51 protein-coding genes and 2 riboswitches (1 of these 53 running past the window's edge) are annotated in these 57,128 nt (G+C 61.4%); of the genes, 15 read left to right on the top strand and 36 right to left on the bottom strand.

Going from position 1 to position 57,128, the window contains the following annotated elements; genetic code table 11:
- The 4 genes from guaA to AC07X6_RS22210 all read right to left on the bottom strand — a co-directional run.
- Positions 1–1,250, bottom strand: partial view of a glutamine-hydrolyzing GMP synthase gene (guaA, locus tag AC07X6_RS22225; RefSeq protein ID WP_070288027.1) — the 5' portion only. 361 nt of this gene lie to the left of the window's left edge; only the first 1,250 of its 1,611 coding nucleotides appear in the window; its start codon is at positions 1,248–1,250; its stop codon lies off the left edge, out of view.
- Between the two features lie 175 nt (positions 1,251–1,425).
- Positions 1,426–2,886 (bottom strand): IMP dehydrogenase, encoded by a 1,461-nt coding sequence (gene guaB / locus AC07X6_RS22220; protein WP_326458636.1) that lies wholly within the window; start codon positions 2,884–2,886, stop codon positions 1,426–1,428.
- 135 nt (positions 2,887–3,021) lie between these two features.
- Entirely contained in the window at positions 3,022–3,315 is a 294-nt protein-coding gene (locus tag AC07X6_RS22215) for an RnfH family protein (RefSeq protein ID WP_230541982.1), read from the bottom strand.
- Positions 3,308–3,739, bottom strand: coding sequence for a type II toxin-antitoxin system RatA family toxin (locus AC07X6_RS22210; RefSeq protein WP_035818194.1), 432 nt, complete (start codon positions 3,737–3,739; stop codon positions 3,308–3,310). The genes AC07X6_RS22215 and AC07X6_RS22210 overlap by 8 nt, the downstream gene beginning before the upstream one ends.
- 93 nt (positions 3,740–3,832) lie before the next feature.
- Between AC07X6_RS22210 and smpB the strand changes: the two genes are divergently transcribed.
- A complete protein-coding gene (smpB, locus tag AC07X6_RS22205; RefSeq protein WP_034784131.1) occupies positions 3,833–4,282 on the top strand; it encodes an SsrA-binding protein SmpB in 450 nt (149 codons plus the stop codon).
- 302 nt (positions 4,283–4,584) lie between these two features.
- Here the strand turns inward: smpB and AC07X6_RS22200 are convergent, their stop codons facing one another.
- The 5 genes from AC07X6_RS22200 to ppsA all read right to left on the bottom strand — a co-directional run bounded on the left by AC07X6_RS22200 (position 4,585) and on the right by ppsA (position 10,169).
- Positions 4,585–4,893, bottom strand: a complete 309-nt coding sequence (locus AC07X6_RS22200) for an H-NS histone family protein (protein ID WP_010397665.1) — start codon at positions 4,891–4,893, stop codon at positions 4,585–4,587.
- Positions 4,894–5,536: 643 nt separating this feature from the next.
- Entirely contained in the window at positions 5,537–6,481 is a 945-nt protein-coding gene (locus tag AC07X6_RS22195; RefSeq protein ID WP_230541981.1) for an SPFH domain-containing protein, read from the bottom strand.
- Positions 6,482–6,496: 15 nt separating this feature from the next.
- Complete coding sequence (locus tag AC07X6_RS22190) at positions 6,497–6,913, bottom strand: NfeD family protein (protein ID WP_494792413.1); 417 nt, start codon at positions 6,911–6,913, stop codon at positions 6,497–6,499.
- Between the two features lie 179 nt (positions 6,914–7,092).
- Positions 7,093–7,590: a Dps family protein gene (locus tag AC07X6_RS22185; protein ID WP_152255343.1), complete on the bottom strand. Its 498-nt coding sequence runs from the start codon at positions 7,588–7,590 to the stop codon at positions 7,093–7,095.
- Between the two features lie 146 nt (positions 7,591–7,736).
- Positions 7,737–10,169 (bottom strand): phosphoenolpyruvate synthase, encoded by a 2,433-nt coding sequence (gene ppsA, locus AC07X6_RS22180; protein ID WP_070221573.1) that lies wholly within the window; start codon positions 10,167–10,169, stop codon positions 7,737–7,739.
- A gap of 152 nt (positions 10,170–10,321) precedes the next feature.
- Between ppsA and ppsR the strand changes: the two genes are divergently transcribed.
- On the top strand, positions 10,322–11,170 hold the full coding sequence (gene ppsR, locus AC07X6_RS22175; protein ID WP_230541979.1) for a posphoenolpyruvate synthetase regulatory kinase/phosphorylase PpsR: 849 nt from the start codon (positions 10,322–10,324) through the stop codon (positions 11,168–11,170).
- A 34-nt stretch (positions 11,171–11,204) separates the two neighbouring features.
- On the opposite strand, the gene AC07X6_RS22170 is transcribed toward ppsR, so the two are convergent.
- The 17 genes from AC07X6_RS22170 to rpsB all read right to left on the bottom strand — a co-directional run bounded on the left by AC07X6_RS22170 (position 11,205) and on the right by rpsB (position 28,070).
- Positions 11,205–12,407 carry an aminotransferase class V-fold PLP-dependent enzyme gene (locus AC07X6_RS22170; protein ID WP_494792412.1) on the bottom strand — a complete coding sequence of 401 codons (1,203 nt, stop codon included), beginning with the start codon at positions 12,405–12,407 and terminating at the stop codon, positions 11,205–11,207.
- Positions 12,408–12,418: 11 nt separating this feature from the next.
- The gene (locus AC07X6_RS22165; RefSeq protein WP_494792411.1) at positions 12,419–13,204 is read right to left on the bottom strand and encodes a TrmH family RNA methyltransferase; all 786 of its coding nucleotides are present in this window, start codon (positions 13,202–13,204) and stop codon (positions 12,419–12,421) included.
- Positions 13,201–13,839 (bottom strand): ribonuclease HII, encoded by a 639-nt coding sequence (rnhB, locus tag AC07X6_RS22160; protein WP_099664324.1) that lies wholly within the window; start codon positions 13,837–13,839, stop codon positions 13,201–13,203. Before rnhB ends, AC07X6_RS22165 begins: the two co-directional genes overlap by 4 nt.
- A gap of 44 nt (positions 13,840–13,883) precedes the next feature.
- The gene (lpxB, locus tag AC07X6_RS22155; protein WP_494792410.1) at positions 13,884–15,059 is read right to left on the bottom strand and encodes a lipid-A-disaccharide synthase; all 1,176 of its coding nucleotides are present in this window, start codon (positions 15,057–15,059) and stop codon (positions 13,884–13,886) included.
- The gene (gene lpxA / locus AC07X6_RS22150; RefSeq protein WP_494792409.1) at positions 15,043–15,834 is read right to left on the bottom strand and encodes an acyl-ACP--UDP-N-acetylglucosamine O-acyltransferase; all 792 of its coding nucleotides are present in this window, start codon (positions 15,832–15,834) and stop codon (positions 15,043–15,045) included. The genes lpxB and lpxA overlap by 17 nt, the downstream gene beginning before the upstream one ends.
- A gap of 1 nt (position 15,835) precedes the next feature.
- Positions 15,836–16,330, bottom strand: a complete 495-nt coding sequence (gene fabZ / locus AC07X6_RS22145) for a 3-hydroxyacyl-ACP dehydratase FabZ (RefSeq protein ID WP_035818168.1) — start codon at positions 16,328–16,330, stop codon at positions 15,836–15,838.
- On the bottom strand, positions 16,327–17,382 hold the full coding sequence (lpxD, locus tag AC07X6_RS22140) for a UDP-3-O-(3-hydroxymyristoyl)glucosamine N-acyltransferase (RefSeq protein ID WP_494792408.1): 1,056 nt from the start codon (positions 17,380–17,382) through the stop codon (positions 16,327–16,329). Before lpxD ends, fabZ begins: the two co-directional genes overlap by 4 nt.
- 21 nt (positions 17,383–17,403) lie before the next feature.
- Positions 17,404–17,922 carry an OmpH/Skp family outer membrane protein gene (locus AC07X6_RS22135; RefSeq protein ID WP_230541972.1) on the bottom strand — a complete coding sequence of 173 codons (519 nt, stop codon included), beginning with the start codon at positions 17,920–17,922 and terminating at the stop codon, positions 17,404–17,406.
- A gap of 51 nt (positions 17,923–17,973) precedes the next feature.
- Positions 17,974–20,310 carry an outer membrane protein assembly factor BamA gene (bamA, locus tag AC07X6_RS22130; RefSeq protein ID WP_230541971.1) on the bottom strand — a complete coding sequence of 779 codons (2,337 nt, stop codon included), beginning with the start codon at positions 20,308–20,310 and terminating at the stop codon, positions 17,974–17,976.
- 83 nt (positions 20,311–20,393) lie between these two features.
- A complete protein-coding gene (gene rseP / locus AC07X6_RS22125; RefSeq protein ID WP_230541970.1) occupies positions 20,394–21,755 on the bottom strand; it encodes an RIP metalloprotease RseP in 1,362 nt (453 codons plus the stop codon).
- Positions 21,752–22,936: a 1-deoxy-D-xylulose-5-phosphate reductoisomerase gene (ispC, locus tag AC07X6_RS22120; RefSeq protein ID WP_494792407.1), complete on the bottom strand. Its 1,185-nt coding sequence runs from the start codon at positions 22,934–22,936 to the stop codon at positions 21,752–21,754. Before ispC ends, rseP begins: the two co-directional genes overlap by 4 nt.
- An 8-nt stretch (positions 22,937–22,944) precedes the next feature.
- Positions 22,945–23,778: a phosphatidate cytidylyltransferase gene (locus tag AC07X6_RS22115; RefSeq protein WP_152252664.1), complete on the bottom strand. Its 834-nt coding sequence runs from the start codon at positions 23,776–23,778 to the stop codon at positions 22,945–22,947.
- Positions 23,778–24,545 (bottom strand): polyprenyl diphosphate synthase, encoded by a 768-nt coding sequence (uppS, locus tag AC07X6_RS22110; RefSeq protein WP_494792406.1) that lies wholly within the window; start codon positions 24,543–24,545, stop codon positions 23,778–23,780. The genes AC07X6_RS22115 and uppS overlap by 1 nt, the downstream gene beginning before the upstream one ends.
- Before the next feature lie 99 nt (positions 24,546–24,644).
- Positions 24,645–25,205, bottom strand: coding sequence for a ribosome recycling factor (gene frr, locus AC07X6_RS22105; protein WP_034784152.1), 561 nt, complete (start codon positions 25,203–25,205; stop codon positions 24,645–24,647).
- A gap of 177 nt (positions 25,206–25,382) precedes the next feature.
- The gene (pyrH, locus tag AC07X6_RS22100) at positions 25,383–26,099 is read right to left on the bottom strand and encodes a UMP kinase (RefSeq protein WP_034752258.1); all 717 of its coding nucleotides are present in this window, start codon (positions 26,097–26,099) and stop codon (positions 25,383–25,385) included.
- A 148-nt stretch (positions 26,100–26,247) separates the two neighbouring features.
- Entirely contained in the window at positions 26,248–27,159 is a 912-nt protein-coding gene (gene tsf / locus AC07X6_RS22095; protein ID WP_086137734.1) for a translation elongation factor Ts, read from the bottom strand.
- 158 nt (positions 27,160–27,317) lie between these two features.
- Positions 27,318–28,070 (bottom strand): 30S ribosomal protein S2, encoded by a 753-nt coding sequence (gene rpsB / locus AC07X6_RS22090; protein ID WP_152283262.1) that lies wholly within the window; start codon positions 28,068–28,070, stop codon positions 27,318–27,320.
- Between the two features lie 401 nt (positions 28,071–28,471).
- Here rpsB and map point away from each other — a divergent pair, with 401 nt between their 5' ends.
- From map to AC07X6_RS22070, 4 genes are all read left to right on the top strand, one after another.
- Positions 28,472–29,284: a type I methionyl aminopeptidase gene (map, locus tag AC07X6_RS22085; protein ID WP_230541967.1), complete on the top strand. Its 813-nt coding sequence runs from the start codon at positions 28,472–28,474 to the stop codon at positions 29,282–29,284.
- Positions 29,285–29,319: 35 nt separating this feature from the next.
- Positions 29,320–31,887: a [protein-PII] uridylyltransferase gene (locus AC07X6_RS22080; RefSeq protein ID WP_230541966.1), complete on the top strand. Its 2,568-nt coding sequence runs from the start codon at positions 29,320–29,322 to the stop codon at positions 31,885–31,887.
- Between the two features lie 41 nt (positions 31,888–31,928).
- The gene (locus tag AC07X6_RS22075) at positions 31,929–32,678 is read left to right on the top strand and encodes a pseudouridine synthase (protein ID WP_034752263.1); all 750 of its coding nucleotides are present in this window, start codon (positions 31,929–31,931) and stop codon (positions 32,676–32,678) included.
- A 130-nt stretch (positions 32,679–32,808) separates the two neighbouring features.
- The gene (locus AC07X6_RS22070) at positions 32,809–33,573 is read left to right on the top strand and encodes a flagellar brake protein (protein ID WP_230541964.1); all 765 of its coding nucleotides are present in this window, start codon (positions 32,809–32,811) and stop codon (positions 33,571–33,573) included.
- Between the two features lie 136 nt (positions 33,574–33,709).
- Here the strand turns inward: AC07X6_RS22070 and def are convergent, their stop codons facing one another.
- From def to AC07X6_RS22035, 7 genes are all read right to left on the bottom strand, one after another.
- Positions 33,710–34,246: a peptide deformylase gene (gene def, locus AC07X6_RS22065; protein ID WP_230541963.1), complete on the bottom strand. Its 537-nt coding sequence runs from the start codon at positions 34,244–34,246 to the stop codon at positions 33,710–33,712.
- Entirely contained in the window at positions 34,243–35,136 is an 894-nt protein-coding gene (gene galU / locus AC07X6_RS22060; protein WP_230541962.1) for a UTP--glucose-1-phosphate uridylyltransferase GalU, read from the bottom strand. Before galU ends, def begins: the two co-directional genes overlap by 4 nt.
- A 25-nt stretch (positions 35,137–35,161) precedes the next feature.
- Positions 35,162–37,513 (bottom strand): NAD-dependent DNA ligase LigA, encoded by a 2,352-nt coding sequence (gene ligA, locus AC07X6_RS22055; RefSeq protein WP_494792405.1) that lies wholly within the window; start codon positions 37,511–37,513, stop codon positions 35,162–35,164.
- 14 nt (positions 37,514–37,527) lie between these two features.
- Entirely contained in the window at positions 37,528–38,700 is a 1,173-nt protein-coding gene (locus tag AC07X6_RS22050; protein WP_230541960.1) for a cell division protein ZipA C-terminal FtsZ-binding domain-containing protein, read from the bottom strand.
- Entirely contained in the window at positions 38,697–42,224 is a 3,528-nt protein-coding gene (smc, locus tag AC07X6_RS22045; protein WP_494792404.1) for a chromosome segregation protein SMC, read from the bottom strand. Before smc ends, AC07X6_RS22050 begins: the two co-directional genes overlap by 4 nt.
- 184 nt (positions 42,225–42,408) lie before the next feature.
- The gene (locus AC07X6_RS22040; RefSeq protein ID WP_230541958.1) at positions 42,409–43,044 is read right to left on the bottom strand and encodes a phosphatase PAP2 family protein; all 636 of its coding nucleotides are present in this window, start codon (positions 43,042–43,044) and stop codon (positions 42,409–42,411) included.
- A 162-nt stretch (positions 43,045–43,206) separates the two neighbouring features.
- Complete coding sequence (locus tag AC07X6_RS22035; RefSeq protein ID WP_230541957.1) at positions 43,207–43,791, bottom strand: ATP-dependent Clp protease proteolytic subunit; 585 nt, start codon at positions 43,789–43,791, stop codon at positions 43,207–43,209.
- Positions 43,792–43,960: 169 nt separating this feature from the next.
- A riboswitch (glycine riboswitch) is annotated at positions 43,961–44,047 on the top strand.
- Positions 44,048–44,075: 28 nt separating this feature from the next.
- Positions 44,076–44,181: riboswitch (glycine riboswitch) on the top strand.
- Positions 44,182–44,255: 74 nt separating this feature from the next.
- On the opposite strand from AC07X6_RS22035, the gene gcvT reads away from it, so the two are divergent.
- The 3 genes from gcvT to gcvP all read left to right on the top strand — a co-directional run bounded on the left by gcvT (position 44,256) and on the right by gcvP (position 48,833).
- The gene (gene gcvT, locus AC07X6_RS22030; RefSeq protein WP_494792403.1) at positions 44,256–45,377 is read left to right on the top strand and encodes a glycine cleavage system aminomethyltransferase GcvT; all 1,122 of its coding nucleotides are present in this window, start codon (positions 44,256–44,258) and stop codon (positions 45,375–45,377) included.
- 71 nt (positions 45,378–45,448) lie between these two features.
- Complete coding sequence (gcvH, locus tag AC07X6_RS22025) at positions 45,449–45,829, top strand: glycine cleavage system protein GcvH (protein WP_494792402.1); 381 nt, start codon at positions 45,449–45,451, stop codon at positions 45,827–45,829.
- Between the two features lie 103 nt (positions 45,830–45,932).
- On the top strand, positions 45,933–48,833 hold the full coding sequence (gcvP, locus tag AC07X6_RS22020; RefSeq protein WP_494792401.1) for an aminomethyl-transferring glycine dehydrogenase: 2,901 nt from the start codon (positions 45,933–45,935) through the stop codon (positions 48,831–48,833).
- A 219-nt stretch (positions 48,834–49,052) separates the two neighbouring features.
- Here the strand turns inward: gcvP and AC07X6_RS22015 are convergent, their stop codons facing one another.
- Complete coding sequence (locus AC07X6_RS22015; RefSeq protein ID WP_157751005.1) at positions 49,053–49,211, bottom strand: hypothetical protein; 159 nt, start codon at positions 49,209–49,211, stop codon at positions 49,053–49,055.
- A gap of 144 nt (positions 49,212–49,355) precedes the next feature.
- Between AC07X6_RS22015 and AC07X6_RS22010 the strand changes: the two genes are divergently transcribed.
- The 3 genes from AC07X6_RS22010 to AC07X6_RS22000 all read left to right on the top strand — a co-directional run bounded on the left by AC07X6_RS22010 (position 49,356) and on the right by AC07X6_RS22000 (position 51,860).
- On the top strand, positions 49,356–50,573 hold the full coding sequence (locus AC07X6_RS22010) for a Bcr/CflA family efflux MFS transporter (protein ID WP_494792400.1): 1,218 nt from the start codon (positions 49,356–49,358) through the stop codon (positions 50,571–50,573).
- A gap of 25 nt (positions 50,574–50,598) precedes the next feature.
- On the top strand, positions 50,599–51,210 hold the full coding sequence (locus AC07X6_RS22005; RefSeq protein ID WP_494792399.1) for a TetR/AcrR family transcriptional regulator: 612 nt from the start codon (positions 50,599–50,601) through the stop codon (positions 51,208–51,210).
- A gap of 62 nt (positions 51,211–51,272) precedes the next feature.
- Positions 51,273–51,860 (top strand): DUF8309 domain-containing protein, encoded by a 588-nt coding sequence (locus AC07X6_RS22000; RefSeq protein ID WP_494792398.1) that lies wholly within the window; start codon positions 51,273–51,275, stop codon positions 51,858–51,860.
- Positions 51,861–51,958: 98 nt separating this feature from the next.
- Here AC07X6_RS22000 and AC07X6_RS21995 read toward each other — a convergent pair whose 3' ends face one another.
- On the bottom strand, positions 51,959–52,648 hold the full coding sequence (locus tag AC07X6_RS21995) for a hypothetical protein (RefSeq protein WP_494792397.1): 690 nt from the start codon (positions 52,646–52,648) through the stop codon (positions 51,959–51,961).
- Between the two features lie 474 nt (positions 52,649–53,122).
- Between AC07X6_RS21995 and mgtA the strand changes: the two genes are divergently transcribed.
- The 3 genes from mgtA to AC07X6_RS21980 are packed head-to-tail and all read left to right on the top strand — an operon-like array spanning position 53,123 to position 56,694.
- Positions 53,123–55,807 (top strand): magnesium-translocating P-type ATPase, encoded by a 2,685-nt coding sequence (gene mgtA, locus AC07X6_RS21990; RefSeq protein WP_494792396.1) that lies wholly within the window; start codon positions 53,123–53,125, stop codon positions 55,805–55,807.
- Positions 55,808–55,843: 36 nt separating this feature from the next.
- On the top strand, positions 55,844–56,185 hold the full coding sequence (locus AC07X6_RS21985; RefSeq protein WP_494792395.1) for a hypothetical protein: 342 nt from the start codon (positions 55,844–55,846) through the stop codon (positions 56,183–56,185).
- Positions 56,182–56,694, top strand: a complete 513-nt coding sequence (locus AC07X6_RS21980; protein ID WP_494792394.1) for a ribonuclease HI family protein — start codon at positions 56,182–56,184, stop codon at positions 56,692–56,694. Before AC07X6_RS21985 ends, AC07X6_RS21980 begins: the two co-directional genes overlap by 4 nt.
- Here AC07X6_RS21980 and AC07X6_RS21975 read toward each other — a convergent pair.
- The coding region (locus tag AC07X6_RS21975) for a methyl-accepting chemotaxis protein (protein ID WP_494792393.1) at positions 56,691–57,128 on the bottom strand (438 nt) is incomplete at its 5' end. The genes AC07X6_RS21980 and AC07X6_RS21975 overlap by 4 nt on opposite strands.

The following is a 57,128-nucleotide window of genomic DNA, read 5'->3' as shown; positions in this document are numbered from 1 at the left end:
AGGTCGGCGTAGTCTTTCTTGACTTCGCCGAGGATGCGCACGCCCAGGCCCGGACCAGGGAATGGGTGGCGATACACCATGTCATGCGGCAAACCCAGGGCCACGCCCAGTTTGCGCACTTCATCCTTGAACAGCTCACGCAGCGGTTCCAGCAATTTCAGCTTCATGGTGTCCGGCAAGCCGCCCACGTTGTGGTGGCTCTTGATGGTCTGGCCCTTTTTGCCTTTGCCGGCCGATTCGATGACGTCCGGGTAAATCGTGCCTTGCGCCAGCCATTTGGCGTTGACCAGCTTGCCCGATTCAACCTGGAAGACTTCGACGAATTCGCGGCCGATGATCTTGCGCTTCTGCTCAGGATCGGTGACGCCGGCCAGGTGGCCCATGAACTGGTCTTCCGCATCGACGCGGATGACTTTCACGCCCAGGTTCTTGGCGAACATGTCCATCACCATCTTGCCTTCGTCCAGACGCAGCAGGCCGTGGTCGACGAAGACGCAGGTCAGCTGGTCGCCGATGGCGCGGTGGATCAGGGCAGCAGCCACGGACGAATCGACGCCGCCGGACAAGCCCAGGATGACGTCATCAGTGCCCACTTGCGCGCGGATTTTTTCCACGGCTTCGCTGATGTAGTCGGGCATGTTCCAGTCCGATTTGCAGCCGCAGATTTCATGCACGAAACGGCCGATCATGGCCTTGCCCTGCACCGTGTGCGTCACTTCCGGGTGGAATTGCACACCGTAGAACTGGCGCTCTTCATCGGCCATGGCAGCGATCGGGCAGCTTGGGGTGTTGCCCATCAGTTTGAAGCCCGGCGGCATTTCCAGCACTTTGTCGCCGTGGCTCATCCATACTTTCAGCATGCCGTGGCCTTCGTCGGTGACGAAATCGGCGATGCCGTTGAGCAACTTGGTATGGCTGCGGGCGCGCACTTCGGCGTAGCCGAATTCGCGCACCAGGCCGTTTTCCACCTTGCCGCCCAGCTGGGCCGCCATGGTTTGCATGCCGTAGCAGATGCCCAGCACGGGCACGCCCAGCTCGAACACGGCTTGCGGTGCGCGCGGCGAGTCGCCGTCCAGCGTGGAATTGTGGCTGCCCGACAGGATCACGCCGGCGGCGCCATAGTTGCGCACGAATTCGTCGCTGACGTCATACGGGAAGACTTCGGAAAACACGCCGGAGTCGCGCACGCGGCGGGCGATCAACTGGGTGACTTGGGAACCGAAATCGAGAATGAGGATTTTAGAATGCATGATGGGGACTTTATCTGAGGTCATTACAAAACCGGCGCACTAGGCGCCGGTCTGGTCTGTCGCTACCACAATAGCGTAGCTGGAAAACTGTTCAGGGCAAGGCGCAGTGCCGAAGACAGTACGAATAGTACGGCGAGGCACTGGAACGCAGTCATGGACAGTTTCTCCAGTACGCTTACTCTGAACGGTAGTTAGGGGCTTCTTTCGTGATCTGCACATCATGGACATGCGACTCGCGCATGCCGGCCGAGGTGATTTCCACGAATTCCGCTTTTTCGCGCAGTTCGTCGATGGTGGCGCAACCGCAGTAACCCATCGATTGACGCACGCCGCCCACCAGCTGGAAGATGATCGCCAGCACGCTGCCCTTGTAGGCGACACGGCCTTCAATACCTTCAGGCACGAACTTGTCGGCCTTCATGGTGGCGTCCTGGAAATAACGGTCAGCCGAACCGTCGGACATCGCGCCCAGCGAACCCATGCCGCGGTACGACTTGTAGCTGCGGCCCTGGTACAGGATCACTTCGCCTGGCGCTTCTTCCGTACCGGCAAACATCGAACCCATCATGACGGTCGAGGCGCCAGCGGCCAGCGCTTTCGAGATATCGCCCGAGAAGCGGATACCGCCGTCGGCGATACATGGCACGCCCGTGCCTTCCAGTGCTTCAGCCACATTCGAAATGGCCGTGATTTGCGGCACGCCCACACCGGCGACGATACGCGTGGTGCAGATCGAGCCAGGACCGATACCGACCTTGACCGCATCGGCGCCGTATTCCACCAGCGCCTTGGCGGCAGCAGCGGTAGCGATGTTGCCGCCGATCACTTCCACTTGCGGGTACTTGGTCTTGATCCAGCGTACGCGGTCGAGGATGCCTTGCGAGTGGCCGTGGGCCGTGTCGACCACCAGCACGTCGACGCCGGCGGCGACCAGCAGGTCGATGCGCTCTTCATCCTTGGCACCCACGCCGACGGCAGCGCCGACCAGCAGTTTGCCCTGGCTGTCTTTCGACGCGAACGGGTGGGAAGTCGACTTCTGGATATCCTTGACGGTGATCAGGCCGCGCAATTCGAATGCGTCGTTGACGACCAGCACGCGCTCGAGGCGGTGCTTGTTCATCAGGCGCTTGGCTTCGGCCGTATCGGCGTCTTCCTTGACGACCACCAGCTTTTCGCGCGGGGTCATCTTGGCGGACGCTTCCGCGTCGAGTTCCTGTTCAAAGCGCAAGTCGCGGTTGGTGATGATGCCAACGACTTCCTTACCCTTGACAACCGGGAAACCGCTGATGCCGTATTGTTCCGTCAGCGCGATCACGTCGCGGATCTTCATGTCCGGCGGAATCGTGATCGGATCGCGCAGTACGCCTGCTTCGAAACGCTTTACGCGGGCCACTTCACGTGCCTGGTCTTTCGGATTCAAATTCTTGTGGATAATGCCGATGCCGCCTTCCTGGGCCATCGCGATCGCGAGGCGGGCTTCCGTCACCGTATCCATGGCTGCGGACAGCAAGGGAATATTCAGGGTGATATTGCGGGTCAGGCGAGTTTTAAGGGACGTATCGGCGGGCAGAACGTTGGAGTAGGCTGGGACGAGCAGCACGTCATCGAATGTGAGTGCTTTTTGAAGTAGACGCATAGCATTTCCTATTGGCGCAAAAGCAGATTATACAGAAAAAAGTGCCCTCCGTCCTTGCAGCATAGAAAAGATATTTGAAAATAGCAAAAAATGGCGGCTGCCACGCAGCGGACGGGCTAGCACCGCCCTGCCCGCTCAGCCTTTGGCAGGCTTGCTGCCGGCGCGGCGCCGGCGCGCTTCTTTCGGGTCCGCCTGCAGGGGACGATACACCTCCACCCTGTCATGCTCGCGCAATACGGTATCCAAAGGCTTCTTCTTGCCATAGATGCCGACCATGTTGACGGCCAGGTCGATGCCGGGGATTTTCTGCAGCAAGCCGCTCAACGCCACCGCCTGCCCGATGGTGGTGCCTGCAGGCACCTTCAATGCATGCAGAAAGCTGCTATCGGGCAAGGCGTGGCAAACCTGCACCTGAATATCGTCAGCCATACACCGTCTCCGCGCGCTTGCAGAAGGAATCGACCATGCTGTTGGCGATCATGCCGAAGACAGGGCCAATGATCTGCTCCAGTACGCGGCTGGAGAACTCGTAATGCAGGTCCAGTTCGATCTTGCATGCATCTTCGCGCAGGGCCTTGAAGGTCCACACGCCGTCGAGGGTCTTGAAAGGACCGTCTACCAGCTTCATCTTGATGGAAGTCGGGGGCACGTTCTCGTTGGATGTGGTGAAGCTTTGGCGCACGCCGTGGTAATGTATGCCCACGCTGGCGACGACCGTGTTCTCTCCCCGCTCGCGAATCTCGACCGCACCGCACCAGGGCAGGAATTTGGGATAATCCTCCACCGCCGCCACCAGCGCGAACATTTGTTCGGCGCTATAGCCGAGAAAAACTGATTTATGTACTACTGCCATTGAAGAACCATTTGCTATGATGTTGGATACATTTGATTTTATCGCGCTTGCGCGAGACAGTAGTTTAACCGACCCGCGCACATTTACCATCTCATGACCATAGCAGACAACAGAAAAGCCTTCCACGACTACTTTATCGAGGATCGCTACGAAGCGGGCATCGTGCTGGAAGGCTGGGAAGTCAAAGCCATCCGCGACGCCCGCGTACAAATCAAGGAAGCCTACGTCGTCGTCCGCGGCGATGAACTCTTCCTGTTCGGTGCGCATATCAGCGCCCTCCCGACCGCCTCTACCCACATTCATCCGGAAGCCGTACGCACGCGCAAGCTGCTGCTGCACCGTGCGGAAATGGATAAACTGATCGGCAAGGTGGAACGCTCCGGCTATACGCTGGTACCGCTCAACCTGCATTACAAGGGCGGCCGCGTGAAATGCGAAATCGGCCTGGCCAAGGGCAAGAAACAGCACGACAAGCGGGCTGCCGAACGTGACCGCGATGGTGCACGGGAAGTGCAGGCAGCAATGAAGTCGCACCGCCGCTGATCCGCCACGGCGCGCAGCATGCTACGTTCACACAAATAGGCCCGGCTATATGCCGGGTTTTATTTTGCCACCATCTACGGCAAACGGAAAAAAGCGCGGCGCAGCAGAACTAAAACAGGGAGGAAATGAGATAAGGCGGGAAAAAAGACTGGCATTTAGAAAAATACCATGGAGATAAGCAGCAGAGAGACAAACAGGCCTGCCTGGCCAACGACGATAAATCAAGAAAGTTCCGGATGCTTGCATGCTGCCTTGTACTCCACCTGCCACTCCACAGGACAAGCATCCGAATGAACGGTTTGTTAAACCTTCAGCAGATCACGCGACTTGCCCGAATCGGTCCACTCTTTGACCCATTTCGGTTGACGGCCACGGCCAGTCCATTGCTGCGTCGCGTCATCCGGATTGCGATAGCGTACCGCGACCGTGCCGGTTTTAGCGCGGATACCCGTACCAACCAGATCTTTTACGGAAACGCCGACGCTCTGGGCGATTGCCAGGATTTGCTCGCGCGCTTTGGACAGATCGTCCTGTTCGCGCTTCTTCATTTGCTTCTTGATGTCGTCCTGCAAGGTACGCAGTTCGGACAGGGATAAGCTGGACAGATCCATGATATTTCCTTGTGTGAGTTGAAAAATATAACTGAACAGTTAAATTCTATCCAATTGTAACGCGACTGAGGTGATTTTTCTTGAGATTTGATTGTTTTTTACAATTCTTTCACCAAAAAACCTCGACTTCCTTGGCTTTCAAGCGCTGCAGGTCTTCAATCCCGGGAACAGCCATCGCGCATGGACAGTCTGCGCAGTCGCCTCCGCTTTGTACGCCTGCGATTCGATACAGCGCCATCGGCAGTATTTATTTTGCAGTACTTTCTGTTTCATTGCAATTTATAGTAATTACAAATAGCAATTCAAAATATACATGGGAGCAATACTATCGGCAATTGCGCATCATCTACCCAGACACCACCCATGTATCCGTTACGGATTTCGGCGCAATCATCGCCACGCATGCGCGGCAGATTTTACTTCAATTAAAAAGATAAGCGGCGCACGCCAGCATATAATCCCGAAAGTGCGCACAGCATAGCATAAAGAAAAGATTTTCAACGCTAATGATTCAAACACAGATACTCCAGCCCTGCTCTCACCATATATTCCAGTAGCACAAATGAAAACTGCCCGCGAAACGGCGGGCAGTATTGACGACAAACTTGCTATGAGTTTGCTATTCACCGGGCAAGCCAGGCAATCAGGGAATAGCCACGCCGCCTTTCGGCTTCTGCGTTTTCACCACCTGCATTGCCGTGGCGATCAAACTGCTCATATCGCCCAGATTGGCTGGCACGATAATCGAGTTATTTGTTTTCGCCAATTGCGCGAACGCGCCCACATACTGCTCGGCCACCTTCAGATTGACGGCATCTTCACCGCCTGGCTCGCGTATGGCCGCACCCACCTGGCGCAGCGCTTCCGCACTGGCCTGCGCCAACGCGACGATGGCCGTCGCCTGGCCTTCGGCGCGGTTGATCGACGCCTGCTTTTCGCCTTCGGAACGGGCAATGGCCGCTTCGCGCTCGCCGCTGGCGATATTGATCTGCTCTTGCTTGCGCCCTTCCGAAGCGGCAATCAGGGCGCGCTTCTCGCGCTCAGCCGTAATCTGCGCCTGCATCGCATGCAGGATTTCCTTCGGCGGCGTCAAATCCTTGATTTCATAACGTAATACCTTGACACCCCAATTCGCCGCCGATTCATCAATGGCATTCACGATGGCCGTATTGATATGGTCGCGCTCTTCAAATGTCTTGTCGAGTTCCATTTTCCCGATCACCGAACGCAGGGTCGTTTGCGCCAGTTGCGTAATGGCGGCGATATAATTCGACGAGCCATACGAAGCACGCATGGCGTCGGTAATCTGGAAATACAGAATACCGTCGACCTGCAATTGGGTGTTATCACGCGTAATGCACACCTGCGGCGGCACGTCGAGCGGAATTTCCTTGAGTACGTGCTTGTAGGCGATGCGGTCGACAAACGGCACGACGATATTCAAGCCGGGACCCAATACGGCATGGAATTTACCCAGGCGTTCAACCACCCAGGCATGCTGCTGCGGCACCACATTGACCGTCTTGAAGACAAATACCAATGCCAGCAATAACAAGATAAGCGACACGCTTCCGATGTTTACTTCCATAATCTACTCTCCAGGTTATCCAACAATCAAACGGCTGCCGCGCACGGCACGTATGGTGTAATGACCGGCCTGCGTATCGCTGCCGGGTATCAATTCCACATCCCACAAGGCGCCGCGATACATGACGCGCGCCACGCCATCGACCCAATGCGCCACGGCCACGCTTTGGCCGATATCGAGATTCACATTCGGATCCTGGGCCGCATCGCGCCGCGACGCCTTGCCAAAACGGCTGCGCCGCAATAACAAGGTGGCCGCCACGCCGACAATTGCCGCCGTCACGGCCTGCCAGCTGCCATTACCGCCCGCCAGCGCCACCAATCCGCCAGCGCCGACCCCGATGGCGATCATCAGCAGATAAAAGGTGCCCGTGAACAATTCCAGGATCAATACCACACCTGCCGCCACAAACCAGCCCACCCATTCAGCCATGATGCCTCCATCCATTTGAATCCAAAAAATAAAAAACCCCGCGGCCTATATAAGCGACGGGGTTTGATGCGCAATACTGCCTGATATTATTCTTGCCATACACCTATATACAAGCAGTCTAACGCAATTCCGGATGACGTCAATAGCCGGGGGCGAATTAGCGCCACCGGACCAGCCAATTATTCCTCCAGCAGGCTGCGCAGCATCCATGCCGTCTTTTCATGCAAATCCAGGCGCTGCGTGATCAGGTCGGCCGTCGGCTGGTCATTGGCTTTTTCCAGCAATGGGAACAGGCGGCGCGCCGTGCGCGCGGTCGCTTCCTGCGCCGCCACCAGATGGCTGACCATGTCCAGCGCCGGCGGCACGCCGTCGATTTCCTTGATCGAGGCCAGCTTGACGAATTCCTTGTAGGTGCCGGGTGCCGGATAGCCGAGGGCGCGGATACGCTCGGCGATCAGGTCCAGCGCGCCCCATTGTTCCGTGTACTGCGTCATGAACATCAGGTGCAGGGTGTTGAACATCGGCCCCTTCACGTTCCAGTGGAAATTGTGGGTCATCAAGTACAAGGTGTAGCTGTCGGCCAGCAGGCCGGACAGGCCTTCCGCGATCTTCGCGCGGTCCGCCTCGGAAATGCCGATATCGATCTTTGCAGCCTTGCTCGGTTTCTTGCTTGCCATGAGAACTCCCGTTTCAATGTATTGGTGGAATCATTTTAGCTGATCTGGCGCAAGCCCATCAAATACTGCCGTGCGCAGCATGGCAGGCATAAAAAAACCCGCTGCCAGGTCAGTGGCAGCGGGTTTTCAAGGGGCAATAAAGAGGCTTACGCTTTCAGCGCAGCCAGCTTTTGCCAGGTGTCGATCACCGAGTCAGGATTCAGGGACATCGATTCAATGCCCTGCTCCATCAGCCAGACGGCGAAGTCCGGATGGTCGGAAGGACCCTGGCCGCAAATGCCGATGTACTTGCCGCGTGCCAGGCAAGCCTTGATGGCCAGGGCCAGCAGGGCTTTCACGGCAGGATCGCGCTCGTCGAAGTCGGCGGCCAGCAATTCCATGCCGGAATCGCGGTCCAGGCCCAGGGTCAGCTGGGTCAGGTCGTTCGAACCGATCGAGAAACCGTCGAAATGGTCGAGGAACTGGTCGGCCAGGATGGCGTTCGACGGCACTTCGCACATCATGATGACGCGCAAGTCGTTCTCGCCGCGCTTCAGGCCGTTTTTCGCCAGCAAGTCGATGACTTTCTCGGCCTGGCCCAGGGTGCGCACGAATGGCACCATGATTTCCACGTTCGTCAGGCCCATGTCATTGCGCACGCGCTTCATCGCTTCGCATTCCATGTTGAACGCCTCGGAGAAGTCAGCCGACAGGTAGCGCGCCGCGCCGCGGAAGCCCAGCATCGGGTTTTCCTCATCCGGCTCGTAGCGCGAACCGCCGATCAGCTTCTTGTACTCGTTCGACTTGAAGTCGGACAGGCGCACGATGACTTTTTTCGGCCAGAACGCGGCGGCGATGGTAGCGATGCCTTCGGCCAGCTTGTCGATATAGAACGCTTTTGGCGAAGCGTGGCCGCGCGCCACGGATTCCACGGCCTTTTTCAGGTCGGCATCGATGTTCGGATATTCCAGGATCGCGCGCGGATGCACACCAATATTGTTATTGATGATGAATTCCAGGCGCGCCAGGCCCACGCCGGCATTCGGCACGGACTGGAAGTCGAACGCCAGCTGCGGATTGCCCACGTTGAGCATGATCTTGGTATCGAGCTTCGGCAATTCGCCGCGCGACACTTCCGACACTTCCGTTTCCAGCAAGCCATCGTAGATCTTGCCTTCGTCGCCTTCCGAGCAGACCACGGTGACGAAGGTGCCGTCTTTCAGCACGTCGGTCGCGTCGCCGCAGCCGACGACGGCCGGCACGCCGAGTTCACGGGCGATAATTGCTGCGTGGCAAGTACGACCGCCACGGTTGGTGACGATGGCCGAAGCGCGCTTCATGACCGGTTCCCAGTTCGGGTCCGTCATGTCGGCAACGAGCACGTCGCCTGGCTGCACGCGCTCCATGTCGGCCGGGTCGTGAATCACGCGCACGGGGCCGGCGCCGATCTTCTGGCCGATGGCGCGGCCGGACGTCAGCACGGTGCCGGTGCTCTTCAGCTTGAAGCGTTCCTGCACGTCGGTCGCCTTTTGCTGCGACTTGACGGTTTCAGGACGCGCCTGCAGGATGTACAGCTTGCCGTCGCGGCCATCCTTGCCCCACTCGATGTCCATCGGACGGCCGTAGTGGTTTTCGATGATGACGGCGTATTTCGCCAGTTCCACCACTTCGCTGTCGTTCAGCGAGTAGCGGTTGCGCATTTCGACGGGCACGTCGACGGTTTTCACGGAACGGCCAGCTTTCGCTTCGTTCGTAAATTCCATCTTCAGCAGCTTCGAACCGATATTGCGGCGGATCACGGGCGACTTGCCTTTTTCCAGCATCGGCTTGTGCACATAGAATTCGTCGGGGTTGACGGCACCCTGCACCACGGTTTCGCCCAAGCCATAGCTGGAGGTGACGAACACCACGTCCTTGAAACCCGATTCCGTGTCGATGGTGAACATCACGCCGGCCGCGCCCAGGTCGGAACGCACCATGCGCTGCACGCCGGCCGACAAGGCCACTTCAGCGTGCGTAAAGCCCTTGTGCACGCGGTAGGAGATGGCGCGGTCGTTGTACAGCGAAGCGAATACCTGCTTCATGGCTTCAAGCACGTTGTCGATGCCGACCACGTTCAGGAAGGTTTCTTGCTGGCCAGCAAAAGAAGCATCCGGCAAGTCTTCCGCCGTCGCCGAGGAACGCACGGCAAACGACATTTCCGTGTCGGAATCGGCTACCAGCTTGGCGTAGAACTGGTCGATTTCAGCGGCCAGGCGTGGCTGGAACGGCGTTTCCACGATCCATTGACGGATCTCGGCGCCGGCTTGCGCCAGCGCGCGCACGTCATCGATGTTCAGCCCTTCGAGGCGCTGGGCGATGCGTTCGGCCAGCGGCAAGCCGCCGTTGGCGCTATACGAGAGGAAATCGCGGAATGCCTGCGCCGTGGTGGCAAAGCCACCGGGCACGCGCACGCCGGCTTCCGCCAGCTGGCTGATCATTTCGCCCAGGGAGGCGTTCTTTCCGCCGACGGATTCGACATCCGTCATGCGCAAATGCTCGAACGAGGCAACATACACCGCGTCCTTGTCTTCCTGCTGTTGCGATACTGCGTTGGTCATAATGACACCCTTACTGATGATAGAAATCTTTACGCGCGGCGCACGGACAGTCTTCTTGTTATTCTTGGCGTCGTGCAGCACAATCATACCGTTACAGCCATTTTACCTTGTGCGGCGCAAATTGACGACGCACAATCTTGATCCGAAAACCCATGACACAAGAACTACGCCCCCCTCTGCCCTCCGCGGCCCGCACCGTTTTCTTTGTTTCCGACGGCACCGGCATCACCGCCGAGACCTTCGGCCATTCGGTGCTGACGCAGTTCGACCTGCGCTTCCGCCAGATCCGCCTGCCCTTCATCGACACCATGGACAAGGCCTACGAGGCGGCGCGCAAGATCAACGAAGCCTTCACCGCCGACGGCCAGCGCCCGATCATTTTCTCCACCCTGGTGAAAAACGACCTGTCGGCCGTGATCCGCAAGTCGAGCGGCATGCACATGGACCTGATCCAGACCTTCGTCGCCCCGCTGGAGCAGGAATTGGGCGTGATGTCGACCCATACCATCGGGCGTTCGCACAATATCGTCGACAGCGAGGAATACAAGAACCGCATCGAGGCGATCAACTATTCGCTGGCGCACGACGATGGCCAGTCGCACAAGAACCTGTCCTCGGCCGATGTCATTCTGGTGGGTGTTTCGCGCTCTGGCAAGACCCCGACCAGCCTGTATCTGGCCATGCAATACGGTATCAAGGCGGCCAATTATCCGCTGATTCCCGACGATTTCGAGCGCGACAAGCTGCCATCGGCCCTGCTGGAATTTAAGAATAAAATTTTCGGATTGAGCATTACGCCCGAACGTTTGTCGGAAATACGCAACGAAAGACGCGCTGGAAGCAAGTATGCGGCCATCGAAAATTGCCGTTACGAGGTCAACGAAGCGGAAAAGATGATGAAACGCGAAGGCATACGCTGGCTGTCCTCGACCACCAAGTCGATCGAAGAGATCTCCACGACGATCCTGCAAGAGATCAAGCCGAACCGCCGCGAGTACTAGAACGCCTGACCAAACCTGCTGCGCGTCGGTTTTGTCAGGTGTTCGTTTCTCTCGAAAGCACCGTCAGCGCAGCCACCAGTTGATCGAGTTCAGCAGTGGTGGTGGTGACGGCCATCGTGGCGCGCACGACGTCCATGTCGCCGATATTGCGCTGCACGGTAAAAACCCCGAAACGGTGCAGCAAGGCCTGCTGCAGCACGCGCGCCGCCATGCCATCGACGGCAAAGGCGACCAGCGCCGTGCCACGCAGCGCATCGAGCGGCGACAGAATGCGCACACCGGGCAGCCGCGCCACCCGTTCGATCCAGTAATTGCGCAGCCAGGCCAGGCGTTCCCTCTTGGCTGGCGTGCCGCCCAGGTGTTCATGGAAGTCGAGCGCGGCGGGTGCGGCCAGGATGGCGCCGATGGGCGGCATGCCCATGTGCAGGCGGCTGCGGATATCGTCAAGCGGATAATCGTCGTCGCCAAAATGCGGCTCGATCTTGTGCAATTGAGATGCGCGGATATACACGACACCGAGTCCCGCCGGCGCCCCCAGCCATTTGTGCAGATTGAAACCGGCGAAATCGACGCCCATGGCCTGCACGTCCACGTCGACCTGCCCCAGCGCATGGGCGCTGTCGAGCAGCACGTCGATGCCGCGTTCGCGCGCCAGCGCCATGATAGCCTTCACTGGCAGTTGCTGGCCGTTGGCCGGCGTCACCTGCGACAGCAGCAGCAATCTGGGCTTGACGGCCTGGCGCATGGCTTGCGCGTAACGGGCGATGATTTCGTCATCGCCGATGGGCAGGCCCAATGTGACTTGCGTGCTGGTGACGCCACGGCGCTGCGCCAGCCAGCGCATGGCCGTGCGCATGGCCGGATAGTCGAGATTACTCCACAGTACCGTATCGCCTGGCGCCAGGCCGTGGTATTGCGTGATCAGCACCTGCATGGACTCGGTGCCGCTGCGGGTCAGCAGTATCTCGTGCGGCTGCGCCTGGATCAGCGCGGCGACGCGCCGGCGCAGGATATCCACATGCGTGCGCGTAAACTCGCCGCGCACGAAAGGACTCAGCTGCTCATTGGTGTAGCGCACGGCCTGCTCGAAGGCCGCTTGCACGGGCGCGGCCATGGCGCCGAAATAGCCGTGTTCGAGATTGACGATGGCGTCCGGCGGCGCGGGATAAAACGCGGCCACCTGGCGCCACCAGGCCTCGTCACGAGCCGCACCGTCGGCAAGCACAGGCAAAGACATGGCGACCCTGTTCAGGACTGGCCCTGGCGCAGCTGCTCGAAGAAGCAGACGGCGGCGCAGGCAGCCACGTTCAGCGATTCGATCTGGCCCAGGTGGGGAATGACCACCTGGTGCGTCGCCATCGACAATAAATCATCGGCGACGCCCTGCCCTTCATGGCCGAACAGCCAGGCGACGGGCTGGCGCAGGTCGACGTCGTACAGGCGCTGCGTGGCGTAGCCGCTGGTGGCGAGGGTCGCCACCTGGGCGCTCGATACGAGCGCAGCCAGGTCGACGTTTTCAAAGATGTCGAGCACGAAGTGCGCGCCCATCGCCGCGCGCAGCACCTTGGGCGACCAGCAGAAGGCCGTGCCGGCGCTGCAGTACACCTGCGTGATGCCGGCTGCGGCCGCGCTGCGCAAGATGGAACCCACGTTGCCCGGGTCTTGCAGGTTATCGAGCAGCACGGCCGATACGCTCAGCGGCTGCGTGACGGCCCGTTCCGGCGTCTCGACGAGGAACATCACGCCTACGCCGTGCTCGACCTGACTCACCGCGTGGTACAGCGCGTCGGGCAAGCCCAATACGTGTGCGCGCTGGCTTTCCAGCTGGCCGACGATCTCCATCACTTCCGGATTGCGCAAGGCGCTTTCGCTGACGATGCACTGCTCCGGCATGCCGCGCAGCTGCAGGTAGGATTGGCACAGGTGCACGCCGTCGAGCAGGGTGCGGCCCGACTTGCGGCGCGCCTGCGAACTGCCCGCCAGCTTCAGCAGCTCCTTGTATTGCGCATTGTCGCGCGAGGTAATCGTCTTCATGCCACCACCTCTTGTCCACCGAACAGGGCGATCACGTTGCGCACGGGCGCGAACGAGCGGCGGTGCACGGGCGAGGCGCCGTGCAGATGCAGACGCTCCAGGTGCAATTTCGTGCCATAGCCCTTGTGCTGGTCAAAGCAGTACTCGGGATAGGCCGCATGCAGGTGCACGAGGGCCGCGTCGCGCGCCGTCTTGGCCAGGATCGAGGCGGCGGAAATCGAATCGACCTTGTCGTCGCCACCGATGATGGCCATGCCGCGTATCGGCATCACGGGACAGCGGTTGCCATCGATCAGGGCCAGGGTCGGCACGGTGGCCAAAGCCTCGACGGCGCGGCGCATGGCAAGCATCGACGCCTGCAGGATGTTCAGTCGGTCGATTTCCTCTTCCGACGCTTCGGCGATGGCCCAGGCCAGGGCCTTGGCCTTGATCTGCGGCGCCAGCAGGTCGCGTTTGGCTTCGGTGAGCTTTTTCGAGTCGCGCAAGCCGTCGATGGGCTGGTTCGGGTCGAGGATCACGGCGGCGGCAAACACGGGACCGGCCAGCGGACCGCGCCCTGCCTCGTCGACGCCGCAGATGATTTCATCGAGCGAGAATGGCAAGTCGTCAAACAGGCCGGGATAGATATTTTTCACGTTGAATCTTTGGTTGGTACTGCGGTTGAAGCGGTGATCGGGCGTTACTTGCGGTTGGCGGCGATGACCTGCATGACGGCGTTGGCGCTTTCGCGCGCGCTGTCGCGCAGCAGGCTGTGGTGCATGTCCGTGAAGCGCTGCACCAGGCGCAAGCGGCCAGGCACATCGCTCAACTGCTGCCACATTGCCTCGGCCAGGGCTTGCGGGCTGGCCGCGTTCTGTAGCAGCTCGGGCACCAGGTAATCGCGCGCCAGGATGTTCGGCAAACCAATCCACGGCTGGTAGCCCATGTGGCGCATGATTTCCCACGACGCGCGCATCATCTTGTAGGCGATGACCATGGGCTTCTTGTACAGCGCCACTTCCAGCGAGGCCGTGCCGGAGGCCACCAATACCGCATCGGCGGCGCAGATGGCCGTGTGCGAGCCGCCATCGGTGAGCAGTATCTCGACGTCCTGCAAGCCCGCCTCACGGATCAGCTGCAGGAAGTACTGGCGCTGCTTTTCGCCGGCCATGGGCGCGACAAAACGCAAGGAGCGGTCGCGCGCCAGCAGCAGCTTGCAGGCGCTGACAAACGCCACCGCATTGTATTTGAGTTCGCCCATGCGGCTGCCCGGCATCAGGGTCACGACATTCGCGTCCTGCGGCAAGCCCAGGGTGCGGCGCGCGGCCGCTTCGTCGGGCTGCAGCGGGATCATCTCGGCCAGCGGATGGCCGACATAGGTAACGGGCACCCCCGCCTTGCGGTAGATTTCTTCCTCGAAGGGGAAGATCACCAGCATGTGCGAGACGGCCTTGATGATTTTCTTGATGCGTCCGCCGCGCCAGGCCCAGATCTGCGGCCCGATGTAGTGCACGGTGGGAATGCCGCCTTCCTTCAGCTGCTGCTCGAGGCCCAGGTTAAAGCCCGGATAATCGGCGCCGATGAAGACGGCGGGCCGCTCCGCCAGCAGCTGGTCGCGCAGCGCGTTCTGGATGCCCTTGATTTCGCGGTAGCGGGGAATGATCTCGAACAGGCCGCGCACCGTCAGCTTGTCGAGCGGCCAGTCGGACACAAAACCCTGCTGGGCCATGTGCTCGCCGCCGATGCCGTGGAAGCGGGCACCAGGCAGCTGCGGCACCAGGCCGGACAGCAGGCGGCTGGCCAGCAGGTCGCCCGACACCTCGCCGGCGACGATGGCGACCGACAGGCCGCTGGCCTGGTCAGCGGACGATGCCACGCGACGCGACGCCAAGGAATTCGCGCATGGCGCGAATGTGTTGCGCCACCTCGGGCGACGACGCCGCTTCTTCTTCGAACAGGGCCGCCTTGGATTCTTCCAGGGTCAGTCCCGCGCGGTAGATGAGCTTATACGCGGCGCGGATGCCGTTGATCTGCTCGCGCGTAAAGCCGCGGCGTTTCAAGCCTTCGATATTGACGCCATGCGCCTGCGCCGGATTGCCGTTCAGGAGCACGAAAGGCGGCACGTCCTGCGTCAGGCTGGTGCTCATGCCGACAAAGGCGTGCGCGCCGATCTTGCAGAACTGGTGCACATTGGCGAAACCGCTCATGATGACCCAGTCGCCGATTTCCACGTGGCCCGCCAGCTGCGCGTTGTTCGAAAAAATCGTGTTGTTGCCCACCAGGCAGTCGTGCGCCAGGTGCACATATGCCGAAATCCAGTTGTCGTTGCCCAGGCGCGTCACGCCGCCACCCTGCACGGTGCCCGTGTTGAAGGTGCAGAATTCGCGGATGGTGTTGCGGTCGCCGATTTCCAGGCGCGTCGCCTCGCCTGCCCATTTTTTATCCTGCGGCTGCGCGCCGATGGAAGAAAACTGGAACAGGTGGTTGTCGCTGCCGATCGTCGTGTGGCCGTCGATCACCACGTGCGGGCCGACCCTGGTGCCAGCGCCGATGCGCACGTGCGGACCGATGATGGTGTACGGACCCACCTCGACCGAGCTGTCGAGCTCGGCCTTCGGGTCGATCACTGCGGTAGAGTGGATGGCCGCCATGTTACTGCCCCGCTGGCTGGCTCGCAGACTGGCTCGCATCCTGCGCGCTGCGGATGGTGCACATCAGTTCCGCTTCCAGCGCGACCTTGCCGTCGACCGTACCGACAGCCTTGTATTTCCAGATGCCGCGCGAGACGCGCAGGATTTCGACGTCCATCTTCAGCTGGTCGCCCGGTTCGACAGGACGCTTGAAGCGCGCATTGTCGATGCCGACAAAGTACACCACCGAATTCTCGTCCGGTTTCACGCCCATCGACAGGAACGACAGCAGGGCCGCCGTTTGCGCCAGCGCTTCGATCATCAGCACGCCTGGCATGACCGGTTTGTGCGGGAAATGGCCCTGGAAGAACTCTTCGTTGACCGTCACGTTCTTGATGGCGGTGATGGTTTTGTTCGCTTCCCAGTCCAGCACGCGGTCAACCAGCAGCAGCGGGTAGCGGTGCGGCAGCAGCGATTTGATGGCCAGGATGTCGAGGGTCTTTTTTTCAGTAGTCATTTTTCGTCTTGCGTGGTCAGTGTTTTAATTGTTTTTTCAAGCGCGCGGATCTTCTCGCGCATGCTTGACAGGTTGCGCACGATGGCGGCGCTCTTTTCCCAGTCGGAGTTCTTGGCCAGCGGATAAAAACCCGTGTACTGGCCCGGCTCGGCGATCGAACGCGACACCATGCTGCCCGAGCCCACGTGGACGCGGTCGGCAATGGTCAAGTGGCCCAGCACCATGGCGGCGCCGCCAAAGGTGCAGTATTTGCCGATGATGGCGCTGCCGGCCACGCCGACGCAGCCGGCCATGGCCGTGTGCGCGCCAATGTGGCAGTTGTGGCCGATCTGGATCTGGTTATCGAGCTTGACGCCGTCTTCGATGATGGTGTCGGCCAGCGCGCCACGGTCGATGGTGGTGTTGGCGCCGATATCGACATCGTCGCCGATCACCACCCTGCCCGTCTGCGGAATCTTGATGTACACGCCGCCTTCGTTGGCGAAGCCGAATCCGTCGGTGCCGATCACGGCGCCCGAATGGATGATGCCGCGCTGGCCGATCACGCAGCGCGCGTGGAAGGTCACGTTGGCGAACAGCTGGGTGCCGGCGCCGATGGCAGCGTCGCGGCCAATCACGCAGCCAGCGCCGATCACGCATGCAGGGCCAATCACGGCGCCCGCCTCGATCACGGCGCGCGGCCCGACCGATGCGGTCGGATCAACCTGCGCACTGGCGTCGACAAAGGCGCCCGGATGAATGCCGGCCGGCGCCTTGATCTCGTGCAGGGCGGCGAAATACTGCGCCGCGCGCGCGAAATACACATAGGGATTCGGTGTGACGATGCGCGCGCCGGCGTATTCAACGCCGATCAGCGCGTCGTCGGCCGGCGTGAGGATCAGCGCCGCTGCGCCGCTCTGGGCCGCCTGTGCGCGGAATTTGCTATTGCTGAGAAAGCTGATGTGCGAAGCGCCGGCGTCGGCCAGCGGTGCGATCCCTGTGACTTCCAGGTTGGGATCGCCCGCTAATTGACCACCGAAGCGTTCGACCAATTCTCCTAGTCGAGTGCCCATCTATTTACCTCTATTCTAATGTTACTTGTCCAGCGCCTTCAGGACCTTGTCGGTGATGTCGATGCGCGGGCTGGCCCACAGGGCTTCCTGCAGCACGATGTCATATCCTTCGATATGCGCCATCTGCTGGATGATGGTGTTGGCTTTCTCCGCGATGGCGCTGCGCTCTTCGTTCGTGCGCTGGCTCAGGTCTTCGCGGAACTCGCGCTGGCGACGCTGCAGTTCCTTGTCCAGCTCGAAAAACTCGCGCTGGCGCTTGGCCCGCTCCGGCTCGCTCAGGGTCGGCATGTCCTTTTCCAGGGCTTCATTGGCGACCTTGAAGCGGGCCGCCAGTTCCTGCACGGCTTTTTCGCGCGAGCGGAACTCTTCGGCCAGCTTGGCGCTGGCCAGCTTGGCCAGCCTCGATTCGTTATAAATACGTTCGCTGCTGATCCAGGCGATCTTCGACTCCTGAGCCTGCGCCTGCACCGGCAACAGCGAACTCCAGCACAATGCAATCATGGCAAGGGACTTGGGCAGGGTGGCGGATGCGGTGTTCATGATACTCCATGGTCAAAAAGTAAAAGCTGTCGCCCCGATTCAGATGGCCGGTCAGAAACCGGTGCCCATCTGGAACTGGAAGCGCTCCAGGCGGTCCGTCGGCTTGGCGTTCAGCGGTTTGGCATAGCTCAGCTTGAGCGGGCCCACCGGTGAAATCCAGCTGATGCCCAAGCCTGCAGAATAGCGCAATTGCGAGAGCCGCATTTTTTCGCCTTCCTGGTAGACCTGGCCGCCGTCGAGGAAACCGAACCAGCGCAAGCTGCGGTCATTGCCCGAACCGGGGAATGGCATCTGCAGTTCCGCGTTACCGATCAGGCGCGAGGCGCCGCCCAAGGCATCGTTGGTGCTCGGTTCGACCGCGCCCAGCGAGGAACTCAGGTAGCCACGCACCGAACCGATGCCACCGCCGTAGAAGTTCTTGAAGACCGGATACACGTGCTTGCCGATGCCGTGGCCGTAATCGAGCTCGCCCTTCAGCGCCAGGGTGACCTTGCTGAACAGCGGACGGAAATACTGGTGCTCGTAGATGGCACGGAAGTATTTCTGGTCGCCGATCAGGTCAGCCTCCAGGTTGACGCGCTGGTAGCGGCCGATCGATGGCGTCAGGGCGCTGTCGCGGCTGTCGCGCTGCCATGCCGCCGTCAGCGGGATGGAATTTGTGGTGGCCGAACCGATACCGTCGGACGGGCCGCCGTTGTCGACCACATACTGCTTGAAGCGAATCGGGCTGGTGATGTCGGTTTCGATACGCGAGCGCTCGGCGCCGATGCCGAAGAAGACAGTGTCGACTTCCGAGAACGGCACGCCGAAACTGACGCGGCCACCAGTCTGCTTGATCTTGTAGCTGCCGATATTGAGCGCCGGCGGTTCCGTCGTGCGCAGGTAGACTTCGAAGCTGCGCGAAATGCCATCGTCCGTAAAATACGGATTGGTTTGCGAAAACGCAATCGTGCGGCTGTAATGGCTGGTATTGAGTTCGATGCCGACCGTGTTGCCGCTGCCGGCAAAGTTGGCTTGCGAAATCGACGCCGACAGGGTGAATTTTTCCGATTGCGAGAAGGCGCCGCCGATCAGGAAGTTACCCGTTGGCTTTTCCACCACCGTCACGTTGACGTCGACCTGGTCGGTCGTGCCCTGCGCTTCCGGCGTGTCGATGGTCACGTCCTTGAAGTAGCCCAGGCGGTCGACACGGTCGCGCGACAGCTTGATCTTGTTGCTGTCGTACCAGGACGATTCGAACTGGCGGAATTCGCGGCGGATGACTTCATCGCGCGTGGTGGTGTTGCCGGCGATATTCATGTGGCGCACGTAGACGCGCTTGCCCGGATCGATGAAGAAGGTGAAACCGACTTCATGCTTTTCGCGGTTGATTTCCGGATTCGCATTGACGTTGGCAAAGGCATAACCAAAGGTAGCCAGGCGGTCCTGGATGCGCTTGTTCGTCGCCGTCAGGCGCGCGCCCGAGTAGATCTCGCCTTCGCGCATCAGGTTCAGCGCTTTGAGCTCCTCTTCGCGGCCGAACATTTCGCCTTCGAACTTGGTGCCGGCGATCTTGTACTTCTCGCCTTCGGTGATGTTGATCGTCAGGTAGATGTCTTTTTTATCGGGCGTGATCGACACTTGCGTGGAGTCGACCTGCATCTCGATATAGCCGCGGTCCAGATAGTAGGACTTGAGCGACTCGATGTCGCCCGTCAGCTTGGTTTTCGAATACTGGTCGGCCTTGGTGTACCAGCTGAACCAGCCGCCCGTGTTCAGGGCCAGCTGTTCGCGCAGTTCCTTGTCCGTGAAAGCCTTGTTGCCGACGATGTTGATCTGCTTGATGCGGGCCACGTCGCCCTCGTCGACGGCGAACACCACGTTGACGCGGTTGCGCTCGATCGGCGTGACGGTGGTGGTGATCTTCACGCCGTACAGGCCATGCGACAGGTACTGGCGCTTGAGTTCCTGTTCCGCGCGGTCGACGGACGCCTTGTCGAAAATCTTGGCTTCACCGACGCCGATTTCCTTCAGGGCCTTGACCAGCACGTCCTTTTCAAATTCCTTGGTGCCCGTAAATTCCACGGCCGCGATGGCCGGGCGTTCCTCGACCAGCACCACCAGCACGTCGCCATCGACTTCCAGGCGCACGTCCTTGAAGAAACCCGTCGCATACAGGGCCTTGATGGCGGCGATACTCTTTTCGTCGGAGAATGTCTCGCCGACGCGCACCGGCAGATAGCTGAAAACAGTGCCCGCTTCAGTACGCTGGATCCCTTCGACCCGGATGTCCTTGACAGTGAATGGCTGGACGGCCAGCGCATGGCCGGCACAGAAGGCCATGACGGCGGCGCCGATCAGGCTGCGACGAAAGGAAGGCAAGGCAAAACGAGCAGAATGTAATTTCATTGGGGTTATTCAATGGGTAAATCAATGGACAACATACACAAAAGATTGCTTGTGCGACTCACGCAATGGCATCAACCACCGCCCTAATTCAGCAATCGCAACACGTCATTAAAGACGGCAAGCACCATCAAGGTCAGCAACAAACCGATCCCCAGGCGCTGGGCAATCTCGCCTACGCGCTCCGGCAAGGGGCGTCCGGTCAAAACTTCCAGCGAATAATACAGCAAATGCCCGCCATCCAGAACAGGAATGGGTAGCAAATTCATCACGCCCAGACTGATACTGATGAAGGCAATGAAGCTCAGATAGCTTACCAGACCGATGCGCGCCGTCTGGCCCGCGTAATCGGCGATGGTAATGGGCCCCGTCACATTCTTCAGCGAGACCTGGCCGGTGATCATTTTACCCAGCATTTTCAGGCTCATGACACTGGTATCCCAGACCTTGGCGGACGCCTTGCCCACGGCGGCGAACGGTCCCGATGCCACGGTGATCATATCCGGCACCTGCCCCAGCTTTGCCTGGATCTTACCAACTGTTACAGCTCCCTCTGCCGTGCCAGCCTTGACAGCTTCCGGCGTAATGGACAGGGTCAGATCCTGCCCCTGGCGCAAAAGCTGCAACTGCAGGGTCCGGCCCGGCGCCTGGCTCAGGGTGGCGATGACGGCCGCCACGTCGTGCACGGGCTGCTCGTCGATGGCGAGGATCTGGTCGTTTTTCTGCAGGCCGGCGCGCGCGGCGGCGCCATCGGGCATGATTTCCATCAAGGTGGGCGCGGAACGGGCCATAGTCAGGCCCAGCTTGCCCAGCACGTCGCCTTCCAGGTCCGTTTCCGTCAGGCTGGCCGTCGGCAAGGTCGCTTCCTGCTGGCCACGGTCGGGGCGGCGCACCTCGATGCGCGCCGGCAGCTTGTCGAGGGTAGCCTGGATCAGCTCCCAGCGCAGCTCGGACCAGCTGGCCACGGCCTTGCCATTCACCGACTCGACCGTATCGCCGCTGCGCAAGCCGGCCGCATAGGCGGCCGTCTGTTCGGCCACGGGACCGAGCTTGCTGGACGGCTCTTCGATGCCATGCATGAACAGCCCCGCATACAGCACGATGGCTACGAGGAAATTGGCCAGCGGGCCGGCGGCCACGATGGCGATGCGGCGCCACACGCTCTGGCGCGTGAATTCGCGGCGCAATTCGCTTTCCGGCAAGTCGCTGAGGTCTTGCGCGCGGCTGTCGAGCATGCTCACATAGCCGCCCAGCGGCAGCGCGGAAATCGCCCACTCCGTCTGATCCTTGCCAAACTTGCGCGAATACACCACTTTCCCCATGCCAATCGAGAAACGCAGCACTTTCACGCCGCACCAGCGCGCCACCAGATAGTGGCCCAGCTCGTGCAAGGTGATCAGCGACCCCAGCGCGACGATAAACGCCAGCAAGGTGGTAATCAAGGTCATGCGGCCAGCCTGTGGGCGATGTACGCGTGCGCGGCCGCTCTGGCCAGCCGATCCTGCTCCATCACGGCCTCGATGCTGGAAGCGGCGCCATGCGGCACCGTCTCAATGACCTGGGCGATGACCCGGTCGATCTGGCGGAAGCCGATCTGTTCGTCGAGGAAGGCTTGCACGGCCACTTCATTGGCCGCGTTCAGCAGGGCCGGCGCCGTGCCGCCCGCGCGCAGGGCGTCGAAGGCCAGCGCCAGGCAAGGAAAACGGCGGAAGTCGGGACGTTCGAACTGCAAGGTGGCAACTTGTGCCAGGTCAAGCTGCGCTACGCCAGAATTGATACGCTGCGGATACGCCAGCGCATGCGCGATGGGTGTGCGCATGTCCGGATTGCCCAGCTGGGCCAGCACGGAACCGTCGATATACGACACCATCGAATGGATCACGCTTTGCGGGTGGATCAGCACCTCGATCTGGTCGGCAGGGGCGCCGAACAGCCAGTGCGCCTCGATCACTTCCAGGCCCTTGTTCATCATGGTGGCCGAATCGACGGAAATCTTGCGGCCCATGGCCCAGGTCGGATGCTTGCACGCCTGGTCCGGCGTCACGCTATCGAGCGTCTCGACGTCGCGCGTGAGGAAGGGGCCGCCGGACGCGGTGAGCACGATTTTTGCTACGCCCGCCGCGCCAGGTGCGCGGCCATGGGCGTGCGGCATGCATTGGAAGATGGCGTTGTGTTCGCTGTCGATCGGCAGCAGCACGGCACCATTGTCATGCACGGCATCGATGAACAGCTGGCCCGACATGACCAGCGCTTCTTTATTGGCCAGCAATACTTTCTTGCCGGCACGTGCGGCCGCCAGGGTGGGCGCCAGACCGGCGGCACCGACGATGGCCGCCATCACGCCCGTCACTTGCGGCGCGCTGGCGATGGCGCACAAGGCTTCCTCGCCGTACTCGACTTGCGTATCGGCGCCCTGCCCGCGCAGCAAACGCGTCAGTTCAAGGGCGGCATCCGCCGTGCCGACGACGGCGCGTTGGGGACGGAACTGCAGGCACTGGGCGGCCAGTTCGGCCACACGGCTGTGGGCACTCAGCGCATACACGCTGTATTGCTCCGGATGGCGCGCCAGCACGTCCAGGGTGGACACGCCGATCGAACCGGTCGCGCCAAGGATGGTGATGTATTGCATGAGTTTCCTTAAAGCCAGCTAGCCACGAGAGCGGCAAATGGCAGGACCGGGATCAACGCGTCGATACGGTCGAGTACGCCGCCATGGCCAGGCAGCAGGTTGCTGCTGTCCTTGATGCCGGCGCGGCGCTTCAATTGGGATTCGAACAGGTCGCCGACGATGCTGGCGGCGACGATCAGCAGCAGTACCAGCAAGGCCACCAGCCAGCCGCGGCGCAGTTGCAGCTGCACGGCGAAGGTGTCTTGCAAGACCGGCAGCGATGGCGCGGCAACGATGGTGATGGCGGCGATGACCAGCACGGCGATGCCGCCGCCGATGGCGCCCTCCCAGGATTTTCCTGGGGAAATGCTTGGCGCCAGCTTGCGCTTGCCGAAAGCCTTGCCCGAGAAATAGGCGCCGATGTCGGCGATCCACACGAGAGCCATGACGGACAGCAGGTACAAAGGGCTATGCAGGAACAAGGCGATGATGGCGACGAAGCAGCCGACGATGGTCACCGGGTACACCAGGCTGAGCAAGGTATTGCCCAGGCCTTCGGTGGGCGGCAAGCCCGTCGCCAGCGAAGGCACGAAGCGGATCAGCCAGATGGCCACGCACAGGGCGAACCAGAAATTGAGCTGCGCCATGCCGTTACCGACAAAAAACGTATAAGCGAAGGCGGCAGTCCAGACGGCGGCGATCAGCAGAGCCTGGCGATTTTTGAAGATGCGGAAGCTTTCCCAGACGGCGGCGCCAAAGAACGCCGTGGCGATCACGGCGAAGGCGGGGAAATAATTCAGATACAGAACCGGCAGCAAGACCGCCAACAAGACCAGGGCGGTGATTATCCGTGTTTTCAGCATCAGTTTGTCTTTTCAGTTAATTGCGCGCTGGTACGGCCAAAGCGCCGTTCGCGCTGCTGGTAAGACGCGATTGCCGCGTCGAGGCACTCGTCATCGAAGTCGGGCCAGAAAGTCTCGGTGAAAAACAACTCAGTGTACGCCAGTTGCCACAGGAGGAAATTGGAAATGCGCTGCTCGCCGCCCGTGCGGATGAACAGGTCAGGCTCGGGTGCGTAGGCCATGGCCAGGTGCGGCGCCAGTTGCTCTTCCGTGTAGGCGTGGCCGGCGGGCTGGCCATTGGCTGCCGCATCGGCCGTCATTTTATTGACTGCCTGCATGATATCCCAGCGGCCGCCGTAATTGGCGCAGATGGACACCGTCAGGCGCGTGTTGTTGGCCGTCTTGCGTTCCGCATTGGCGATCAGGGTTTGCAGCTCCCCATTGAAGCGCGACAGGTCGCCCACCACCTTCAGGCGGATGTCGCTGGCATGCATCTTGACCACTTCGCGTTCCAGCATGGTAACGAACAGGCGCATCAGCATCGACACCTCTTCTTCCGGGCGGCGCCAGTTTTCCGAACTGAAGGCAAACAGGGTCAGATATTCGACACCGCGGTTGAGGCAACTCTCGACGATGCCGCGCACGGCGTCGGCGCCCTTGACGTGGCCAGCCACGCGGGGCAGGAAGCGCTTGGTTGCCCAGCGGCCATTGCCATCCATAATGATTGCTACATGGCGCGGCACCGTGCCAACCTCAGGTACTGCCGTTGTCGAACTCGAATAGATCATGAAAACACGAATACCAAAAATAAAAGATAGCTATTATGCGCCAAATAGCACTGCCCGGAAAAGCCATGCTTTCCCGGGCAGCGTCAAAAGGACTGAAAACTAGACCGTCAGCACTTCTTTTTCTTTGTCGACAACCATCTTGTCGATGTCGGCAATAAACTTGTCGGTCAGTTTCTGCACTTCTTCCGACGAGCGGCGCTCATCGTCCTCGGAGCAGGCTTTTTCCTTGACCAGCTTCTTCAGCGACTCGTTCGCATCGCGACGAATGTTACGCACGGCAATCTTCGCGTCTTCCGCTTCGCTCTTGACCAGCTTGACCATTTCCTTGCGGCGCTCTTCCGTCAGCGGCGGCGTCGGGACGCGGATCAGGTCGCCCTGTGCCGATGGATTCAAGCCCAGGTCGGCGTCGCGGATGGCTTTTTCGATGGTGTTGGCCATCTTCTTCTCGTACGGCTGCACGCCGATGGTGCGCGCGTCGATCAGGGTCACGTTGGCGACCTGGGTCAGCGCCGTCGGCGAACCATAGTAGTCGACCATCACGTGGTCCAGGATACCCGTATGGGCACGGCCGGTACGCACTTTGGCCAGGTCGGCCCGCAGTGTTTCCAGCGACTTCGTCATGCGTTCCTGGGTGTTCTTTTTAACGTCAGCTAAGGACATTGCTGTACTCCTTGTCTTGATAATAATGAATATTGCTACTTCGCTTGCGATGAAAACACCAGCGCAGTCGGGAGTGCCGAAAACCGTTCAGGGCAAGGCGCAGCGCCGAAGACAGTACGAATGTACGGCAAGGCACTGCAACGCAGCCATGGACGGTTTCTCGGCGCTCCGCTTCCCTTATACGTGAACCAAGGTGCCTTCATCTTCGCCCATGATGACGCGCATCAGCGCGCCTGGCTTGGTGATCGAAAACACTTTGATTGGCAGTTTCTGGTCGCGGCACAGGGCGAATGCGGTGGCATCCATCACTTGCAGGTGCTTGGCGATGGCGTCGTCGAACGTAATCGTGTGGAACAGGGTGGCGTTCGGATCCTTCTTCGGATCGGCCGTGTAGACGCCGTCGACCTTGGTGGCCTTCAGGACGATCTCGGCGCTGATCTCGGAACCGCGCAAGGCGGCTGCCGTGTCGGTGGTGAAGAACGGATTGCCGGTGCCGGCGGCGAAGACCACTACTTTACCTTCTTCCAGGTATTGCAGGGCTTTCGGGCGGACGTACGGCTCGACGACTTGCTCGATGCCGATGGCCGACATGACGCGCGCGGTGATGCCCACGTGGCGCATGGCATCGGCCAGGGCCAGTGCGTTCATCACCGTGGCAAGCATGCCCATGTAGTCGGCGGTGGCACGGTCCATGCCTTGCGCGCCAGGCGCGACGCCGCGGAAGATATTGCCGCCGCCAATCACGATTGCCAGTTCCACACCCAACTTCGCCACCTCGGCCACATCGGCCACCATGCGCTCGATCGTGGCGCGGTTGATGCCGTAGGGATCATCACCCATCAGGGCTTCGCCGGACAACTTGAGGAGGACGCGCTTGTAGGCTGGTTTTGACATGAGCTGGGGCTCCATAAATGAGGTTATTCGAGTATGACATGGCGCAGCGCCTTGCAGCGCCGGATAGGCGGGAGGAAGCTGCCCATGCCGCCGCCCGGCACGACAGGTGCGGGCGGGCCAAAAAAACGGGCCTCTCGGCCCGCTTTACTTACGCTCCCTGGGAGGCAGCCATCTGTGCTGCGACTTCTGCTGCGAAGTCGTCTTGCTTCTTCTCGATGCCCTCGCCCACTACGTACATGGCGAAACCTTTGACGCTGGTGTTAGCCGCCTTCAGCATTTGCTCAACCGACAGCTTGTCGTTTTTCACGAAAGCCTGGTTCAGCAGCGATACTTCTTTCAGGAACTTCTGTACGGAACCTTCCAGGCGCTTGGCCAGGATTTCCGGCGATTGCGCTGGCTTGCCTTCGGCGGCCGCTTTGGCTGCGTCTTCTTCGGCTTTCAGTTGGGCAACCGAACGCTCTTTTTCGATCAATTCCGCAGGAACTTCGTTCGACGACAGCGACACTGGCTTCATGGCAGCGATGTGCATGGCCACGTCCTTGCCTACTTGCTCATCGGCACCGTCGAATTCGACGATCACGCCAATGCGCGAACCGTGCAGGTACGAAGCCAGCTTGGCGCTGGTTTCGAAACGCTGGAAGCGGCGGATGGTCATGTTTTCGCCGATTTTGCCGATCAGGGCAGCGCGCACTTCGTCCAGGGTCTTGCCGTCGAGTGGCAGGGCCAGCAGGGCAGCCACGTCAGCCGGGTTGTGTTCTGCTACCAGGCGGGCAGCGTTGTTGGCCAGTGCCAGGAAATCGTCGTTTTTCGCAACGAAGTCGGTTTCCGAGTTCACTTCGACCAGGGCGCCTACGCCGTTGGCGATGTAGGTTGCCACGACGCCTTCAGCGGTGATGCGCGCCGATGCTTTCGATGCCTTGCCGCCCAGTTTGACGCGCAGGATCTCTTCCGCACGCGCCATGTCGCCTTCGGCTTCGGTCAGTGCTTTTTTGCATTCCATCATTGGTGCGTCGGTTTTGCCGCGCAATTCGCCTACCATCGCTGCTGTAATCGCTGCCATGTGTTTCTCCTGATTCGGTGAGTCGATAGTCGCGGCCGGGCATGCATGCCTCGCCAGCGGTCACTATCGTTTTTTTGTTAAAAAAAAGGGGGAGCTGCTGCCACCCCTTTTCCCTTACTGCTGTGCTTACAAACGGCTATCCTGCGATAGCCTGGCCATTAAGCCTGTTCGTTTACTTCGACGAATTCGTCGCCAGCGGCTGCTTTAACCATTTCAACAACTTCGTTACCGGCAGCTGCACGGCCTTCGATGATTGCGTCAGCAACACCGCGAGCGTACAACATGATGGCTTTCGAGGAGTCATCGTTACCTGGGATCACGAAGTTCACGCCTTCTGGGGAGTGGTTGGTATCGACAACGCCGATGACCGGGATACCCAGTTTAGCTGCTTCGGTGATCGCGCCTTTGTGGTAGCCGACGTCGACGACGAAGATTGCGTCAGGAATGCCGCCCATGTCCTTGATGCCGCCGATCGATTTTTGCAGCTTGATCATTTCGCGGGAGAACATCAGCGCTTCTTTTTTCGACAGCTTCTCGATCGAACCGTCTTCGATCATCGCTTCCATGTCCTTCAGGCGCTTGATCGAGGTTTTGATCGTTTTGAAGTTGGTCAGCATACCGCCCAACCAACGTTGATCAACGAAAGGCACGCCAGCGCGTTGTGCTTCAGCAGCGATGATTTCGCGAGCTTGACGCTTGGTGCCAACCATCAGGATGGTGCCACGGTTTGCAGCCAGTTGACGCACGTGCTTCATTGCGTCCTGGTACATCGCCATGGTTTTTTCCAGGTTGATGATGTGGATCTTGTTGCGATGGCCGAAGATGAACGGTGCCATTTTTGGATTCCAAAAACGGGTTTGGTGACCAAAGTGGACACCGGCTTCCAGCATTTCGCGCATTGTTACGGACATTATTAACTCCAGGGTTGGGTCTGGAATCCGATCAGTCACCATACAGGCACCCTTGTCGACCGGATTCGCGTGTTTATATAAATTAAAGACACTGTTTTACTGCATTGCTTAAAAGAGAATTCAAGCAACCCGGGATTCTACACTGAAATGACCGCCGCATCAAGTCCGCACTGCAAAACGCCGGCCCTGCGGAAACACTCAACGCACCACCTTGGTGCAAGACGTGGCGCCACCGCCGATAGAGCGCCGTTTCCCCCACAAATCCCCGCTTCAGCCATAGGAAGGAGGCGGCGGATTCAGGGCGCCTCGTTTATAATTTCGACATATTTGCAGACTTTTCCCCATCTGGCAGGAAGGGTCTGTGCTTTTCACCTGAATTCTTGCAGATTGCGAATTACACCATGTCCACCATCCGTATCAATACCCCCGCCGACATCGAAGGCATGCGCATCGCCGGCAAGCTCGGCGCCGAAGTACTCGACTACATCACGCCCTTCGTCAAGGTGGGCGTCACCACGGGCGAGCTCGATCGCCTGTGCCACGAATACATGGTCAACGTGCAGGGCACCATCCCTGCCCCGCTGAACTACTGTCCGCCCGGCTACACGCCCTACCCGAAAGCCATCTGCACCTCCGTCAACGACGTCATCTGCCACGGCATTCCTGGCGACAAGGTCTTGAAAAGCGGCGATTCCGTCAACCTCGACATCACCGTCATCAAGGATGGCTACCACGGCGACAACAGCCGCATGTTCCTCGTCGGCACGCCCACCATCCTGGCCAAGCGTCTGTCGGAAATCACCTATGAATGCATGTGGCTGGGAATCGACCAGATCAAGCCGGGCGCCCACCTGGGCGATATCGGCCACGCCATCCAGCAGCACGCGGAAAAAGCCGGCTACAGCGTGGTGCGCGAATTCTGCGGCCATGGCATCGGCAAAGTCTTCCACGAAGAACCGCAAGTGTTGCATTACGGCAAGCCAGGCACCCTGGAACGCCTGGAAGCGGGCATGATTTTCACCGTGGAACCGATGATCAACTCGGGCCGCCGCGAAATCCGCGAAATGAACGATGGCTGGACCATCAAAACCAAGGACCGCAGCCTGTCGGCGCAATGGGAACACACGGTGCTGGTGACGGAAACGGGCTATGAAGTGCTGACCGTCTCGCCCGGCATGCCGCCGCCGCCCGCCTTGATCCTGAACAAAGCCTGATTCTTCCATCCCACGCACCGCCACCCAGGGCCCAGATGAAAAAGCAAGTTCGGGAACAGCTGAAACAGCAACTGAAAGCCGACCGCCAGGTCGTCATTGCGGCCTTCCAGGCCGACGGCAAGCCTGAAAAACTGCTGCGCAGCCTGCGCCACAGCGTCGACGGGGTGCTGGCGCGCGCCTGGCAGGAAGCGGGCTTGCCGCCAGGCACTTCCCTGGTGGGCGTGGGCGGCTATGGCCGCGGCGAACTGTTTCCGTATTCCGACGTCGACCTGCTGATCCTGCTGCAACAGGCGCCGGACGCGGCCGCGCAGGAAAAACTGGAAGAACTGGTGCAGCTGCTGTGGGACCTGGGCCTGGAAATCGGCCACAGCATCCGCACCGTCGACGAGTGCCTGGTCGAATCGAAGGCCGACATCACCGTGCAAACGAGCTTGCTCGAAGCGCGCCTTGTGTGCGGCAATGCGGACCTGTTCGCGCAATTGCAGCAGCGCTACGATGCGGCGATGGATCCGCAGGCGTTTTTCCAGGCAAAAACGGCGGAAATGCGCCAGCGCCATGCCAAATATGAAGACACGGCCTTCAGCCTGGAACCGAATTGCAAGGAAAGCCCGGGCGGCCTGCGCGACCTGCAGGTGATTTTGTGGGTAGCCAAGGCGGCCGGCCTGGCGAACTCGTGGCGCACGCTGGCCACGGGCGGCCTGATCACCCTGACGGAAGCGCGCCAACTGATGGAAAAGGAACGCGCCTTCAAGGATATCCGCGTGCGCCTGCACCTGCATGCTGGGCGGCGCGAAGACCGCCTCGTGTTCGACGTGCAGACGGCCATCGCCGAATCGCTGGGCTTGCAGGCGACGGGCAGCGGGCCGCACATGCGCCGCGCCAGCGAATTCCTCATGCAGCGCTATTACTGGGCCGCCAAGACCGTGACCCAGCTCAACACGATTCTGCTGCAAAACATCGAGGCGCGGCTGTTTCCGCAGGACGACGTGGCCGTGCCCATCAACGAACGCTTCAATGAAGTCAACAGCCTGATCGACATCAGCGCCGACGATACGTTCGAGCAATATCCTTCGGCCATGCTGGAAATCTTCGTGCTGATGACGGAGCGCCCGGCCCTGAAGGGCATGACCTCGCGCGCCACGCGGGCCCTGTGGCACGCGCGCTTCAAGATCGACGCGGCCTTCCGCCAGGACCCCGTCAACCGCGCCCTCTTCCTGCGCATCATGCAAGCCCCGGTCGGCATCATCCATGCGCTGCGACGCATGAACGAAATGAGCATCCTGGGACGCTACCTGCCGAATTTCCGCCGCATCGTGGGCCAGATGCAGCACGACCTGTTCCACGTGTACACGGTCGACCAGCACATTTTGATGGTGGTGCGCAACATGCGCCGCTTCACCATGAGCGAACATGCGCACGAATACCCGTTCTGCAGCCAGTTGATGGCCGATTTCTCGCAATCGTGGCTGCTGTACGTGGCGGCCCTGTTCCACGACATCGCCAAGGGCCGCGGCGGCGACCACTCGAAGCTGGGCGTGGCCGACGCCACCCAGTTCTGCCAGGACCACGGTCTGTCGTTTGATGACACGGAACTGGTGGCTTTCTTGGTGGAAAATCACCTGACCATGTCGCAAGTTGCACAGAAGCAAGATTTGTCCGACCCGGACGTCATCGCCGCCTTTGCGAAAGTGGTCAAGGACGAGCGCCACCTGACGGGCCTGTATCTGCTGACGGTGGCCGACATCCGCGGCACCAGCCCGAAAGTGTGGAATGCCTGGAAGGGCAAGCTGCTGGAAGACCTGTACAAGATCACCCTGCGCGTGCTGGGCGGCGAGCCGCACACGGCCGACCGCGAACTGAAGAACCGCCAGCAGGAAGCGCTGGCCACCCTGCGCCTGTACGGCTTGCCGCCCGATGCGCATGTAAAGCTGTGGCAACAGCTGGACGTGGCGTATTTCCTGCGCCACGACGCGTCCGACATCGCCTGGCAGACGCGCTCGCTGTATGACAAGCTCGACAGCAAGTTGCCGGTGGTAAAATGCCGGCTGGCGCCCATCGGCGAAGGCTTGCAGGTGGCCGTGTACATTCCCGACCAGCCGGACCTGTTCGCGCGCATCTGCAGCTATTTCGACCGCAAGAATTTCAGCATCCTCGACGCGAAGATCCACACGACGAAAAATGGCTATGCGCTCGACACCTTCCTCGTCACCGAGCAAAACTTCGCCAAGAGCTACCGCGACATCATCAGCCTGATCGAGCATGAGCTGGGCGAGCTGCTGCAGTCGCAGACGCCGCTGCCGCCGCCGGGCAAGGGACGGCTGTCGCGCCTGTCGCGCACCTTCCCCTTCCAGCCGACGGTGGACCTGCGGCCCGATGAAAAAGGCCAGTACTACCTGCTGTCGGTGGCCGCCAACGACCGCACGGGCCTGCTGTACGCGATCGCCAACGTGCTGACCAAGTACCGCATCAACTTGCACACGGCCAAGATCATGACTCTGGGCGAGCGGGTCGAAGACGTTTTCCTCGTCGACGGTCCCGCGCTCAACAATGCCCGCAACCAGATATTGCTGGAAACCGATTTACTCGATGCGCTGAAAGTGTAAGCTTTCCGCGCAGCGCCTACCCTTACTGAAACTGAAACAACATGACCGAAGAATTATTACGCTTGTCCAAACGCATGTCCGAACTGGGGCTGTGCTCCCGCCGCGAAGCCGATGAATGGATCGCGCGCGGCTGGGTCCGCGTGGATGGCAAGGTGGTGTCCGAGCTGGGCAGCAAGGTCTACCCGAGCCAGCGCGTCACCGTGGAACGCCAGGCGGCAGCCGAGCAGTCGAAGCGCGTCACCGTGCTGATCAACAAACCCGTCGGCTATGTCAGCGGCCAGGCCGAAGACGGCTACACGCCCGCCGTGGCCCTGATCAAGGCGGAAAACCGCTGGGCGGAAGACCGCAGCCCGGAACAGTTCCACCCGACCCAGCTGCGCAGCCTGGTGGCGGCCGGCCGCCTGGACATCGATTCCGTCGGCTTGCTGGTCCTGACGCAGGACGGCCGCGTGGCCAAGCAGCTGATCGGCCACGATACCGATATCGACAAGGAATACCTGGTGCGCGTGAGCTACACCAAGGGCGGCACCCTGCCCGACAGCGAGCTGAAAAAACTCAACCATGGCCTGTGGCTCGACGGCAAGCCGCTGCTGCCGGCCAAGGTGCGCTGGCAAAACGAGGATCAGCTGAGCTTTACCTTGCGTGAAGGCAAGAAACGCCAGATCCGCCGCATGTGCGAAGCCGTCGGCCTGAAAGTGCTGGGCTTGAAACGCGTGCGCATCGGCAAGGTCAAGCTGGGCGATTTGCCGACCGGCCAATGGCGCTACCTGAGCGCGGACGAGCAGTTTTAAGCTTGCCGGGATCTATATCCAGAAGGCAACAAGAATAGTGCAACAAAGGCAATTATTGTGATTTGGTTAGCAAATATTGCCCTGAACCTATACACTATTCCCCATTAGAAATTACAAGAGATACGCCGTCGTGAACGATCCCATTCCTAATCCCCTGCGCAAAGGCGCCCCCAGTCTGGCTGACGTGGCCGAGCCGATGGAGCCAGGCACCAAGCCGCACCATATGAGCGATCCGTGGGATATCGGCGAAACCCTGTGCAGCCTGGCTGATAACGGCGACGCCATTTCCATCTACCCGACGGGCGGCGAAGACGTCATCATGGCGCGCGTCCTGTCCGTCGACGACGACTTGCCGCAATTCGTGCTGGAACTCAACGAAGGCGCGACCCTGCCCGAAGGCGGCGCCACGTTTGTGTCGTGGGTGCAAAGCGCCAAACTGCAATTTACCATCAATGGCGAATGGGAGGCGTATCCCGAGCGGCCAAACGTCTACCTGACCAACTTCCCCAGCCATTGCCTGGTGCTGGAGCGGCGCGAATCGGCGCGCCTGGAAACGCCGCTGGGCGTGTACTACCTGGCCGCCTTCGTGCTCGAGGGCCGTCCGTATGAATTGCAGCTGTATGATTTCTCCGCCGGCGGCATCGGCATGCGCGCCCACCCGCGCGACACGGTGGGCCTGTACGTGGGGCGCAAGCTGTCGCGCGTGCGCCTGGAACTGGGGCCGGACAAGGTCATGATCGCCGACCTGGAAATCCGCCTGTCGCGCACCTTCCGCTCCTTCCTGCTGGGCGAGCAGGTGCAGATCGGCTGCCGCTTCCTGAACCTGACGGAGGCCATGCAGGATGAACTGAAAACCTTGCTCGACAACCTGGGCAGCAGCCGCAAGGTGCGCTAGGATTGCTTCAGGCATAAAAAATGGCCGCCCAGCTGATGCTGCGCGGCCATTTTTTGTTTGACAGCCAAAGTCACGAGGCGCCTGAAAAACGTTCAGGGCAAGGCAACGCCGCCATGGACGTTTTCTCAGGAGCCGATCAATCGTCGTCGTTCGGATCCAGGTCGGGGAACATGACTTCCGTATAGCCGAATTGCGTAAAATCAACGATACGCATCGGATACAGAATGCCGTGCAGGTGGTCCACTTCATGCTGCACCACGCGGGCATGGAAGCCGTCGCAGTCGCGGCTGATGGGCTGGCCGAACTGGTCGACGCCTTCGTAATGCAGCTCGCTCCAGCGCGGCACGCTGCCGCGCAGGCCGGGCACAGACAGGCAACCTTCGAAGCCCTCTTCCTTGCGTTCCGACAAAGGTGTCAGCAGCGGGTTGATCAGCACGGTTTCCGGCACTTGCGGCGCGTCGGGATAGCGCAGATTCTGCTTGAAGCCGTAGATCACCAGCTGCAGGTTGACGCCGATCTGCGGCGCTGCCAGGCCGGCGCCATTGGCCGCATGCATGGTGTCGAACATGTCGGCGATCAAGGCGTGCAACTCGGGCGTATCGAATTCACGCACGGGCTCGGCCATCCGCAGCAAACGCGGATCGCCCATCTTCAGAATCTCGCGTACGGTCATTTTGCTTCCAGTGTCGATTGCAATTCTTGCAAGTAAGTACGGAAGGCCGCGCCCGTTTCCGGATGTTTCATGCCCATCGCCGTCGTTGCCTTCAGATAACCGAGCTTGGAGCCGCAGTCATAGCGCTGCCCCTGATAGCGGTATGCCAGCACGCGCTCTTCGCGCATCAGGGCGGCGATGCCGTCCGTCAACTGGATTTCGCCGCCGGCGCCCGTGCCCAGGTTTTCCAGGTGACCGAAGATGCGGCTGGTCAGCACATAACGACCCACCACGGCCAGGGTCGATGGCGCCTCTTCCGGCGCAGGCTTTTCCACGATGGCCGAGACCACTTCCAGGTCGGGCTGATAATTCTTTGCCGACACAATACCGTACTGCCTGGTTTCCGCGCGCGGCACATCCTGTACCGCCAGCAGCGAGCAATTTTCATACTGGAAGACATCGGTCATCTGCGCCAGCACGGGGCGCACGCCCTCTTCCACATCCATGAAATCGTCGGCCAGCAAGACGGCAAACGGCTCGTCGCCGATCACGGGACGGGCGCACAGCACGGCATGTCCCAGACCCAGCGGCGCCGACTGGCGGATGTAAATGCAATTGATATGCTTGGGAATGACGTTTTGCACCATTTCCAGCAATTGGCGCTTGCCGGCCGCTTCCAGTTCCGATTCCAGTTCATAGGCCGTATCGAAATGGTCTTCGATGGCGCGCTTGTTGCGGCCCGTGATGAAGATCATTTCCGTGATGCCTGCCGCCACGGCTTCTTCCACCGCGTACTGGATCAGGGGCTTGTCGACGATGGGCAACATTTCCTTCGGTTGCGCCTTGGTCGCAGGCAAGAAACGGCTGCCCAGGCCGGCGACGGGAAAGACTGCTTTTCTGATTTTTTTCATGGGTCTTCTGTAAGATATTGAATAATTAGTCTTGCGCGAGCAAGGCCAGCAAACCGGCCTCGTCAAGCATGGCCACACCCAGTTCCTGCGCCTTGGCCAGCTTGCTGCCAGCGTCAGAACCCGCCACGACATATCCTGTCTTCTTCGACACGGAACCGCTGACCTTGCCACCGGCCGCCTCGATCAACTCAGCGGCCTCGTCGCGGCTCATATTGGGCAAGGTGCCTGTCAGGACGAAGGTCTTGCCGTCCAGCTTGCCGCCAGCGGCTGACATTTCAGGCAATTGTGACAGTAATTCACTGCGCAGGGCGTCCAGTTGACCAAGCAGCTTGACATGGTCTTCATCGGCCAGCCATTGCGCCAGCGCTTCGGCCACGGCGGCGGGCAAGCCCGCGTGGAAGCTGGCGCCCTGCGCCGCCAGGCTGGCCAGGGTCACGCCCCGCTCCACCAGCTGCTTGCTGCGCGGCTCCGTCAGCTTCGGAATGCCAAGCGCGGCGAGCAGCTTGGCTTGCTCCAGTTGCGCGCGCAGCTTGGCGCTGGGCGCGTGTTCGCCCTGCGGCGCGACGCCGGCGTCCAGCAATGCCTGCAGCGCCTGCTGGTTCTTTTCTTCGGCAAAGAAGCCGGCAATCGACTCGGCCACGGTGCCGCCGATATCGGGCAGCACGCGCAGCAAGGCCGCCGGCGCCCGCCGCACGTAGTGCAAACTGCCCAGCCATTCGGCCAGGGTCTTGGCCGTCGATTCGCCCACGTGGCGGATGCCCAGCGCAAACAGGAAGCGCTCAAGCGGCGGACGCTTGCTCGCTTCAATGCCGGCCAGCAGGTTTTCCGCCCACTTGGTGGGAATCTTGCCTTGTTGCACTGTTTCCGGCGTGGAACCATCGCGCTCGTCGGCACGCAGCTTCATTTCCAGCAATTTGTCCAGGGTCAGGCTGTACAGGTCGGCCAGGCCATGCACGTATTCCAGTTCGACCAGGGTATCGATGTAACGTTCCCCCAGTCCCTCGATATCCATCATGCGGCGGCCCGCGAAATGGCGGAACGCTTCCTTGCGCTGCGCCGAGCAGAACAGGCCGCCCGAGCAGCGGGCAATCGCCTCGCCCTCTTCGCGCACCACGTGCGAGCCGCAGACGGGGCAAGTTTCCCGCATCCTGAACGGCGGCGGCGCCGGTTCCGGGCGCTTCTCCAGCACCACGGACAGTACTTCGGGAATCACGTCGCCAGCGCGGCGCACGACGACGGTGTCACCCACGCGCACGTCCTTGCGCAGCACTTCATCTTCATTGTGCAAGGTGGCGTTGGTCACCGTCACGCCGCCCACGGACACGGGCGCCAGGCGCGCCACGGGCGTCATGGCGCCCGTGCGGCCCACCTGGATATCGATGCCCAGCACCTGCGTCAGCGCTTCTTCTGCCGGAAACTTGTGCGCCAGCGCAAAACGGGGCGCGCGCGACACAAAGCCCAGCTGCTGCTGGTCTTCCGTCGCATTGACTTTATAGACGACACCGTCGATTTCATACGGCAAGGCCGGGCGGCGCGCGCCGATGTCGGCATAGTAGGCCAGCAAGCCTTGCGCGCCCTGCACCACACGGCGCTCCTTGGACACGGGGATGCCCAGGGTCTCGTACCAGTCCAGCAAGGCCGAATGCGACACCGGCATGGCGGCGCCATCGAGGGCGCCGATGCCATACGCATAGAAGCGCAGCTTGCGCTGCGCCGTGATGCGCGAATCGAGCTGGCGCAGGCTGCCGGCCGCCGCATTGCGGGGATTGGCGAATTCTTTCTGGCCCGCTTCGCGCTGGCGTTCGTTCAGGCGGGCGAAATCGGCCTTGAACATCATCACTTCGCCGCGCACGTCGAGCACGGCCGGTATCTTGCCGCCATGCAGGCGCAAAGGGATGCCGGAAATGGTACGGATATTCGCCGTCACATCTTCGCCCGTGGCGCCGTCGCCGCGCGTAGCCGCCTGCACGAACAGGCCATTTTCATAGCGCAGGTTGATGGCCAGGCCGTCGAATTTCACTTCGGCAGCATAGTCGACTTCTGCACCGTCCAGTTCCAGGCCGTCGCGCACGCGGCGGTCGAAATTGACGATATCGTCGTCGGTGAAACCATTGTTCAGCGACAACATCGGCACCGTGTGCGTGACTTGCTCGAACTGCGGCAGCGGTGCCGCGCCCACGCGCAAGGTGGGCGAATCGGGTGCGCGCAAGTCGGGATGGGCCGCTTCCAGCGCCTGCAGTTCGACGAACAGCTTGTCGTATTCGGCGTCGGGAATGGTGGGATTGTCAAGCACGTGGTAGGCGTGCAGATGCCGGTTCAGTTCGGCAGTAAGTGCCAGGACGCGCGCCTGCGCATCCTGGTTGATCGGATCGGTCATTGTTGCGGGATTCTTCAGCTAAATAAACGCAGGGCGCGGGTGGAACCGGCCGGGATGTCGGCCGCGTCCATTTCCTGGTAAAACTCTTGCACCTGGCCGGCGATCTCGGCCAATGCCGCATCGGACAGGGCCTGGTTGTAATCGTCGACGATGGTGGCGTCGAGGCGGCCCACCAGCGCCTTGGCGCAGGCGACCATGGCGCCGAAACCGTCGCGCGCCGGTGCCACGCAAGGCACGTCCAGCAGCAGGGTCAGGCGGGGCGTCGTTTCCTCGGCCAGGGTGACGTTCGTCGACAGCGAGAACAGATGGCCGCCGTCGCCGTCCGGCATGACGAAACGGCCGTCCGGACGCACGTCGAAACCTTGTTTCTCCAGTGCAACGAGCAAGGTGGAAATGGCCCATGGCGCGCCGTTCGTGTGCAGGTTCACGCCCAGCTGGGCGTCGTGGCCGGCGACGAAGCGATGCAAGGTGCGCGCTTCGGCCATCACTTCCATCATGTCGGGCACTTCCGGCTCGGCGCCGATCTCGTCGGCGACGCCGCGCAGCCGAGTGACCAGTTCCGAGTATTCGAGTTCATTCAGGGCCGTGCTGCGGCTGGCCAGCTGCACGCCGCCCTGCATCTTCGTGTAGACACCGCCATGCGTGATCGGTTCCCAGTCGCCATTCACGTGCAAACCAATGAAATGGACGGGTTTGTTGCCCACCAGACGCAAGGTTTGCAGCACGGGCAGGATCTTGTCGCCGCGCACGGGCGCTTCCAGCGACAGGGGCAGCAGGCAATCGATCAGCGGGTCGACCAGGCTGGTCGCCTGTTCGCTGGCCGCGCTCACTTCCTGCACGGGCGCGGCGGGCGCAGCGGCGGCAGGAGCCGGTTCGGCAGCGGTATCGCCCAATGACGGTTCCGCATGCACGGGCGCGTCCGGCACAACGGCGGCCGGCGGTGCGCCGAACGACGGTTCCGCCTTGGCGGCAGGCGCGGCGTCGAAGCGCGGTTCCTGCCGCAAGACAGGTTCCTGGGCTTCCACCGCAGGAGCGTCGCCCTCGCGCATCAGCACGTCATCGTGGTCGGTGGAAAAAGCCCGTTCCACGCTTTTCTTGGCCTTGTATTCCTGCCATTTGTTGTACGAGAAAACGCCGACGATAAAGACGCCGCCGGCGCCGAACAAGGTAATTTGAAGGTCTGTCATGCTGCTTGTGCCTCGGTTGCAAAATTTGCGGCGGACTCCATGTCCACCGCCACGATGCGCGATACGCCCTGCTCCTGCATCGTCACACCGATCAATTGATGGGCCATTTCCATCGCAATCTTGTTATGCGAAATGAAAAGGAATTGGGTCTGGTCGGACATGCGCTTGACCATGCGGCAAAAGCGTTCCGTGTTCGAATCGTCCAGCGGCGCATCGACTTCGTCGAGCAGGCAGAACGGCGCCGGATTCAGGCGGAACATGGAAAACACCAATGCGGTCGCGGTCAGCGCCTTCTCTCCACCGGACAACAGGTGGATGGTGGCATTTTTCTTGCCGGGAGGCTGCGCCATGACTTGTACACCGGAATCGAGAATCTCGTCGCCCGTCATGGTCAGCCTGGCCTGGCCGCCGCCGAACAGAATCGGGAACAGCTCGGAAAAGTGGTGGTTGACCTTGTCGAACGTGTCTTGCAGCAAGTCGCGCGTTTCCTTGTCGATCTTGTGGATCGCGTCTTCCAGCGTATTGATCGCTTCCGTCAGGTCGGCATTCTGGGCGTCGAGGAAATTCTTGCGCTCGGATGCCTGCGCCAGTTCGTCCAGCGCGGCCAGGTTGACGGCGCCCAGCGACGTGATGGCGTTGGTCAAACGCGTGACTTCGCCCTGCAGATACGACGGACGCATGTCCGGATGCAATTTTTCCGTCAAGGCGGCCTCGTCGGCGCCCGATTCCAGCAATTGCTGGGCGAATTGCTCCTGGTTCAGGCGCGCGGCTTGCTCCTTGAGCTGCATTTCCATAATCTTGTCGCGCTGCGGCTGCAAGCTGCGTTCCGATTGCGTGCGCGCATCTTCGGACAGGCGCAGCTGCTGTGTGATCTGGTCCAGTTCATGGCGCGCGTCGGCCAGCGCCCGCTCCTGCGTGGTGCGGCGCTCGAGCAGATCCTGCAAGCCGTCGGCGGCCGCGCCGCTTTCCAGGTTGGCCAGTTCCAGTTCGCCCGCCTGCAGGCTTTCCGTCACTTGCTGGGCCTGCGTACTGGCCGTGGCGATATTGCGGCGCAATTCCTCGATCTTCGCGCGGTGGGCTTTTTCCGCGTATTCCGTATCCTTGGCGGCGCGTTCCAGGTCGCGCAAGGCTTCGCGCGCTTCGGCCAGGCGCTGCTCTTTCTGCAAGAAGTCCGTATGGCCGTCTTCGTGCGCTTCCTGCAAGTTGCCCAGTTCCATGTCCAGCTGTTCGAATTTCTCTTCCGATTCCAGCTTGGTCTGCATCTGCTCGGCTTCCTGCGCGGCAATCTCCGCCAGGTCGGCGCCGATCTGCGTGCTGCGCTGGTTGAAGCGCGCTTCCACTTCCGACAGTTTCACCACGTCCAGTTGCAGAGTATGCACGGAAGACGTCAGCTGCTGTATGCGCAAGCGCAAGTCGGACAGGTTGCGCGTCAGGGCGCCCACGGCCGCGTCGGCCCGCACGGAACGGGCGCGCGCCTCTTCGGCCAGCAATTGCTGGGCGCGCAGCTGCTTGCCGATATTGTCAATTTCCTGCTGGCGGCCCAGCATGCCTTCCTGCTCCGAATCGGCCGCATAGAAGCGCACGCTGGTGGCCGTGACCACGTGGCCCGCGCGCGTGACGAAATAGCCGCCCGGCGGCAACTTGCCGCGCTCGGCCAGCGCTTCGGCCGCGTCTTCCACGGCGTAGGCGTTGTACAGCCAATCCTGCAGCAAGCCGCGCAAGCCCGGATCGTTGAGTTTCAACAAGTTCAAAAACGGTTTCAGGCCTGGCACGTCCGGCACGGGCAGCGGCGCCACCGTCGATGGTGCGTACAAGGCCAGCTTGGCCGGCGGCGCGTCCGCAAAGAATGCCTTGGCCCAGTCGATATTCGACAGTTGCAGGGCCGACGTGCGCTCGCGCAGGATCGATTCCATGGCAGCTTCCCAGCCCGCTTCGATCTGCAGCTTTTGCCACAAACGCGGCAAAGTGTCGAGCTCGTGCTTTTTCAGCCACGGCTGGACCTTGCCCTGCGTCTGCACCCGTTCCTGCAATTGTTTTAAGGCGGAAAGACGCGCTTCCAGCTGGGCGTTGGCGGCCGTTTCGGCATTCACCTGCGCCTGCGCCTCGGCCCGCTCCTGCTCCAGCTTGGGCTGCTGCTCCAGCGCTTCTTCCAGGTAGAAACCCTGCTCTTCCAGGGTTTGCTGCTTTTCTTCCAATTGGAGCTTCAGGTTTTCCAGATGGCTGCTGTCAGGCAAACTGAGGCTGTTCTTTTCCTGCTGCAAGCGCTCGCGGCGCGTCAACAGGCTGGCCAGGATGTTGGAAGCGTTGCGCTGGTGCGCCGATTCCAGTTCCAGCTGTTGCTGGGCCTGCATAATGCGCGCGCGCGATTCCGTGCTCTTGTTTTGCGCGGCGCGCCAGGCGGCGTCCAGCTCGGGCAATTGCTCGCCCTTCTGTTCCGCCATCATTTGCGATTGCTCAACCTTGGCCGCCAGTTCCTCGAGGTGGAATTCCGCCTCTTCGATCTGTTCCTGGTATTCGCCGCCCTGGCTGGTCCACTGGTCGCGCTGGGCCGTCAGGGTGGCCAGCTGCGCCTGCAGGCGGGCGCGCGATTCGATGACGAACTTGATCTGCGCTTCCAGGCTGCCGATTTCCGCATTCGTCTGGTACAGATGGCCTTGCGCCGTATGCAAACGGTCGCCCACGGCAAAGTGCGCCTGGCGCATCTGCTCCAGGGTCAGTTCCACGTTGCGCAGCTTGGCCGTCTGCTCTTCCAGGTCCGTCTGCGCCTGTTCCACTTCGCGGAAATAGCGCGTCTGCTCGTTTTGCGCCTCGTTCTTGCGCAGCAGCCACAACAGTTTCTGCTTTTCTTCCTGGTCCGCCTGCAAGGCGTGAAAACGCGTGGCGACAGCGGCCTGCGCTTCCAGCTTTTCCAGGTTGGCATTGAGTTCGCGCAAAATGTCTTCCACGCGCAGCAAATTCTCGCGCGTATCCTGCAAGCGGTTTTCCGTCTCGCGGCGGCGTTCCTTGTATTTGGAGACACCGGCCGCTTCTTCGAGGAAAACGCGCAATTCTTCCGGGCGCGATTCGATGATGCGCGAAATCATGCCCTGGCCGATGATGGCGTAGGCGCGCGGACCGAGGCCCGTGCCGAGGAAGATATCCTGGATGTCGCGCCGGCGCACGGGCTGGCCATTGATGTAATAGGTGGAGGTGCCGTCGCGCGTCAAGGTGCGCTTGACGGCGATCTCGGCGTACTGGCCCCACTGGCCCGAGGCCTTGCCATCGTTGTTGTCGAACACCAGTTCCACGGAAGCGCGGCCAGCCGGTTTGCGGTGCGTGGAGCCATTGAAAATGACGTCCTGCATCGATTCGCCGCGCAACTCCGACGCTTTCGATTCGCCCAGCACCCAGCGCACGGCGTCGATGATGTTCGACTTGCCGCAGCCATTCGGCCCGACCACGCCCACGAGCTGGCCTGGCACCTGGAAATTGGTGGGATCGACGAAAGACTTAAATCCCGACAACTTGATGGAAGAGAGACGCACGTGTTTTAGAGTTCCTGGCCTATGCTGGCGGTTATATTATGGGTGAACCCGGTTCATATTCAGTTCAGATGCACCATCGCGACGGCTGTCTGGCCATTCACCGCAAAAAAAGTGGTTCATCATACCATTTCCTGATGCTTTTCTGGCCAAAAAACCGTAGCGCCAGGCGCCAGCTTGTCCCGCATCACGGGGCTGGGCGGCCATCCTGCGCCAGTTTCCAGTCTTCGCGGGAAAAAACGCGCTCATGGCCGGACAGTACCAGGGCCAGTTTTTGCAGCCACTGCTCGGTCGGCATCGGTTCCGCCTTGAAGCTCAGCACCACCATCAGCACCAGGCTGGCCAGCGCCAGCGCATGGCTGACGGCGATATTCACGGCGCCACGGGCGCTCCACATGAAACCCAGCGCCAACGCCAGGCCCAGCACGCAGCCGCTGACGGCTTCCGACACGCTGTGCGCATGCACAACCACGCGCGAAATGGCCACCAGCACGGCAAAAGCCACGCCGACGAGCACGGCGGCATGGCGCCAGCGCGGCTCGGCCCGCTGCAGCAGCACATACATCAGCACGGGAAACACGGCGCCGGCGCGCATGGCGTGGCCGCTGAAACCCGTGAAATCGAGCGCGCTGCTGCCCACTCCCCAGCTCATGAAAGCCAGCTTCGACAGCACCACGAGGGCCAGCCCGCCGCCGTACCACAAGCTCCAGCTGAGCACCAGGCGCCATTGACGCGAGACGAGCAGCCACAGGGCAATCGCCACGCCAGCCGGCCCCATCACCGACATATCGGCCGCAAAAGAAATCCCATTCCACCAAGTCATCGTGCCTACACTTATTTCATGATCAGCGTGCACTATGCCACGACTAGCCCTGCTTACGCCCCGGTTTTCATCAACTGCAGGCAAGAATTACATCCCATTACAATTTTCACCTCGAAAATTGCCATATGAAAATGTTTTCGCGGCAACCGCATGGGCGAAGGGTCAGATATTCGTCAGGCGCTTGCCCTTGGGCGGCGAAAAGTCGCGGATCGATTCGACCATGCCCACTTCCAGCGCCTGGTCGGCCGTCAGGTGCAGGTCGGAATACGCGTGCACTTGCCACTGCTCTTCCGTCAGCTTGACGTGGCCGCGCAGGATGCGCTCGGTGCGCATGTCGTCGGCGCGCAAGCCTTCGACGATGATGCTCAGCGCATCGGGGCGGGAACCGGGCGAGGCCGTCGCATGCGACTTGTGCACCATGAAGCGGGCCGTGTCGCTGGCGTGGCGGTGCCGCCCCGCCAGGAACAAGGTCACGGCAATGGACGCCACGGCGCCCGCGTTGTAGGTAATGATGTCGAGCGGCAACTTGCTGAGGAAGTTGTACAGACAGATGCCATCGCTGACATAGCCGCCGTTCGACTGGATCAAAATGTGCGCGGTGGTGAGCTTGTCTTCCGTGATGTCGGACACGGCGTTGAAGACGCGCCGCACCATGTCGCTGTTGACGTCGCCCGAGAGGGTAAAGTAACCGTGCTGCTCGGTGTTGTTTTGTGTCTCGTGTTGTGTCCCGCTTTGTGTCGTATTCATGGCAGCCACCCGCAAGAAAGCCAGAACTTCATCATAGTCCATTCGCGCGCGGCAGGGCGCCCTTTTGCGCCAGGCCAGGCCCGCTGCCAGCCCCGCAAACCGGGGCTTTTGCTGCAATTTGGCAACGTCTTTACAGATTGACAGAAACACCCTGCTGGCATATATTCCTCCCACTTGATCGGGAGAGGGCAATCCAGCGTTGCCGCCGAAGGGGCACTACCCAAAAACTCTCAGGCAAAAGGACCGATCAGGCGGACTGAAGCTGTTGCTTTGGCGACACGTTTTAGCTCAACTCTGGAGAGCGGCCGCGGCACATGCCGGCGGCCCACCGAAGGGGCGCACGGGGCAAGCCCCCGTAATCTCTCAGGTACAAAGGACAGGGGGGTCAGTGATCACGCTGGAAAGCCGTGTTTGGCTATTCTATGTTTTGTTAACTCCCCTTTTACCTTCGTCCCGAGGAATCCATGACGCTCAAAGCGACCCCACTCAACAACGCCCACCGTGCCCTCGGCGCCCGCATGGTCGATTTCGGCGGCTGGGACATGCCCGTCAACTACGGCTCGCAAATCGAAGAACACAATGCCGTGCGCGGCGACGCCGGCATGTTCGACGTGTCCCATATGTGCGTGGTCGATATCGAAGGTCCGAACGTGCGCGCCTTTTTGCGCGGCTTGCTGGCCAACAACGTTGACAAGCTGCAAGTGTCGGGCAAGGCGCTGTACTCGTGCATGTTGAATGCCGAAGGTACCGTCATCGATGACCTGATCGTCTACTTCTTCAACGAAAACTGGTTCCGCCTCGTCGTCAACGCGGGCACGGCGGAAAAAGACGTGGCGTGGATGCAGCAGCAAAACACCAACACCAACAGCGGCCTGACGATCACCGAGCGCCGCAATGCCAACAATCCGATGGCCCTGGTGGCCGTGCAAGGCCCGAACGCGCGCGCCAAGGTGTGGCAAGTGCTGCCGGAAACGCAAGCCGCTTCCGAAGCCATCAAGCCGTTCAACGTCGTCATCGTCAAGGACACGGCCTTCGGCGAAGTCATGCTGGCGCGTACCGGCTACACGGGCGAAGACGGCTTTGAAATCGGCGTGGCCGCCACCCAGGTGGAAGCGCTGTGGAACGCCCTGGCCGCCGCCGGCGTCAAGCCCGCCGGCCTCGGCGCGCGCGACACCCTGCGCCTGGAAGCGGGCATGAATCTGTACGGCCAGGACATGGACGAAACCATCAACCCGCTCGACGCGGGCCTGGCATGGACCATCGACCTCGTCAGCGAGCGCGACTTCATCGGCAAGGCCGCCCTGCTGGCCAAGGGCCAGAACGCGCAATTCGTCGGCCTGATCCTGCGCGAAAAAGGCGGCGTGCTGCGCGCCCATCAAAAAGTCATCATCGCCGGCAGCGACGCCACGGGCGAAATCACCAGCGGCACCTTCAGCCCCACCATGCAGGAAGCGATCGCCCTGGCGCGCGTGCCGAACGGCGTCGCCGTGGGCGACACCGTGCACGTGGAAATCCGCGGCAAGCAGCTGGCCGCTTCCGTCGTCAAGCTGCCTTTCGTGCGTAACGGTAAAATCCTGGCTGCGTAAGGTTTTATAGAGCCGCCCGCAAGACCGTACAACCATAATCAATAACGAACATTTACCATCTGGAGCCACACATGAACATTCCTGCAGACCTGAAGTACACCGCTTCCCACGAATGGGTACGCCTTGAAGGCGACGGCACCGTCACCGTCGGCATCACCGAATACGCGCAGGACGCCCTGGGCGACATCGTCTTCGTCGAACTGCCAACCGTGGGCAATACCTATGGCGCCGGCGACGATGCCGCCGTGGTGGAATCGGTCAAGGCAGCGAGCGACATCTACGCGCCAGTGGCCGGCGAAGTCGTGGCCGTCAACGACGACGTGGTCAACTCGCCTGAGTCGATCAATGCCGACGCCTACGCCAACTGGCTGTTCAAGATCAAGCCATCCGACGTGTCGGCCCTGGACGGCTTGCTCGACGCTGCCGCCTATGGCGCCACCACCAGCGCGTAATCGCGTTTGATTCACGGGCCGCAATTGCGGCCCGTTTGCTTTTTTTCTGCGCTGCGCCCGCGCGCCGCCTCCCGGTTTTTCAGTCTTTTTTGGCCTCTATATCATGACCCGCACCAGCCTGACCCAACTCGAAGCACGCGATGCCTTCATCGCCCGCCACATCGGCCCCTCTTCCACCGAACAGCAAGCCATGCTGGCGACCCTCGGCTATCCATCGCGCGCCGCGCTGATCGACGCCCTGGTGCCAAGCAACATCCGCAACAAGGGCGCCCTGCCCCTGGGCGCCTACTCGCAGCCGATGCCGGAACAGGAAGCGCTGTCGCGCCTGAAAGCCATCGCCGGCAAGAACCAGGTACTCAAATCCCTGATTGGCCAAGGCTATTACAACACCTTCACCCCCGGTGTCGTTTTGCGCAACATCTTTGAAAATCCCGCCTGGTACACGGCCTACACGCCTTACCAGCCTGAGATTTCGCAAGGCCGCCTGGAAGCGATCTTGAATTTCCAGCAAGTGATCACCGACCTGACCGGCATGGGCATCTCGAACGCCTCGATGCTGGACGAAGGCACGGCCGCCGCCGAAGCGATGACATTGATCCAGCGCGTGGGCAAGTCGAAGTCGAACGTGCTGTACGTCGCCAATGACGTGCTGCCGCAAACGCTGGAAGTGGTGCAGACGCGCGCCCAGCCGATCGGCATCGAAGTGCGCACCTTCGACCCGGCTGAAATCGAGTCGCTGGACGCCTGCTTCGGCGTGCTGCTGCAATACCCTGGCGTAAACGGCTTAGTCCGCGACTACCGCGCCGGCGTGGAAAAACTGCACGCGAATGGCGCCATGGTCATCGTCGCGGCCGACCTGCTGGCCCTGACCATGCTCACGCCGCCTGGCGAATGGGGCGCCGACGTCGTCGTCGGCAACAGCCAGCGCTTCGGCGTGCCGCTCGGTTTCGGCGGCCCGCACGCGGGCTACCTGTCCACGCGCGATGAATTCAAGCGCAATATGTCGGGCCGCCTGGTGGGCGTGACCGTCGATGCGCAAGGCAACAAGGCGTACCGCCTGGCCCTGCAGACGCGTGAACAGCACATCCGCCGCGAAAAAGCGACCTCGAACATCTGCACGGCGCAAGTGCTGCTGGCCGTGATGGCCTCGATGTACGCCGTCTACCACGGTCCTGCCGGCCTGCTGCAGATCGCCCAGCGCGTGCACCGCTTTACGGGCGTGCTGGCCGCCAACCTGAAGACCCTGGGCCACAAGGTCGTCAACACCACCTATTTCGACACCCTGACCATCCAGGTCGCCGATGCGGAAAAACTGCACGCGGCGGCACTGAAGCACGGCGTCAACCTGCGCAAGGTCGACGCCACCCACGTCGGCGTGTCGCTCGATGAAACCACGACGCGCGACGATATCGCGCTGCTGTGGAACGTCTTCGCCGACGGCGTCGCCAACGCGCCTGCCGCGCCGGACCTGGATGCGGTTGAAGCGGGCGTCACCAGCGCCCTGCCGGCGCAGCTGGCGCGCGAGAGCGCCTACCTGACCCACCCGGTCTTCAACAGCTACCACTCGGAACACGAAATGCTGCGCTACCTGCGCAGCCTGGCCGACAAGGACCTGGCGCTGGACCGCACCATGATCCCGCTCGGTTCGTGCACCATGAAGCTGAACGCGACGAGCGAAATGATTCCCGTCACCTGGCCCGAGTTCTCGAACATCCACCCGTTCGCGCCCGATGCGCAAACGGTCGGCTACCGCGAAATGATCGCGCAGCTGGAAGAGATGCTGTGCGCGCTGACGGGCTACGCTGCCGTCTCGCTGCAGCCGAACGCCGGCTCGCAGGGCGAATACGCGGGTCTGCTGGTGATCAAGGCGTACCACGAATCGCGCGGCGAAGGCCACCGCAACATCTGTCTGATTCCATCGTCGGCGCACGGCACCAACCCTGCCTCGGCCAACATGGTCGGCATGCAGGTCGTCGTCACCAGCTGTGACGCCAACGGCAACGTGGATCTGGCCGACCTGAAAGCGAAAGCGGAAAAGCACAGCGCCAACCTGGCGTGCGTGATGGTCACCTACCCATCCACCCACGGCGTGTTTGAAGAAGGCATCCAGGAACTGTGCGAGATCATCCACTCGCACGGCGGCCAGGTCTACATCGACGGCGCCAACATGAACGCGCTGGTCGGCGTGGCCGCTCCCGGCTCGTTTGGCGGCGACGTATCGCACCTGAACCTGCATAAAACCTTCTGCATCCCGCACGGCGGCGGCGGCCCAGGCGTCGGCCCGATCGGCGTGGGCGCCCACCTTGCGAAATTCCTGCCGAACCAGCGTTCGTCGGGCTACCAGCGCGACGTCGCCGGCATCGGCGCCGTCAGCGCCGCGCCATTCGGCTCGGCCAGCATCCTGCCGATTTCGTGGATGTACATCGCCATGATGGGCGCGGAAGGCTTGACGGCAGCGACCGAGACGGCGATCCTGGCGGCAAACTACATCGCGCGCCGCCTGGCGCCGCACTACCCTGTGCTGTACTCGGGCCACGACGGCCTGGTCGCGCACGAGTGCATCCTGGACCTGCGCCCGATCACGGACGCCACCGGCATCAGCAACGAAGACGTGGCCAAGCGCCTGATGGACTTCGGTTTCCATGCGCCGACCATGAGCTTCCCCGTGCCGGGCACCTTGATGATCGAACCGACGGAAAGCGAATCGAAAGTGGAGATCGACCGCTTCATCGACGCCATGATCGCCATCCGCGCGGAAATCGCCAAGGTCGCCAGCGGTGAATTCGACCACGACGACAACCCGTTGAAAAACGCGCCGCACACGGCACAGGTATTGATGTCGGACAACTGGGAACGCAAGTACAGCCGTGAAATCGCGGCCTACCCCGTCGCTTCCTTGCGCCAGCGCAAATACTGGCCACCGGTCGGCCGCGCCGACAACGTGTACGGCGACCGCAATCTGTTCTGCGGCTGCGCACCGATCAGCTCCTACGAAGAGGAATGACGCCAGACCAAACCTACTGCGCGTCGCGCTTTGCGGCCGGCGATGCTCACCGTACTAGAGTACGGTTGCGCTTCTCGGCCACAAATCACTGACGCTCGCTACGGTTTTGTCAGGCGTCGAAACTCAGCAATCAAGAAATGAAATCCCGGCAAAAGCCGGGAGTATTAAATTAAAACAGAACGGCAGGCCGCAAGGTCTGCCGTTTTTTTTATGCGCGCTCTACAGCGCCAGCAATACCGCACCAGGCAAGCCCAGCACCGTGCCCAGTATCGTCAGCAACATGACATCGCGCCGCTCGCAGCGGGTGCGGTGCGAGCTCCAGGCGGCGAACAGCAGCGCCACGGCCACGCCGCTGAGCGAGATTCCCACTTCCGTCATGCCGTCTCTCCCATCATAGTTTCTTCCTTCATCGTTCTCATCCTTTCATTGACTGAGCAAGCTACCTATCGGTAGGTAGCCAGTGTACAATAAAAAAGACGGCAGTGTCCATGCCGTGTTTTTTGACGATACAAAGGAAGCGCAATGCAGCAGCAAACCACTCTCCCCGCCGCCAGTCTCGGGCTGGCGGCTTCCCTGGCCCTGGTGGCCGTGCTCGGCCCGGCCGGCATCGACATGTACCTGGCCTCGATGCCGGCCATGGCGCGCGAGCTGCACACCTCGTATGCGAACGTGCAACTGAGCCTGACCGTTTTCCTGCTGGCCCTGGGCGGCGGGCAGCTGCTGTGCGGGCCGCTCACCGACATGCTGGGCAGGCGCCGCCCGCTGCTGGCCGGCATCGCCGTCTACATCGTGGCGGCCGTGTGGGCGTCGCAGGCGGAACAATTGACCACCCTGCTGCTGGCGCGCACGCTGCAAGGCCTGGGTGCGGCGCTGACCCTGGTCGTGGTGATGAGCATGGTGCGCGACGTGGCCGATGGCGTCACAGCGGCGCAGCTGTTTGCCCTCCTGATGACCATCGTGGGCCTGGCGCCCGTGCTAGCGCCCGCCGTGGGCGGCTTGCTCGACGCCCGTTACGGCTGGCGCGCCGTGATGCTGGCCCTGGCCGCGCTGGGCGCCTTGACCCTGCTCAATAGCGCGCTGTTCCTGCCGGAAACCTTACCCGTCGCCAAGCGGGTCTCGCCGCGCGGCATGCAGCGCACGTATGCGCGCATCGCGCTCGACCGCGCCTTCCTGCTGCCCGCGCTGGCCCTGTCGGCCGCGTTCTTTTTCCTGTTTGCGTATATCGGCGGTGCGTCACTGGTCTACCAGCGCGATTTCGGCCTGTCCGCCGGCAGCTTCGGCCTCGTGTTCGGCGCCACGGGCGTGGCCGTGCTGCTCGGCGCCATGGCCAGCGGCCGGCTGGTGGAAACGCAGGGCGTGGCGCGCCTCTGCGTGGCGGGCAGCGCGGCCATGCTGGGCGGCGCGGCACTGGCCCTGCTCGGCGCCTGGGCGGGCGCCGGCATCGCCGCCGTCGTGCCGGGCATGTTCGTGGCCCTGTTTGGCCTGGGCATCGCGGAATCGGCGCTGATGGCCATGGCCATGGGTTCGCAGCAGCGCGCCCTCGGTTCCACGGCGGCATTACTGGGCGCCATACAGATGAGCTTATCGTCGCTGGCCACGCCGCTGGCGGCCGGCCTGTCCGAACGGGGGCCGCTGCCCTGGCTGCTGTTCTTGACCGCGGCCGGCCTGCTGGTATCATGGCTGACCCTGGCCGCTGCGCGCATCCATCCGGCACACGCCAGCAGCCTGGGCGCGCACTGACGCTTCACCCAACTACTACCCTCATATGAAGAAACGCTCGGCCTCGGCCGATAACATCTGCGCCGTCGCCGTCGTGCACTTTTCCGAACACGGCTACGACGCCTCGTCCCTCAGCGACATCGCCGCGCAGGCGGGCATGCGCAAGGCCTCGCTGTATTCGCACTTCGCCGGCAAGGACGCCCTCTTCCTCGACGTGTTTGCCGACGCACTGGCCGAAGAGCAAGCCTTCATGGACGCCTGCTTCGCCGACGAGGCGGCGCTGGCGGCACCGGGCGGCCAGCTGGCCGGTTCCCTGTACTGCGACCGCATGGCGCAGCGCTATGCCGATTCGGCCCACTTGCGCTTTTTGCTGCGCACGGCGTACCTGCCGCCCGCGCCCCTGCGCGTGGAAGTGGGCACGGGCTATGAAGCGTTGCTGGCGCAATTGCAGCGGCACTACGTGGCCAGCCTGGGGCGATTGGCGCCCGCCCTGCCGCCGCAACGCATCGACCTGTATGCGCAAGCCTACCTGGGCATCGTCGACAGCCTGCACGTGGAACTCATTTACGCTGGCGGCGCCGCGCTGCAGCAGCGCCACGCGGCGCTGTGGCACATCCTGGCCGATTCACTTTCCTTAAGCACCTGTAAGCCCTCCTGAAATCGAACCTGCCTGACCTTCTGCGGTTCAACACCCTCACCGTCACCGACAAGGAGTATCCCATGGTAAAGCGTATCGTCTGGAAGGAAGGCGACCTGGTCAGCCTCAAGCTGCGCGAGAATTTATATGCGCTGGCACAGATGACCAGGAACTCGATCATGCGCTTTTACGCTGCCAGCAGCGCCACCGGTGACTGGAGCGGCCTGATGCTCGATACGACACCGGTCCTTTTCAGCGGCTTTGTCGGGAAAATCGTCTTGCGACAGCTTGCCGTCGAGCAAATCCCAGCGGGTAGCCCTCTGATTGTCGGCGACCATGAACGCTATTGGTTGAGGCCGCTTGTCAATTTTGAGGGAGGCTTCCCGTTTCGCGGTGCCGATCTGGTCGATCTGGGTGCTGACTGTGCCCTCGACTACAGCGTGATACCCGCGCTGAAAGAAGAACTGGCACTGCCCGCAAGCCGCGACCTGATCGAACGCCATGAGCTGACCAATATGTGGGGCGATGCAGACCTCAGCGACAGGCTGTGCCGCTATTTCGATACCGGCGTCAACCGTGACGATTTGAAGTTCGAAGTCTTTCCCGGCCTATGGATGGATCGTCAAAGCATGCGTCCGCTGACCCGGCGCTTGCCGGTTCCGCTGAGATAAGCGTGCACAAGCGGGTACCGGCATTGCCAGTACCAGGCACCACGCGCCTTGCAAACGCTTCAATAATTCCGCTTCAAAATAGTTTTCCACAGCAACCATTACGTATAGCACCTTGCCGTATCGAGGCTATACACGACGGAATTGAGCGTGGTGTGCACGATCTGAAACAACGCGCCGTCCCAGCGGGACTTGCTGAAGTGGGAGGTACGGTCCAGGTAGCCTGGCGTGCCGGTGATGCCGTCGACAGCCAATGGTTTTCCGGCTTTGTCGACGAGGTGAGCTTGCCACACCTCGCCGATGGCCGGGCCAAGGCACCGGTAAACTTCGACGCGATATTGTCTGTCCGGCGACGAACGCCATAATTTGCGCACCGGGATGCGGAGTGTAAACGCGCAGTCGCGCACACGGCATGCCGCCTGATTGACGGCCTCGGCCTCGGCACCACTGGCCAGCCGGACCAGCACCGCCGTCAGTTCCAGCAGCATGCGCTCCTGTTGTGCGGACGGGGAACAGGCCATGTAGGCGCCGATATCGAAGTCTTCCACATAATAGCTGGTGCAGCCCAGCACCTGGCTGCACTGCGCCTCGCCGGCCGGTTTTTCGCCGAAGATGACGGACAGGAGCGAAGAGCCATCAAGGACGAAATCGGACGGCAAAAAATGCATCAGCAACTGCCGCACATGATGCGCGCCCGGATGAAAAGACCAGGCGTGCTGGTTGGAATAGCTGATTGGTGTTTCCACCACCCTGATCTCTTTGAGTCTTGCCATATGACCAATGCCTTTCATGGGCCTGTCTTGCCTGCCTTTTCGTCGAACATGACGGTTGGCCCCGATTATAACAATCGCGGCCAGGACGAACGCCGGCAGAAAAACGCTGGCCAAGACCCGGTCAACATTACGCTTCGGTAATGTTGACGATCTTTGCTTGACCTTGTCTGCATGCACTTTTATCATCCCTGCATTATTCATTTTACGGAGTCCCACGTGGGTACTTGTTCTAGTGACAGTAGCCGATCTTGTATCGGCGATTGCCTCGGCAGCTAAGCAGCAAGCAACGCGGAATTCCGTTTTCTCCGTGCCTTGCTGAGCAAGGTGCGGTGTCTCGCGCGGCCAGTCCGGCTGCGCGCCTCTCCCTCCCTCTTTCCGATCGCGACCGGCTACTGACCCGGATTGCCCGCCAGCACTATTGTGTCTTGGCGGCACGCAAGTCTTGCCTGCGGCTGCGCCGCCCGTCAACACCTCGTCGTGAAAGGAAGAGCCATGAACCTCTTCACCCGCTTATTCGAATCGTTCCTGCGCAAGCGCCATACGGCCGGCAATTTCCGCCGCCGCGCCATGCCGCTGGAAAACAGCACGGCCCGTCCCGTGCCAGACCATCTGGCGCGCCAGTTGCTGGCCGCCGCCCATGAAGACCTGGACAGCGCCCTGAACCGCCTGCACACGCGCCTGGAAGGCTTGCGCGATGCCGAAGCGCAAGTGATCGGCGCGCAAACGGGGCCGAACGAGGTCGAGCATGAAAAACCGCTGGCCTGGTACCAGCACCTGTGGCTGTGCTACAAGAATCCGTTCAACTTGCTGCTCACCGTGCTGGCCATCGTTTCCTACCTGACGGAAGATCCGAAAGCGACCATCGTCATCGGCACCATGGTGATTTTGTCGACCCTGCTGCGCTTCGTGCAGGAAGGCCGCTCGAACCGGGCCGCCGAGCGCCTGAAAGCCATGGTCAGCAACACGGCCACCGTGCTGCGCAATGGCCAGCAGACGGAATTGCCGATCCGCCAGCTGGTGCAGGGCGACATCATCGTGCTGTCGGCAGGCGACATGATCCCCGCCGATTGCCGCTTGCTGTCCGCCAAAGACCTGTTCGTCAGCCAGGCGGCAATGACGGGCGAATCCTTGCCCGTGGAAAAGATGGCCGAGCTGGCCGACGCCCATGGCAAAGACCCGATGGAACTGGCCAATCTGCTGTTCATGGGCACGAATGTGATCTCGGGCGCCGCCACGGCGCTGGTCTTGGCCACGGGCAACCGCACCTATTTCGGCACCATCGCCACGCGCGTAACGGCCACCGAGCGCACGCCGACGGCGTTCGAGGCGGGCGTGAACAGCGTCAGCTGGCTCCTGATCCGCTTCGCCCTCGTGATGGCGCCGCTGGTGTTCCTCATCAATGGCTGGACCAAGGGCGACTGGATGGAAGCGTTCCTGTTCGCCCTGTCCGTCGCCGTGGGCCTGACGCCGGAAATGCTGCCCATGATCGTCACCAGCACCCTGGCCAAGGGCGCCGTGAAGCTGTCGAAAAAGAAAGTCGTCGTGAAACGCCTGGACGCCATCCAGAACTTCGGCGCCATGGACGTGCTGTGCACGGACAAGACAGGCACCTTGACGCAGGACAAGATCGTGCTGGAACGCCATACGGACGTGTTCGGCCAGCCGTCCGATGAAGTGCTGCAATTTGCCTACCTGAACAGCCACTACCAGACGGGCTTGAAAAACCTGCTCGATCGCGCCGTGCTCGACCACGTGGAATTGCAGACGGAAATGCAGCTGGCCCGCGATTACGTCAAGGTAGATGAAATCCCGTTCGATTTCGTGCGCCGCCGCATGTCCGTCGTCGTTTCCGAAAAGAATGATCACCATGAACTGATCTGCAAGGGCGCCGTCGAGGAAATCCTCGCTGCCTGCAGCCATCTGCGCCTGAACGGCGTCAACGTGCCGCTCGATGCCGCCCTGCTGGACAAGGTGCTGGAAACCACGCATGGCCTCAACGCGGAAGGTTTGCGCGTGGTGGCCGTGGCCGTCAAGGAAGTGCCGCCCCATAAGACCGTGTACGGTGTGGCCGATGAAACGGCGCTGACCCTGATCGGCTATGTCGCCTTCCTCGATCCGCCCAAGGAATCGACGGCACCCGCCCTGCGCGCGCTGGCGGAACACGGCGTCACCGTGAAAGTATTGACGGGGGACAACCACCTGGTGACGGCGAAGATCTGCCGCGAAGTGGGCCTGGCCGTGCATGGCGTGCTGCAAGGCCCGCAGCTGGACGAGATGGACGACGCCACCCTGGCCAGGGCGGCCGAGGACAACACCGTGTTTGCCAAGCTCAGCCCGCTGCACAAGGAGCGCCTCGTGCGCGCCCTGCGCGGCAATGGCCACATCGTCGGCTTCATGGGGGACGGCATCAACGACGCGCCCGCCCTGCGCGCGGCCGACATCGGCATTTCCGTCGATTCGGCCGTCGATATCGCCAAGGAAGCGGCCGACATCATCCTGCTGGAAAAAAGCCTGATGGTGCTGGAAGAAGGCGTGCTGGAAGGCCGCCGCACCTTCAGCAACATGCTCAAATACATCCGCATGACGGCCAGCTCGAACTTCGGCAATGTGTTTTCCGTGCTGGTGGCCAGCGCCTTTTTGCCGTTCTTGCCCATGCTGCCGCTGCACTTGCTGGTGCAAAACCTGCTGTATGACGTGTCGCAGATCGCCATTCCGTTCGATAACGTCGACGCCGAACTGATCCAGCAGCCTTTGACCTGGAACCCGCGCGACATCGGCCGCTTCATGGTGTTTTTCGGCCCCATCAGCTCGATCTTCGACATCAGCACGTTTATCCTGATGTGGCATGTGTTCGGCGCGAATACGCCGGAGCAGCAAACCCTGTTCCAGTCCGGCTGGTTCGTCGTGGGGCTGTTGACGCAGACGCTGATCGTGCACCTGATCCGCACGCCGAAGCTGCCCTTCATCGACAGCATCGCGTCCGTGCCCCTGCTGGTGGCCACGACCCTCATCATGGCCGTGGGCGTGTTCCTGCCGATGGGACCGCTGGCGACTTACTTCAAGCTGCAAGCATTGCCGTTGGGCTACTTCCCCTGGCTGCTGGGCATCCTCGTCTGCTACACCGTGCTGACGACGTTCATGAAACGCGTGTATCTGCGCAAATTCGGCTGGCAATAGTATGATGAGCCGCTCTTTCCCCTACAAAAGGCACGCATGAGCGGCTCCTCCCTTCCGAAACGTCATCTCGCCCTGCTGCTGTCGGCCCTCGTCTTTCCCGGCAGCGGGCATTTTGTCTTGCAACGCAAGGCCCGCGGCTGCCTCTTCCTCGTGCCAGCCCTGGTCGCGCTGGTGCTCGTATTGCGCCAGATCATGGCACGACTGGACCAGGTAATGGCACAGATCGACAGCGGCGCCCTGCCCCTGGACGTGCAGCTGATCATGGAAAAAGTGGAGGCGCTCTCCGCCAATGACGGCCCCGCCATGACGGTGGCCGTTTGTATGCTGGTGGCGTGCTGGATAGGCAGCCTCATCGATACATGGTTCCTCAAACCATGACGGCGGAAGCAGAGGCGCGCAAACTGCGCAAGGAAGCGAAGATGCAGGCGCGCCGCGCCCAGCTGGCGCTCAAGCGCCAGGACCATGGCGGGCCGCTGGCCTGGCGCGGCTGGTTCGACGGTTCCGCCCACCCGAACCCTGGCAAGCTGGGCATAGGCGCCCTGCTGCTGGGGCCGAACGGCGAGCGCATCGAGGTGAGCGAGGCGGCCGGTTATGGCAGCAGCAGCGACGCGGAATACGCGGCCCTGACGGCCGTGCTGCAGGCGGCACTGGCCGTGCGCCCGCCACCCGCGCAACTGCTGCTGTACGGCGACAGCCAGGTGGTGATCAATGACGTGCTGGGAACGACGCCCGTGGGCGCCAAGGGGCTGGAAACGCAGCGGGCCACCGTAGTGGCCCTGCTGGAACAATTACACGATGTAACGCTGCGCTGGCTGCCGCGCCACCGCAATGGCGAGGCGGACCGGCTGTCGCAGCTGGCGATCGCCGGCTGGGTGGAGAAAGATTAAGCGGCGCGGCCGATCCGCAAGGTATCTTGCGGTGTCTTGGCCGCCGGGCGTTTCATCCCCTTCAAACCGCTGACGCTGGTCTGCTGGCCATTCAGTTTGAATACGCTGACGACCTGCGCCAGGTTATGCGCCTGGTGCTGCATCGATTCGGCGGCCGCCGCCGATTCTTCCACCAGCGCCGCATTTTGTTGCGTCACAGCATCCATCTGGCCGATGGCGCGGTTGATTTCGTCGATGCCCACGCTTTGCTCGCTGCTGGCCGCCGTGATTTCCGTGATGATGTCGCTCACGCGCTGCACGCTGTCGACGATGTCGTTCATGGTCGAACCGGCTTGCGCCACCAGCATGCTGCCCGCGTTGACTTGCTCGACCGACGCGCCGATCAGGGTCTTGATTTCCTTCGCCGCCGACGCCGAACGCTGGGCCAGGTTGCG

The sequence above is a fragment of the Janthinobacterium sp. GW460-12-1-14-LB5 genome, from assembly GCF_059423585.1.
The sequence above is the reverse complement of the archived record's forward strand: the minus strand, read 5'-3'. Positions and strand labels throughout refer to the sequence as shown.

Excerpts from the sequence above, each read along its gene's own strand:
- ispC (WP_494792407.1), bottom strand. The coding sequence starts at position 22,936 with ATGCAATACATCACCATCCTTGGCGCGACCGGTTCGATCGGCGTGTCC.
- AC07X6_RS22080 (WP_230541966.1), top strand. The coding sequence starts at position 29,320 with ATGAAAAAGCAAGTTCGGGAACAGCTGAAACAGCAACTGAAAGCCGAC.
- rpsB (WP_152283262.1), bottom strand. The coding sequence starts at position 28,070 with ATGTCCGTAACAATGCGCGAAATGCTGGAAGCCGGTGTCCACTTTGGT.
- AC07X6_RS22195 (WP_230541981.1), bottom strand. The coding sequence starts at position 6,481 with ATGGAAGTAAACATCGGAAGCGTGTCGCTTATCTTGTTATTGCTGGCA.
- AC07X6_RS22210 (WP_035818194.1), bottom strand. The coding sequence starts at position 3,739 with ATGGCAGTAGTACATAAATCAGTTTTTCTCGGCTATAGCGCCGAACAA.
- gcvH (WP_494792402.1), top strand. The coding sequence starts at position 45,449 with ATGAACATTCCTGCAGACCTGAAGTACACCGCTTCCCACGAATGGGTA.
- AC07X6_RS22050 (WP_230541960.1), bottom strand. The coding sequence starts at position 38,700 with ATGACAGACCTTCAAATTACCTTGTTCGGCGCCGGCGGCGTCTTTATC.
- AC07X6_RS22005 (WP_494792399.1), top strand. The coding sequence starts at position 50,599 with ATGAAGAAACGCTCGGCCTCGGCCGATAACATCTGCGCCGTCGCCGTC.
- ppsR (WP_230541979.1), top strand. The coding sequence starts at position 10,322 with ATGACACAAGAACTACGCCCCCCTCTGCCCTCCGCGGCCCGCACCGTT.
- AC07X6_RS22000 (WP_494792398.1), top strand. The coding sequence starts at position 51,273 with ATGGTAAAGCGTATCGTCTGGAAGGAAGGCGACCTGGTCAGCCTCAAG.
- AC07X6_RS21980 (WP_494792394.1), top strand. The coding sequence starts at position 56,182 with ATGACGGCGGAAGCAGAGGCGCGCAAACTGCGCAAGGAAGCGAAGATG.
- AC07X6_RS22115 (WP_152252664.1), bottom strand. The coding sequence starts at position 23,778 with ATGCTGAAAACACGGATAATCACCGCCCTGGTCTTGTTGGCGGTCTTG.
- lpxD (WP_494792408.1), bottom strand. The coding sequence starts at position 17,382 with ATGGGCACTCGACTAGGAGAATTGGTCGAACGCTTCGGTGGTCAATTA.
- AC07X6_RS22010 (WP_494792400.1), top strand. The coding sequence starts at position 49,356 with ATGCAGCAGCAAACCACTCTCCCCGCCGCCAGTCTCGGGCTGGCGGCT.
- gcvT (WP_494792403.1), top strand. The coding sequence starts at position 44,256 with ATGACGCTCAAAGCGACCCCACTCAACAACGCCCACCGTGCCCTCGGC.
- def (WP_230541963.1), bottom strand. The coding sequence starts at position 34,246 with ATGACCGTACGCGAGATTCTGAAGATGGGCGATCCGCGTTTGCTGCGG.
- rseP (WP_230541970.1), bottom strand. The coding sequence starts at position 21,755 with ATGACCTTGATTACCACCTTGCTGGCGTTTATCGTCGCGCTGGGGTCG.
- ligA (WP_494792405.1), bottom strand. The coding sequence starts at position 37,513 with ATGACCGATCCGATCAACCAGGATGCGCAGGCGCGCGTCCTGGCACTT.
- mgtA (WP_494792396.1), top strand. The coding sequence starts at position 53,123 with ATGAACCTCTTCACCCGCTTATTCGAATCGTTCCTGCGCAAGCGCCAT.
- AC07X6_RS22215 (WP_230541982.1), bottom strand. The coding sequence starts at position 3,315 with ATGGCTGACGATATTCAGGTGCAGGTTTGCCACGCCTTGCCCGATAGC.
- AC07X6_RS21985 (WP_494792395.1), top strand. The coding sequence starts at position 55,844 with ATGAGCGGCTCCTCCCTTCCGAAACGTCATCTCGCCCTGCTGCTGTCG.
- uppS (WP_494792406.1), bottom strand. The coding sequence starts at position 24,545 with ATGATCTATTCGAGTTCGACAACGGCAGTACCTGAGGTTGGCACGGTG.
- AC07X6_RS22185 (WP_152255343.1), bottom strand. The coding sequence starts at position 7,590 with ATGGCAAGCAAGAAACCGAGCAAGGCTGCAAAGATCGATATCGGCATT.
- lpxA (WP_494792409.1), bottom strand. The coding sequence starts at position 15,834 with ATGGCGGCCATCCACTCTACCGCAGTGATCGACCCGAAGGCCGAGCTC.
- AC07X6_RS22200 (WP_010397665.1), bottom strand. The coding sequence starts at position 4,893 with ATGGATCTGTCCAGCTTATCCCTGTCCGAACTGCGTACCTTGCAGGAC.
- gcvP (WP_494792401.1), top strand. The coding sequence starts at position 45,933 with ATGACCCGCACCAGCCTGACCCAACTCGAAGCACGCGATGCCTTCATC.
- AC07X6_RS21995 (WP_494792397.1), bottom strand. The coding sequence starts at position 52,648 with ATGAAAGGCATTGGTCATATGGCAAGACTCAAAGAGATCAGGGTGGTG.
- bamA (WP_230541971.1), bottom strand. The coding sequence starts at position 20,310 with ATGAAATTACATTCTGCTCGTTTTGCCTTGCCTTCCTTTCGTCGCAGC.
- guaB (WP_326458636.1), bottom strand. The coding sequence starts at position 2,886 with ATGCGTCTACTTCAAAAAGCACTCACATTCGATGACGTGCTGCTCGTC.
- pyrH (WP_034752258.1), bottom strand. The coding sequence starts at position 26,099 with ATGTCAAAACCAGCCTACAAGCGCGTCCTCCTCAAGTTGTCCGGCGAA.
- smpB (WP_034784131.1), top strand. The coding sequence starts at position 3,833 with ATGACCATAGCAGACAACAGAAAAGCCTTCCACGACTACTTTATCGAG.
- AC07X6_RS22165 (WP_494792411.1), bottom strand. The coding sequence starts at position 13,204 with ATGAAGACGATTACCTCGCGCGACAATGCGCAATACAAGGAGCTGCTG.
- AC07X6_RS22040 (WP_230541958.1), bottom strand. The coding sequence starts at position 43,044 with ATGACTTGGTGGAATGGGATTTCTTTTGCGGCCGATATGTCGGTGATG.
- AC07X6_RS22135 (WP_230541972.1), bottom strand. The coding sequence starts at position 17,922 with ATGAACACCGCATCCGCCACCCTGCCCAAGTCCCTTGCCATGATTGCA.
- AC07X6_RS22035 (WP_230541957.1), bottom strand. The coding sequence starts at position 43,791 with ATGAATACGACACAAAGCGGGACACAACACGAGACACAAAACAACACC.
- AC07X6_RS22015 (WP_157751005.1), bottom strand. The coding sequence starts at position 49,211 with ATGACGGAAGTGGGAATCTCGCTCAGCGGCGTGGCCGTGGCGCTGCTG.
- tsf (WP_086137734.1), bottom strand. The coding sequence starts at position 27,159 with ATGGCAGCGATTACAGCAGCGATGGTAGGCGAATTGCGCGGCAAAACC.
- galU (WP_230541962.1), bottom strand. The coding sequence starts at position 35,136 with ATGAAAAAAATCAGAAAAGCAGTCTTTCCCGTCGCCGGCCTGGGCAGC.
- frr (WP_034784152.1), bottom strand. The coding sequence starts at position 25,205 with ATGTCCTTAGCTGACGTTAAAAAGAACACCCAGGAACGCATGACGAAG.
- AC07X6_RS22075 (WP_034752263.1), top strand. The coding sequence starts at position 31,929 with ATGACCGAAGAATTATTACGCTTGTCCAAACGCATGTCCGAACTGGGG.
- ppsA (WP_070221573.1), bottom strand. The coding sequence starts at position 10,169 with ATGACCAACGCAGTATCGCAACAGCAGGAAGACAAGGACGCGGTGTAT.
- AC07X6_RS22190 (WP_494792413.1), bottom strand. The coding sequence starts at position 6,913 with ATGGCTGAATGGGTGGGCTGGTTTGTGGCGGCAGGTGTGGTATTGATC.
- fabZ (WP_035818168.1), bottom strand. The coding sequence starts at position 16,330 with ATGACTACTGAAAAAAAGACCCTCGACATCCTGGCCATCAAATCGCTG.
- map (WP_230541967.1), top strand. The coding sequence starts at position 28,472 with ATGTCCACCATCCGTATCAATACCCCCGCCGACATCGAAGGCATGCGC.
- AC07X6_RS22170 (WP_494792412.1), bottom strand. The coding sequence starts at position 12,407 with ATGTCTTTGCCTGTGCTTGCCGACGGTGCGGCTCGTGACGAGGCCTGG.